This is a genomic window from Lysinibacillus sp. BNK-21 (assembly GCF_048684915.1).
GTDB lineage: Bacteria > Bacillota > Bacilli > Bacillales_A > Planococcaceae > Lysinibacillus > Lysinibacillus capsici.
This window is the reverse complement of sequence record NZ_JBLQTS010000001.1, coordinates 979,330-1,037,000: the sequence shown is the minus strand read 5'-3', so window position 1 is coordinate 1,037,000 and position 57,671 is coordinate 979,330. Positions and strand designations below refer to the sequence as shown.

General features: G+C 37.7%; 52 protein-coding genes and 1 riboswitch (2 of these 53 only partly in view). Of the genes, 15 read left to right on the top strand and 37 right to left on the bottom strand.

All coding sequences use genetic code 11. The features are described from left to right. The 5 genes from ACMGGO_RS05215 to mbcS form a co-directional block, all read right to left on the bottom strand. A protein-coding gene (locus ACMGGO_RS05215; RefSeq protein WP_259419417.1) for a class I SAM-dependent methyltransferase crosses the window boundary here: on the bottom strand, nucleotides 1-118 show its 5' portion. It extends 812 nt beyond the left edge of the window; the window shows 118 of its 930 coding nt (coding positions 1-118); its start codon is at nucleotides 116-118; the stop codon falls past the left edge of the window. A gap of 89 nt (nucleotides 119-207) precedes the next feature. Beyond that, nucleotides 208-711, bottom strand: coding sequence for a thiol peroxidase (tpx, locus tag ACMGGO_RS05210; RefSeq protein WP_004226187.1), 504 nt, complete (start codon nucleotides 709-711; stop codon nucleotides 208-210). Nucleotides 712-835: 124 nt separating this feature from the next. Next, on the bottom strand, nucleotides 836-1,462 hold the full coding sequence (locus ACMGGO_RS05205; protein WP_054549949.1) for an RDD family protein: 627 nt from the start codon (nucleotides 1,460-1,462) through the stop codon (nucleotides 836-838). A 12-nt stretch (nucleotides 1,463-1,474) separates the two neighbouring features. After that, complete coding sequence (gene sppA / locus ACMGGO_RS05200) at nucleotides 1,475-2,488, bottom strand: signal peptide peptidase SppA (RefSeq protein WP_048393549.1); 1,014 nt, start codon at nucleotides 2,486-2,488, stop codon at nucleotides 1,475-1,477. Nucleotides 2,489-2,673: 185 nt separating this feature from the next. Continuing rightward, nucleotides 2,674-4,257 carry an acyl-CoA synthetase MbcS gene (gene mbcS, locus ACMGGO_RS05195; protein ID WP_420281640.1) on the bottom strand — a complete coding sequence of 528 codons (1,584 nt, stop codon included), beginning with the start codon at nucleotides 4,255-4,257 and terminating at the stop codon, nucleotides 2,674-2,676. A 190-nt stretch (nucleotides 4,258-4,447) separates the two neighbouring features. Further along, nucleotides 4,448-4,545, top strand: a riboswitch (TPP riboswitch). Nucleotides 4,546-4,628: 83 nt separating this feature from the next. On the opposite strand from mbcS, the gene thiM reads away from it, so the two are divergent. The 3 genes from thiM to thiE are packed head-to-tail and all read left to right on the top strand — an operon-like array spanning nucleotide 4,629 to nucleotide 6,842. Continuing rightward, nucleotides 4,629-5,396: a hydroxyethylthiazole kinase gene (gene thiM, locus ACMGGO_RS05190; protein WP_281216065.1), complete on the top strand. Its 768-nt coding sequence runs from the start codon at nucleotides 4,629-4,631 to the stop codon at nucleotides 5,394-5,396. Continuing rightward, nucleotides 5,384-6,208 (top strand): bifunctional hydroxymethylpyrimidine kinase/phosphomethylpyrimidine kinase, encoded by an 825-nt coding sequence (gene thiD, locus ACMGGO_RS05185; RefSeq protein WP_420281639.1) that lies wholly within the window; start codon nucleotides 5,384-5,386, stop codon nucleotides 6,206-6,208. Before thiM ends, thiD begins: the two co-directional genes overlap by 13 nt. Continuing rightward, entirely contained in the window at nucleotides 6,198-6,842 is a 645-nt protein-coding gene (thiE, locus tag ACMGGO_RS05180; RefSeq protein WP_048393540.1) for a thiamine phosphate synthase, read from the top strand. Before thiD ends, thiE begins: the two co-directional genes overlap by 11 nt. A gap of 70 nt (nucleotides 6,843-6,912) precedes the next feature. Here thiE and ACMGGO_RS05175 read toward each other — a convergent pair whose 3' ends face one another. From ACMGGO_RS05175 to ezrA, 5 genes are all read right to left on the bottom strand, one after another. Next, on the bottom strand, nucleotides 6,913-7,131 hold the full coding sequence (locus ACMGGO_RS05175) for an alpha/beta-type small acid-soluble spore protein (RefSeq protein WP_004226165.1): 219 nt from the start codon (nucleotides 7,129-7,131) through the stop codon (nucleotides 6,913-6,915). 145 nt (nucleotides 7,132-7,276) lie between these two features. Next, entirely contained in the window at nucleotides 7,277-8,485 is a 1,209-nt protein-coding gene (thiI, locus tag ACMGGO_RS05170) for a tRNA uracil 4-sulfurtransferase ThiI (protein WP_048393538.1), read from the bottom strand. Beyond that, nucleotides 8,486-9,637, bottom strand: coding sequence for a cysteine desulfurase family protein (locus ACMGGO_RS05165; RefSeq protein ID WP_420281638.1), 1,152 nt, complete (start codon nucleotides 9,635-9,637; stop codon nucleotides 8,486-8,488). Nucleotides 9,638-9,743: 106 nt separating this feature from the next. Next, nucleotides 9,744-10,211 (bottom strand): GNAT family N-acetyltransferase, encoded by a 468-nt coding sequence (locus ACMGGO_RS05160; protein ID WP_048393534.1) that lies wholly within the window; start codon nucleotides 10,209-10,211, stop codon nucleotides 9,744-9,746. Between the two features lie 89 nt (nucleotides 10,212-10,300). After that, nucleotides 10,301-12,001, bottom strand: a complete 1,701-nt coding sequence (gene ezrA, locus ACMGGO_RS05155; RefSeq protein ID WP_054549944.1) for a septation ring formation regulator EzrA — start codon at nucleotides 11,999-12,001, stop codon at nucleotides 10,301-10,303. Between the two features lie 163 nt (nucleotides 12,002-12,164). On the opposite strand from ezrA, the gene hisJ reads away from it, so the two are divergent. Together hisJ and ACMGGO_RS05145 are read left to right on the top strand one after the other, a co-directional pair. Then, complete coding sequence (hisJ, locus tag ACMGGO_RS05150) at nucleotides 12,165-12,959, top strand: histidinol-phosphatase HisJ (protein ID WP_048393531.1); 795 nt, start codon at nucleotides 12,165-12,167, stop codon at nucleotides 12,957-12,959. Nucleotides 12,960-12,984: 25 nt separating this feature from the next. After that, entirely contained in the window at nucleotides 12,985-13,464 is a 480-nt protein-coding gene (locus ACMGGO_RS05145) for a GAF domain-containing protein (RefSeq protein WP_112116341.1), read from the top strand. Nucleotides 13,465-13,552: 88 nt separating this feature from the next. On the opposite strand, the gene ACMGGO_RS05140 is transcribed toward ACMGGO_RS05145, so the two are convergent. Further along, complete coding sequence (locus tag ACMGGO_RS05140) at nucleotides 13,553-15,331, bottom strand: sensor domain-containing diguanylate cyclase (RefSeq protein ID WP_231595662.1); 1,779 nt, start codon at nucleotides 15,329-15,331, stop codon at nucleotides 13,553-13,555. 573 nt (nucleotides 15,332-15,904) lie between these two features. Between ACMGGO_RS05140 and rpsD the strand changes: the two genes are divergently transcribed. After that, nucleotides 15,905-16,507, top strand: a complete 603-nt coding sequence (rpsD, locus tag ACMGGO_RS05135) for a 30S ribosomal protein S4 (protein WP_016991579.1) — start codon at nucleotides 15,905-15,907, stop codon at nucleotides 16,505-16,507. Nucleotides 16,508-16,578: 71 nt separating this feature from the next. Here rpsD and ACMGGO_RS05130 read toward each other — a convergent pair whose 3' ends face one another. Together ACMGGO_RS05130 and ACMGGO_RS05125 are read right to left on the bottom strand one after the other, a co-directional pair. After that, on the bottom strand, nucleotides 16,579-17,775 hold the full coding sequence (locus ACMGGO_RS05130) for an MFS transporter (RefSeq protein ID WP_374806090.1): 1,197 nt from the start codon (nucleotides 17,773-17,775) through the stop codon (nucleotides 16,579-16,581). Between the two features lie 90 nt (nucleotides 17,776-17,865). Continuing rightward, nucleotides 17,866-18,414, bottom strand: coding sequence for a MarR family winged helix-turn-helix transcriptional regulator (locus ACMGGO_RS05125; protein WP_328013000.1), 549 nt, complete (start codon nucleotides 18,412-18,414; stop codon nucleotides 17,866-17,868). Nucleotides 18,415-18,944: 530 nt separating this feature from the next. Between ACMGGO_RS05125 and ACMGGO_RS05120 the strand changes: the two genes are divergently transcribed. Both ACMGGO_RS05120 and ACMGGO_RS05115 read left to right on the top strand, forming a co-directional pair. After that, a complete protein-coding gene (locus tag ACMGGO_RS05120; RefSeq protein WP_004226138.1) occupies nucleotides 18,945-20,150 on the top strand; it encodes an iron-containing alcohol dehydrogenase in 1,206 nt (401 codons plus the stop codon). Between the two features lie 139 nt (nucleotides 20,151-20,289). Next, nucleotides 20,290-21,093, top strand: coding sequence for a cobalamin-binding protein (locus ACMGGO_RS05115; RefSeq protein WP_279495764.1), 804 nt, complete (start codon nucleotides 20,290-20,292; stop codon nucleotides 21,091-21,093). A 50-nt stretch (nucleotides 21,094-21,143) separates the two neighbouring features. Here ACMGGO_RS05115 and tyrS read toward each other — a convergent pair whose 3' ends face one another. Beyond that, nucleotides 21,144-22,412 (bottom strand): tyrosine--tRNA ligase, encoded by a 1,269-nt coding sequence (tyrS, locus tag ACMGGO_RS05110; protein ID WP_054549939.1) that lies wholly within the window; start codon nucleotides 22,410-22,412, stop codon nucleotides 21,144-21,146. A 394-nt stretch (nucleotides 22,413-22,806) separates the two neighbouring features. Between tyrS and ACMGGO_RS05105 the strand changes: the two genes are divergently transcribed. After that, nucleotides 22,807-25,839: a transglycosylase domain-containing protein gene (locus ACMGGO_RS05105; protein ID WP_054549938.1), complete on the top strand. Its 3,033-nt coding sequence runs from the start codon at nucleotides 22,807-22,809 to the stop codon at nucleotides 25,837-25,839. Nucleotides 25,840-25,974: 135 nt separating this feature from the next. After that, the gene (locus tag ACMGGO_RS05100; RefSeq protein WP_054549937.1) at nucleotides 25,975-26,856 is read left to right on the top strand and encodes an NAD-dependent epimerase/dehydratase family protein; all 882 of its coding nucleotides are present in this window, start codon (nucleotides 25,975-25,977) and stop codon (nucleotides 26,854-26,856) included. Between the two features lie 109 nt (nucleotides 26,857-26,965). Here the strand turns inward: ACMGGO_RS05100 and ACMGGO_RS05095 are convergent, their stop codons facing one another. The 5 genes from ACMGGO_RS05095 to acsA all read right to left on the bottom strand — a co-directional run bounded on the left by ACMGGO_RS05095 (nucleotide 26,966) and on the right by acsA (nucleotide 33,206). Beyond that, nucleotides 26,966-28,096, bottom strand: coding sequence for an acetylornithine transaminase (locus ACMGGO_RS05095; RefSeq protein WP_048393719.1), 1,131 nt, complete (start codon nucleotides 28,094-28,096; stop codon nucleotides 26,966-26,968). 73 nt (nucleotides 28,097-28,169) lie between these two features. Further along, nucleotides 28,170-28,955, bottom strand: a complete 786-nt coding sequence (gene argB, locus ACMGGO_RS05090; RefSeq protein ID WP_048393515.1) for an acetylglutamate kinase — start codon at nucleotides 28,953-28,955, stop codon at nucleotides 28,170-28,172. Continuing rightward, nucleotides 28,918-30,150 carry a bifunctional glutamate N-acetyltransferase/amino-acid acetyltransferase ArgJ gene (gene argJ, locus ACMGGO_RS05085; RefSeq protein WP_048393513.1) on the bottom strand — a complete coding sequence of 411 codons (1,233 nt, stop codon included), beginning with the start codon at nucleotides 30,148-30,150 and terminating at the stop codon, nucleotides 28,918-28,920. Before argJ ends, argB begins: the two co-directional genes overlap by 38 nt. A 56-nt stretch (nucleotides 30,151-30,206) precedes the next feature. After that, the gene (gene argC / locus ACMGGO_RS05080; RefSeq protein ID WP_193767384.1) at nucleotides 30,207-31,241 is read right to left on the bottom strand and encodes an N-acetyl-gamma-glutamyl-phosphate reductase; all 1,035 of its coding nucleotides are present in this window, start codon (nucleotides 31,239-31,241) and stop codon (nucleotides 30,207-30,209) included. A 237-nt stretch (nucleotides 31,242-31,478) separates the two neighbouring features. Continuing rightward, nucleotides 31,479-33,206 (bottom strand): acetate--CoA ligase, encoded by a 1,728-nt coding sequence (gene acsA / locus ACMGGO_RS05075; protein WP_420281637.1) that lies wholly within the window; start codon nucleotides 33,204-33,206, stop codon nucleotides 31,479-31,481. A 321-nt stretch (nucleotides 33,207-33,527) separates the two neighbouring features. On the opposite strand from acsA, the gene ACMGGO_RS05070 reads away from it, so the two are divergent. Genes ACMGGO_RS05070 through ACMGGO_RS05060 form a run of 3 tightly spaced genes read left to right on the top strand, consistent with a single transcriptional unit; the run spans nucleotide 33,528 to nucleotide 35,992 of the window. Beyond that, a complete protein-coding gene (locus ACMGGO_RS05070) occupies nucleotides 33,528-34,160 on the top strand; it encodes a GNAT family N-acetyltransferase (protein WP_036078398.1) in 633 nt (210 codons plus the stop codon). Between the two features lie 24 nt (nucleotides 34,161-34,184). Beyond that, complete coding sequence (locus tag ACMGGO_RS05065) at nucleotides 34,185-34,832, top strand: acetoin utilization AcuB family protein (RefSeq protein WP_048393508.1); 648 nt, start codon at nucleotides 34,185-34,187, stop codon at nucleotides 34,830-34,832. Continuing rightward, nucleotides 34,832-35,992 carry an acetoin utilization protein AcuC gene (locus ACMGGO_RS05060; RefSeq protein ID WP_048393507.1) on the top strand — a complete coding sequence of 387 codons (1,161 nt, stop codon included), beginning with the start codon at nucleotides 34,832-34,834 and terminating at the stop codon, nucleotides 35,990-35,992. Before ACMGGO_RS05065 ends, ACMGGO_RS05060 begins: the two co-directional genes overlap by 1 nt. 178 nt (nucleotides 35,993-36,170) lie before the next feature. Here the strand turns inward: ACMGGO_RS05060 and ccpA are convergent, their stop codons facing one another. Together ccpA and ACMGGO_RS05050 are read right to left on the bottom strand one after the other, a co-directional pair. Continuing rightward, complete coding sequence (ccpA, locus tag ACMGGO_RS05055; RefSeq protein ID WP_048393506.1) at nucleotides 36,171-37,175, bottom strand: catabolite control protein A; 1,005 nt, start codon at nucleotides 37,173-37,175, stop codon at nucleotides 36,171-36,173. A 174-nt stretch (nucleotides 37,176-37,349) separates the two neighbouring features. Continuing rightward, the gene (locus ACMGGO_RS05050; RefSeq protein WP_004226108.1) at nucleotides 37,350-38,435 is read right to left on the bottom strand and encodes a bifunctional 3-deoxy-7-phosphoheptulonate synthase/chorismate mutase; all 1,086 of its coding nucleotides are present in this window, start codon (nucleotides 38,433-38,435) and stop codon (nucleotides 37,350-37,352) included. Nucleotides 38,436-38,608: 173 nt separating this feature from the next. Here ACMGGO_RS05050 and pilM point away from each other — a divergent pair, with 173 nt between their 5' ends. Beyond that, nucleotides 38,609-40,762, top strand: a complete 2,154-nt coding sequence (gene pilM / locus ACMGGO_RS05045; protein WP_420281636.1) for a pilus assembly protein PilM — start codon at nucleotides 38,609-38,611, stop codon at nucleotides 40,760-40,762. Between the two features lie 53 nt (nucleotides 40,763-40,815). On the opposite strand, the gene ACMGGO_RS05040 is transcribed toward pilM, so the two are convergent. The 9 genes from ACMGGO_RS05040 to ACMGGO_RS05000 form a co-directional block, all read right to left on the bottom strand. Further along, a complete protein-coding gene (locus tag ACMGGO_RS05040) occupies nucleotides 40,816-41,316 on the bottom strand; it encodes a YtxH domain-containing protein (RefSeq protein ID WP_004226105.1) in 501 nt (166 codons plus the stop codon). Nucleotides 41,317-41,451: 135 nt separating this feature from the next. Continuing rightward, a complete protein-coding gene (locus ACMGGO_RS05035; protein WP_048393503.1) occupies nucleotides 41,452-41,955 on the bottom strand; it encodes a DUF948 domain-containing protein in 504 nt (167 codons plus the stop codon). 109 nt (nucleotides 41,956-42,064) lie between these two features. After that, a complete protein-coding gene (gene murC, locus ACMGGO_RS05030) occupies nucleotides 42,065-43,378 on the bottom strand; it encodes a UDP-N-acetylmuramate--L-alanine ligase (RefSeq protein ID WP_004226102.1) in 1,314 nt (437 codons plus the stop codon). Between the two features lie 229 nt (nucleotides 43,379-43,607). Further along, nucleotides 43,608-46,757, bottom strand: a complete 3,150-nt coding sequence (locus tag ACMGGO_RS05025; protein ID WP_281216051.1) for a DNA translocase FtsK — start codon at nucleotides 46,755-46,757, stop codon at nucleotides 43,608-43,610. A gap of 262 nt (nucleotides 46,758-47,019) precedes the next feature. Beyond that, nucleotides 47,020-47,634: a YtpR family tRNA-binding protein gene (ytpR, locus tag ACMGGO_RS05020; protein WP_048393499.1), complete on the bottom strand. Its 615-nt coding sequence runs from the start codon at nucleotides 47,632-47,634 to the stop codon at nucleotides 47,020-47,022. A 2-nt stretch (nucleotides 47,635-47,636) separates the two neighbouring features. After that, nucleotides 47,637-48,455: a DUF1444 domain-containing protein gene (locus ACMGGO_RS05015; RefSeq protein WP_305193057.1), complete on the bottom strand. Its 819-nt coding sequence runs from the start codon at nucleotides 48,453-48,455 to the stop codon at nucleotides 47,637-47,639. A gap of 70 nt (nucleotides 48,456-48,525) precedes the next feature. Next, nucleotides 48,526-49,044: a hypothetical protein gene (locus ACMGGO_RS05010; protein WP_048393497.1), complete on the bottom strand. Its 519-nt coding sequence runs from the start codon at nucleotides 49,042-49,044 to the stop codon at nucleotides 48,526-48,528. Nucleotides 49,045-49,138: 94 nt separating this feature from the next. Further along, entirely contained in the window at nucleotides 49,139-49,660 is a 522-nt protein-coding gene (locus tag ACMGGO_RS05005; RefSeq protein ID WP_054549934.1) for a DUF84 family protein, read from the bottom strand. Nucleotides 49,661-49,719: 59 nt separating this feature from the next. Further along, complete coding sequence (locus ACMGGO_RS05000; protein ID WP_374806093.1) at nucleotides 49,720-50,796, bottom strand: M42 family metallopeptidase; 1,077 nt, start codon at nucleotides 50,794-50,796, stop codon at nucleotides 49,720-49,722. Nucleotides 50,797-50,961: 165 nt separating this feature from the next. Between ACMGGO_RS05000 and ACMGGO_RS04995 the strand changes: the two genes are divergently transcribed. Then, complete coding sequence (locus tag ACMGGO_RS04995; RefSeq protein ID WP_004226089.1) at nucleotides 50,962-51,276, top strand: hypothetical protein; 315 nt, start codon at nucleotides 50,962-50,964, stop codon at nucleotides 51,274-51,276. 217 nt (nucleotides 51,277-51,493) lie between these two features. Here the strand turns inward: ACMGGO_RS04995 and ACMGGO_RS04990 are convergent, their stop codons facing one another. The 7 genes from ACMGGO_RS04990 to pepV form a co-directional block, all read right to left on the bottom strand. Next, a complete protein-coding gene (locus ACMGGO_RS04990; RefSeq protein WP_374806094.1) occupies nucleotides 51,494-52,720 on the bottom strand; it encodes an ATP-grasp domain-containing protein in 1,227 nt (408 codons plus the stop codon). Between the two features lie 126 nt (nucleotides 52,721-52,846). Continuing rightward, on the bottom strand, nucleotides 52,847-53,710 hold the full coding sequence (locus ACMGGO_RS04985; protein WP_048393489.1) for a YtnP family quorum-quenching lactonase: 864 nt from the start codon (nucleotides 53,708-53,710) through the stop codon (nucleotides 52,847-52,849). Between the two features lie 11 nt (nucleotides 53,711-53,721). Then, the gene (trmB, locus tag ACMGGO_RS04980; protein WP_016991781.1) at nucleotides 53,722-54,372 is read right to left on the bottom strand and encodes a tRNA (guanosine(46)-N7)-methyltransferase TrmB; all 651 of its coding nucleotides are present in this window, start codon (nucleotides 54,370-54,372) and stop codon (nucleotides 53,722-53,724) included. Nucleotides 54,373-54,468: 96 nt separating this feature from the next. Further along, nucleotides 54,469-55,398, bottom strand: a complete 930-nt coding sequence (locus ACMGGO_RS04975) for a diacylglycerol/lipid kinase family protein (RefSeq protein ID WP_257960547.1) — start codon at nucleotides 55,396-55,398, stop codon at nucleotides 54,469-54,471. Nucleotides 55,399-55,401: 3 nt separating this feature from the next. Next, nucleotides 55,402-56,406 (bottom strand): nuclease-related domain-containing protein, encoded by a 1,005-nt coding sequence (locus tag ACMGGO_RS04970; RefSeq protein WP_305193058.1) that lies wholly within the window; start codon nucleotides 56,404-56,406, stop codon nucleotides 55,402-55,404. A gap of 223 nt (nucleotides 56,407-56,629) precedes the next feature. Next, a complete protein-coding gene (gene dat / locus ACMGGO_RS04965; protein ID WP_048393484.1) occupies nucleotides 56,630-57,484 on the bottom strand; it encodes a D-amino-acid transaminase in 855 nt (284 codons plus the stop codon). A 27-nt stretch (nucleotides 57,485-57,511) separates the two neighbouring features. Beyond that, nucleotides 57,512-57,671: the end of a dipeptidase PepV gene (pepV, locus tag ACMGGO_RS04960; protein ID WP_115674511.1), read on the bottom strand. It continues 1,247 nt past the right edge of the window; only the last 160 of its 1,407 coding nucleotides appear in the window; the start codon falls outside the window, past its right edge; it ends in the stop codon at nucleotides 57,512-57,514.

Sequence of the window (57,671 nt, the reverse complement as noted above, 5' to 3'; positions counted from 1 at the left end):
CATCAAGCCATGCCTCTAACCCATCTAATAATCCTTCTAGTAACGTTATATTGTGTTCTTTTTCAATTTTTTCGGCATGCTCATTTAGCAAACCAAATAACTTTTCGATATTTTCCATATCTAACTTCCTTTCACACAGAAAAGAGCCGTGACAAACACTTGTCACAGCCCCTTTGTCTAGTATTATCTTAGCCTAAAAGCAGCTTATTATGCTAGTGCTTTGACAGCTGCAATGGCCGCTTCATAGTTTGGATGATCTGTAGCTTCAGGTACATATTCAACATATGTTACTTTATTGTTTGCATCCACAACGAATACTGCACGTGTCAGAAGACGTAATTCTTGAATGTATACGCCATATGCCTCACCAAATGAAAGGTCGCGGTGATCTGATACAGTTTGGACAGCATCTATACCTGCTGCACCACACCAACGCTTTTGAGCGAATGGAAGATCCACAGATACTGTATAAATGACTACATTATCACCTAAGTTCGCTGCTTCCTCATTGAATCGACGTGTTTGCGCATCACATACACCAGTATCTAATGATGGTACAACACTAAATAAACGAATTTTTCCTTCTGAATCATTTAATGTTACAGGTGATAGGTCATTCGCTAATACCGTAAAATCTGGAGCTTGATCGCCCACCTTTACTTCATTTCCTACTAGTGTCACTGGACCATTTTTAAATGTTACTTGTGCCATCTAAACGCCTCCTAATCATCATATGTACATAATATTACTAAATGAAGGGAATTAATTGCAACTATGATAGCTTACATACATAGAAATAGATAAGACTGTCTCCTAAATTGAAACAGTCTTATGTTTATTGTTCATTTTTTTCCTCTAGCTTGGCTAAGTCTATTTTTTCTTCTTGCACAGTAATTTCTATATGTTCTTCTTGTTTTGGTAAAGTAGTCGGTGTTGAAGCCTTTTCAATAAAGATCTTTTCGTGCACCACTGTTGTATCGGCAAAATAATCATGTAAGCCTTGATTTTCTGGCAAAATCACTACCAAAATATACAGTGGCATAAAAATATTATTGATGATACGACCAATCCAATCACGGAATAACACATCTGACCAAGTTAGCTGATCGTGCTTTAATGAAATTACACGTAATCCGAACACCATTTTCCCTAGTGTTTGCCCAAAGAACTTGGTCATCAGCACAAAATAGCTATAGTAGAAAATTGCTGTAATAATAGAAATTGGCGCATACCAAACCGAATCAGATAAAGACCAATCCATTAAATAGAAGATAGGATTGACGAGTATTCCACCTACAGCAGAAATGATGAATCCATCTAATAAAAATGCCCAAAATCGTACCCAAAAACCAGCAGTTTTTAATGCATAGTTTTTTTCATGTGCCGATTCTCCTGAAGTGTTTATATAGAAGCCATTTTCCAATGAGGGTGAACCTTGCATAACAATTTCATTGTTTGTCATTGTGCTCCCCCCTTAGTATTCCCCATATAGATACATCATTTTCGGAGCGCTATAGTCCGTCATGATTTTCATTAGCATTTTTTCTTCGGCAGAGGGACCGAACATGGAGCCAATTTTCATACCTACGTATGATTGCCAGCCACCCATATCGTATGAATACTCAAATAAAGCTGCATCTTCAAGTCCATAATCCTCACGAAGAGCTGCAATGGCCGCTTCTTCATCACCAATTTCATCAATTAACCCTGCTTCAAGTGCTTTTGTACCGCCAAGAATACGACCATCTGCAACCTTCTTTACTTCTGCTTCAGACATATTACGTCCCTGCTCTACAATATCTACAAATTCTTCGTACGTTTCATTAATCATATCTTGCATCATTGCACGTTCCTCTGCTGTCACTTCACGCATTGGACTTAGCATATCTTTATGCTCTCCCGATTTAAACGTTTCAAATTTGACTCCTACTTTTTCAGCCAGCTCTTGATAGTTAATTGATTGCATGATGACACCAATAGAGCCTGTTATTGTATCACGATGGGCAAATATTTTATCTGCTGGTGCAGAAATATAATAACCACCTGAAGCTGCCATAGAATCCATTGATACATAAATTGGAATTTGTCGTTCTTCTTTTATTTTTAGTAGCTTTTTATAGATATCTGCAGATTCCTTTACACCACCACCTGGTGAATTAACGCTTAAAACAACACCCTGTATGGACTCATCATATAAAATATTATCCAATTGTTCTAAGAAAAATTGATGATCATAGGCAACTGGTTGCCACAATGTACTTGAGCCGATATCTTGAATTGTTCCATCTACCTTTAAATAAGCAATTCGCTTATCAAAATTCTCCCCTTCAATGACATTTTCATATACATCTAAGCTATTACCTGCCATTAAGCTATCAAAATTACCTAGGAAATCTGCTTTAAATAGCGCAAAAATGGTATTAATTCCTAACGAAAATAGTAAAAGAACACCTGCCACTACTAAAGCAACCCACCTTTTTACATTCATGTCTTTCCGCCTCCTCAACACGTAATACGTATGACTTGCCAATTTGTTTCATTTTTTTGCAATAATTAAACACAAAAAGCTTTAAGCTATGTATTTCCTCATATTACCTTACCTAAAAAAAATAAAAAAATCAAAGTCCATACCTTTGATGAACTTTGATTTTCGACATTATTTCCTAGGAAATATTATAATTGGAGGTGTTTGATTTCTTGTTGCCGTAATTCGACACGTCTAATTTTCCCAGAAGATGTTTTTGGTAGTTCCTCTACAAATTCAATAGCACGTGGATATTTATAAGGAGCAGTCAATGATTTAACATGACTTTGGAGTGTTTGAATAAGCGCTCCATCACCTTTTTCACCATTGCGCAGAACAATAAATGCTTTGACAATATTTCCTCTTACTTTATCAGGGCTCGCTATAACAGCAGCCTCTTTTACAGTTGGATGTTTCATTAAAGCATCCTCTACTTCAAAAGGGCCAATTGTATAGCCTGAGGATATAATAACATCGTCTCCTCGTCCGTCAAACCAAAAGTAGCCATCTTCATCTTTATAGGCACGATCTCCTGTAATATACCAATCCCCACGAAATTGTAAATTTGTACGTTCAGGATCATTTAAATATTTTTTAAAGAGTGCTGGCGTTTCGCGATGAACAGCAATATCACCAACTTCTCCGATTGTAACAGGTTTGCCCAAATCATTAATAATTTCAACAGTGTTGCCAGGAGTAGGTTTTCCCATAGAGCCAACTCTCGCTTCCATCCCTACCATTGTGCCTACCAATAATGTATTTTCCGTTTGTCCATAGCCATCTCGCACTTGTAATTTGAATGTTTCCAAGAATACTCTAATAACCTCACTATTTAATGGCTCACCAGCTGATACAGCTTGGCGAATTGCACTTAAATCATATTCATGTAAATTTTCAAGCGCTGCCATAAAACGATATTCAGTTGGTGTACAGCATAGTACATTGATTTTGAATCTCTCAAGCAATGCTAAATAAGAAGTTGCTTCAAATTTACCTTTGTAGACAAATGCAGTAGCACCACTGCCTAAAGTAGCTAGAAATGGACTCCAAATCCATTTTTGCCACCCTGGTGCTGCAGTCGCCCAAACAATATCATTTTCTTGTACACCCAACCAATATGGTGCTGTTGTTCGTAAATGAGCATAGCCCCAACTATGCGTATGCACTGCTGCTTTTGGATTTCCTGTTGTTCCGCTTGTATAGGCTAAAAATGCATTGTCTGTGCTTTTTGTTGGGATAGGATTTATGTAGGTTGTAGGTTGATTATTCATTTTTTCAAGTATGTTCTGCCAAGGTTCATGTGCATTCCCTATAACAAATTGCAGTATGTCTTGTAAATTTCCCACTTTATCGAACTGTTCAATATAGGGTTCAAATGCAATAACTGCTTTAGCATTTGCATGATGAATTCGATACTCAATATCCTTTGTTCTTAACATCTCAGAACTTGGAATAATAGTTAAACCCGCTTTCAATGCAGCAATATACACAATATATGCTTCAACCGAACGTGGTACCATTACTAAAATGACATCACCTTTCTTTAAACCTTGCTTGGTGAATACATGTGCTACTTGATTTGCTTTTTCCAATAAATGTGCATATGTAATACATTGGATGTCTTGGTTTTCTTCATAAATGATTAAAGCATTTTTGGCTGCATCCTGAGCATATTTTTCAATTTCCTCTACTATGTTATACCATTCTGGTGCAACTAAATCTTGTCTTTTCATGGCAATTGCCCCCTTTTGTTATGACACATTATAAAACTCTTTTTTCAGCATTTTCAATGGTTTGTGCTTAATTTCGGTAAAGTCATGACAACTATCATACCCTCCTATATGGCATCGGTCACATTTTATCTATAGGAAAACTTGCTATTGAATACAAATGAAAAGTATGGTACATTTTGGTCAACTAAAAGCAAGATTGCAGGGGGACTCGTAAGAGTTGAGAAGGTAAAACCTGACCCTTTGAACCTGTTAGTTAATACTGACGTAGGGAGCAATAAACATCGTTTTCAGATGAAAGGCTCTTTTCGTGCATTTTTACACAAAAAGAGCCTTTTTTGCATGCTTACGTCCATCCCTAAAGGAGGACTACAATGATTTTTCAAACAATTCGTCAACAGCAACCACTTATCCATTGTATAACCAATTATGTAGTGGCAAATTTTCAAGCAAATGGTTTATTAGCGATAGGTGCTTCACCAGTAATGGCCGATGACTACCAAGAGGTAGAGGAGATGGTGGCCATTGCTCAAGCATTATTAATTAATATTGGAACACTTAATGATCGCACAAAAAGTGCCATGTTTTTAGCAGGTGAAAAAGCCAATAAACTTGGTATTCCTGTTATTTTAGATCCTGTCGGAGTTGGAGCCACAACTTATCGTAAGGAAACCGTAAGATACTTACTTGAAAACATACACTTTGCCGTGATTCGCTGTAATCTCGGCGAGCTAGCAGCAATAGTTGGTGTAAATTGGCAACAAAAGGGTGTCGATAGTGGTCATGGCACTATCGCTATGGAATTAGAAGCCACATCATTGGCTCAACGCTATCAATGCATTGTTATTGTCACAGGAGAACGCGATTTTATAACTGATGGCAAGCATAGCCAATGGATCGCTGGTGGTCATCCACAAATGACGGAAGTAACGGGTACAGGTTGTTTACTTAGCGCAATTTGTGGCGCAGCCTATAGTGTAAGCCATAATCCTTACCAACAATTAACAGAAACACTTACTTACTATAAAAAAGCAGGTGTACTGGCATCCGCATTTACTGCAGACATTGGTGATTTTCAAATAGCCTTACTCAATGCTATACATCGCTTATCAAAGGATGGTGCAGCTTCATGCATATTGTAACAACAATCGCTGGCTCAGATAGTGGTGGAGGCGCGGGTATACAGGCTGATTTAAAAACATTTCAGGAATTAGAAGTGTTCGGTACTTCTGTTATTACTGCTCTAACTGCTCAAAATACTTTGGGTGTAACAGGTGTTTGCCCTATTGACGTTTCCTTTATAAAAAAACAATTAGAGGCCTTAGTAGAAGATTTTCCAATCGCTGCGATTAAAACAGGAATGCTTTATTCCTCAGAAATTATCAAAGCAATTGCACACAAGATCAGGGAGCTAAACATTCCACTGATTGTTGATCCGGTGATGATTGCAAAAGGTGGGGAAAGCCTATTACAGCAAGAAGCTATCGATGCCTTACGCTCAACTTTATTACCACTTGCTACGGTTGTTACGCCCAATATACCCGAGGCAGAGACACTTACTGGGAGATCTATTCATCATTTTGAAGATATGAAAGAAGTAGCTCAAAGCTTGTTACAGCTAGGTGTACAATGTGTCATCATTAAAGGTGGTCATTTAGCAGATCCACTTTATGCCATTGATTATGTATTTTGCAAAAATGGACGTTCTTTTTCTTTGCAGTCTCCACGAATCCAAACAAAAAATACGCATGGTACTGGATGTACATTTTCCGCAGCACTTACTGCTTTTCTTGGACAAGGATTTGCTCTGGAAAATGCCATTATGGAAGCTAAAAAATATATCCAATTAGCTATTATGTTTAATTTATCGATTGGAAATGGTCATGGACCCACTAATCATTTTGCTTATCAACAGTATAAGGAAGGCTGTGAGGTGATTATTCATGAAACGTGAGGATTTGGAGCTTTATTTTATTATGGGTACGAGCAATGTTCCTCCTCAAGAACAACCTATCTATATCCTAGAAAAAGCCTTGCAAGCAGGCATTACAATGTTTCAATTTCGTGAAAAAGGTCCTCACGCGTTAACTGGACTTGCCTATGAACAATTTGCACGCCAATGCCAAAAACTATGTCATCACTATCATGTGCCCTTTATCATTAATGACGATGTTGATCTAGCGATACGACTAGGAGCTGATGGTGTTCATATCGGACAAGATGATTTACCTGTAAGTGTAGCACGTAAAAGAATCGGGAACATGATTCTTGGTGTATCTGTCCATTGCGAGGAAGAATTGCAAATAGCTATTAACCATCAAGCTGATTATGTTGGTATCGGTCCAATCTTTCCAACATCCTCTAAAAGTGATGCACAACCACCATGTGGTACATCTTTTTTACAGGAGGCTCATTCATTACATCCTGAATTACCAATTGTAGCAATCGGTGGAATTAATTTCACAAATGCACATTCTGTATTTCAAACGGGGGTTGATGGTGTTGCTGTTATTTCAGCTATTTGTCAAAGCAAAGATGTTGATCATACAGTAGCTACATTTAGATCCCTATCTCGTATAAATAAATGATCAATAAACAAACTAAAACCAGTGCCTTTTACGGTCACTGGTTTTAAGTTTATAAATGCTTAATCAGCATTTATTGGTTGTTGTTTGGCATACCTTTTAATTGAGATTCTGCCATTTGTACAAGACGTTTAGTGATTTCACCACCAACGGAACCGTTGGCACGAGCTGAAGCTTCAGCTCCTAATTGAACACCAAATTCTTGTGCAATTTCGTATTTCATTTGATCTAGTGCTTGTTGTACACCAGGTACTGCAAGCTGGTTTGAACTACGGTTGTTGTTTGAAGCCATGTTTCTCACCTCCTTGTGAATATAGAATGTGCGATATTAGATTTTTAATACAAAAAATTTAGAGGTAAATTGTACCTCTATTGGAATAACAATATCCATACAAAAAAGCCGTCTCAAAATGGGCTTTGAGACGGCTTTTGAATCCTTATAGTAGATCTGCAAATTTATCTTGTTGTTCTTCTTTCTTAGGGAAAATATAGACCTCGCGATTCTTCACTGCTCGCTCGATCAATTCATCAAAGTCAGAGAAGCTTTCATAATGCTCAACCTTTTCAAGCTTCGGTTTTGTTTTTGGACTTGCTGGTGTAAAAATCGTGCAGCAATCTTCAAATGGCTGAATAGATGTTTCGTATGTGCCGATTTTTTCTGCAATATCAATAATCTCTAATTTATCAGTTGAAATCAGCGGACGAAGGATAGGTGTATTTGTTACTGCGTTTATTGCTGTTAAACTTTCAAGCGTTTGACTCGCCACTTGTCCAAGACTTTCGCCCGTTACAATAGCAAGTGCACCAATTTCCTCACGCACCTGATCAGCAACCTTCAACATCATTCGGCGTGTTGTCGTCATCGATACATTAGAAGGTACTTTTTCTTTAATAAGAACTTGTATTTCAGTAAAAGGAATGACATGCAAACGAATACTAGCACCAAATTTTGTTAATTCATTGGCAAGCACTTTAACTTTTTCCAATGAATTTTGGCTTGTATAAGGTGGACTAAAGAAGTGAATTGCCTCTAATCGCACACCACGCTTCATCATTAAATAACCCGCGACAGGGCTATCAATACCGCCAGATAGCATTAATAAAGACTTGCCATTTGATCCTACAGGCATTCCACCTGCACCAGGAATGACTTGTGCCATCATATAAGTTGCATCATGGCGAACTTCTACACGTAGCTCAATATCAGGCTGCTTCACTTTAACAGATAAATTTTGAAATTGTGGTAAAACATAGCCACCGATCTCACGTTGGATAGCATGAGATTCTAAAGGAAATGTTTTATCAGTACGTTTTACCTCTACTTTAAATGTATGTGGCTCATCTTTAAATGTCTCCATAATAGTGATAGCGAGCTTTTTCATACTGTCCATATCTTTTTCGCATGCAGCGACAGGGCTAAATGATTGAATACCAAAAATTTTAGGTAAACCTGTAATTAGCATTTGCATTTGCGCTTCGTCTTCTATGGCAATAAACATACGGTCACGTTCTGTGCGAATATGCAGTTGTCCTAAATCTGCAAAGGCATGACGAATATTTTCACGTAAACGGCGGATAAAATCCATTTTGTTGCGACCTTTTGTAGAAAGCTCACCATATCTAATTAAAATTTCTTTCCAAATCATTTACTTATTTTCTCCTTTGAGTTCCAACATTACTTCTGCTAGTACTTGTTTAAAGTTTTCTATATCTTCTATTGTGTTATGTGCGCCAAAGCTAAGGCGAATCACGCCTTTTTTATAATGCTCATCAAGGTGAAGCGCCTCGACGACATGACTTGTTTTCGTTTGCTTGGAAGAACATGCACTTGATGTCGACACAATGACACCACGTTTTTGCATAGCATTAATAATGACTTCCCCTTTTAAATCACGAACACTAAATGACACAATATGCGCAGCTCCCTGTGGGGTTGATAAAACATGGACTGCTTCGCCATAACTTTCTAGCTGAGTTCGGATTTCATCGTGCCATTGACGGTATTTATTTGAGCGTTCGTTCATTGTTTCAACAGCAAGTCGAGCCGCTTTCGCTAAAGCAACAGCTTGCGGAACTGCTACAGTACCACTACGCATACCAAATTCCTGACCTCCACCAAGAGCAAAGGGCTGCCATCTTATAGGTTTACGGAATGCTAACACTCCTGAGCCTTTAAAGCCATGAATTTTATGACCAGAGATAGAAATACAGTCAGGTCCTTCTTCTTTAAAGGATATTGCTAATTTCCCAAAGCTTTGCACAGCATCAACATGGAAGGCAGCACGACTCATTTCATGAATCATTTTTGCTGCTTCCTTAATAGGCTGAATTGCACCCATTTCATTATTCACATGCATGATGCTAACTAAAATTGTTTCTTTTCGTATTTTAGTACGAAGCTCATCTAGAGAAATCACACCTCTTCGATCGACACGAAGATATTCAACATCAAAGCCCTCTTTTTCAAGTTGTTTCATTGTTTCTAGCACTGATGGATGTTCAATTTCAGTCGTTAAAATATGCTTTCCTATATGCGTATTACTACGTGCTATGCCAAAAATAGCTGCATTATTTGATTCTGTACCACCTGAAGTAAATAGCACATTTTTTGCCTCTGTCTGCAAAATATCTGCTACTTGCTCACGCGCACGTATTAATAAATCATTTGCTTCAACACCCATAGCATGGATGGAAGCAGGGTTGGCATAATACTGCTCATTTACAACCATAAAAGCCTGCATAACCTCTTTTAAAGGCTTCGTTGTTGCACTATTATCCAAATAAATTGTATTAACCATAACTTTTCACACACTTTCAAAACGTTGATTTAACGGTATTTATCATAACGCAATCTTTGGCGATTGACCACTAACTTTAACAATTATTTAAATTTTAATTGATATCCTACATTTTTTTCACCATCGTGACAAACTCTGTTGGTGTACTAAATTCAATTGCTTTAAGAAAACCAAATTTTTCATAAAGATGGATTGCTCTCTTATTAAATAGTGCAACTGTTAAACGTAATGGCAGCTGATATTCTTCTTGAACTGTTTGAACAATAAACGAAAAAAATGCCGTTCCTAATCCTTGACCCGTTAGATTTGGCTTCAACCCAATTCCAATATCTATACAGTACTCTTCATACGCCCCAAAACCTTGCCCTTTTGGCACTTGGGCTGCTTTACCTGTACAATAATAGCCAATTAATTCACTATGATTATTAAAGATCGCAAAGTAAGGATTATCAAGCATTTCTTGTACATTTTCACCCGATAATTCATTATTGTAAAAATCGTAAGGTGCTACATATTGCCATTGTAAAATTTCACTTGCGAAATGTTCATTCATTTCTTTGATTGACAATTTCATACTGAATCACATCCTAATCTAAGCATAAATAGAAAGCTGTCTAAAAAGTAATCGCTATACTTTTTAGACAGCTCAAAATGTTATTTGAATTATTTTGCTATGAATTCTTCGGCAACCATTTCTTGAATACGCTTTAAGGCACCTGGCTCCATTTCTTCCACTGCTGTACCTGCTTCTTCTAAAGCCTTTGCATAACGGAATTGATGGAAAGCCTCTTCTGCTTCTCTTAAACGTCCGTTCAATTTTGGGTTCGATGCGCGATGGCGATTACCGTACTGAATAATACGCTCAATGAGCATCACATTTTCTATTAACTCATGTGCCTTTACTTTAACATCCTCTACACAGAGTGTTGCTGCATTTAGATTATTATGAACAGTACCCATATTAAGTGGTACTTCTTGCAAGCTTTGCATGACAACATAGATGTGCTCTGCTGCCTCATCAAGCCGTGCATCCATCTCCTCAGGAATTCCTGGAATATTTGCCTTGTTCAATAAACGATCAGTATCCTGTAATATTTTCTTTAAGTTTTCGACTTGAGCGCGTGCCTTATTTTCATCTATTCGAAGTTTCTTCATTGTATTCGATAGATGACCTTGTTCTTCGTGAATTCGTTCAAGCTCTTCACTAATTTCGATTAACTCTTCCTGTAAGCTAGAATAAGCTGATTTTTCTTCCCTAACTCGCATAGCTAATAGATCATAGCGACGTTGCAGTGCTTCCAATTGTTTTAAAGCGGCTTTTGGAATTTCAGCATCTTTTTCATTTAAATGATAACTTTGCTGTACATACGTTGCCTCGTCATTCACTAATTTTGTTGAAGAAATGACATTGGTAATAGAACTTAATAAACGATCACAATTTTGATCTACATAATTTTTAGCAATAACCTCTTTTTCAAGTAAATCATAAAAATGGTCGATTTCTTCATTTATTTCTGTCACACGTGGTTTAACAACTTTTAAATTCAGCTCTGCAAGTTCGAGTTTTAATGCCTCGAATTCTTTTTCATATTTATTAAGTGCATCTGTCAATTCTAAATGCTGTAAATAGTAAGATTGGTCTTCCATTTCACGCTGACCATTACGCAATTCCTGAACCGCACCTGGTAGCTTCACTTGAATTTCCGTTAAGATGGTTGGAACATCATTAATATATTCGAATGTCTGCTGCGATTCTTGATTTAAGCTAATGACAATTTCTCGCGCTTGCAAATAATTACCTTCATTCGTTAGGACATCGAACTCTTCAAATTTTTGAACAAATGTCTCTAGCTTCTTCTCTAATGCAGGTAATGCTACACCGAATGAATGCTGATGAGCCAGCAATGTCTTTCTTGCAGAGCGATAGTATTCTTTTAATTGTTCGATTTCAATTCGATTTTTTTCTTCGCTGCCAATTAATTCATTCAGTTCTTCTAAAATTTTATTTTTATCTTGGTCGCATTTCTCAATGTAATCTTCAATTTCACGTTCTATTAAAGTTGCCCTTTTAAAACGAAGTCGATTAATTTGATCCTCAGCATCAAATAGAAGAGAATCGATTTTAGTCATATGTACGTCGATGACTTCATCCCAAGTATTGCGCCATCGTTCAAACATTTCTTCCGTTTCACCGTTCATGTTTAAAGATTTTACTTTTGAAATTTCTTCATTTATAGGATTATGTTGTATTTGTAATTTTTCATTTTCTAGTTTTGCAATAATTGCAACATGTTTTCTTCGCATCATAAATCCTACTATGGCTAAAATTAATAGTAGGATAATCGGAATGATGATATACTCCATCGTAAGCCTCCTATTCTACAATAAACGAATTGGCTAGTTGTATTTATTATATACTATGTTTTCGCCTTTTGTACTAAAATTTAAGTGTTTTTCAGAAAACTGTATTTTCGCTATTGTGAAATATTTAAATAGCGTATCTATAGAGCTAAAGGAGTGGTAAATTATGAAACGTGATGGGCATATACATAGTCCTTTTTGTCCACATGGCACTACGGACTCATTCAAGCAATATATTGAAAAAGCAATTTCTCAACATTTCACAGATATAACATTTACAGAACACGCCCCATTGCCCAAAAGTTTTGTCGATCCAACCCCGCAACAAGATAGTGGCATGAATCCTGATGATCTCATGTCTTACATTGAAGAATTGCAACATCTACAACAACAGTATGCACAAGATATTCGTATCCGCATCGGACTAGAAGTTGACTACATCCAAGGCTACGAACAAGAAACTCGTCAATTCCTTGATACCTATGGACATCTTTTAGATGACGCTATTTTATCAGTCCATTTTTTAAAATGGCAAGATACCTTTGTATGTATCGACTTTTCTTCTGAATGCTTTATTGATTTTTCAAAAAAAGTTGGCTCTGTTGAACTGCTATATGATTTATATTATGATACTGTCCTACAATCGATTAGAGCAGATCTTGGACCATACAAACCGAAACGGATTGGGCATCCATCACTTATTCATAAATTCCAACTAGCGCACAACGAAAAAATCAATGACACCCCACGTATCAAAGAAGTATTAGACAGCATGAAATTCGCGGGCTATGAATTAGATTTAAATAGTGCTGGTTTAAGTAAACAATATTGTCAGGAGCCTTATCCACCATTTGCCCTTATCAATTATAGTCAAACTATTAAACTACCATATGTATTTGGTTCAGATGCACATTGCGCAGAAGATTTACATCAACACTATAATGTTATATTACCAATATAAATAACTTTTAAACGAGGTGCTTAGTATGTTTACACAAATTAATTACGAAGGATCAATTGCTGACCAGTATCTGACATTATCAAAACAATTAGATGCACTATTAACTGGCGAAACAAATCAAATCGCCAATTTAAGTAATGCCTCTGCTCTGTTAAATCAATTTTTAACGAACATTAACTGGGTTGGTTTTTATCTCTTCCAGGATAATGAGCTTGTGTTAGGACCATTCCAGGGTCTTCCTGCCTGTGTTAGAATTCCTATTGGGCGTGGTGTTTGTGGTACAGCTGTGGCAACAAGAGAAACAGTTGTTGTAAAAGATGTACATGATTTTCCAGGGCATATTGCCTGTGATGCTGCATCGCAGTCTGAAATTGTTATACCGCTAATGAAGCAAGGTGAAATTATTGGTGTGTTAGATATCGATAGTCCTATCGTGAATCGCTTTTCAGAGGAAGATCGTAATGGCCTAGAGGAATTTGTTAAAACACTCCTTAACCATTTATAATACAATATTAAAAATTGCCCTGAAATGTTTTATATTGTCATTTCAGGGCGATTTATTTAAACAACCATTTACGTTTTGCTTTATAATCCTATGAATTCGTTTGGAACGATCCATTGTGAGTACAAAAGCGATTTTTCCCGCTGTTTTTCGCCTCATACAAGGCTGTATCTGCATGTAAAAACACAGATTGGAATGCTGGTCGATCTCGCTCATCCCATGTTATAAGACCCGCAGAAATGGTTACTTGTGGATCTGTGGTACTTGGGATGACTTCCACAATGGTTGATGCTAATTCTAAAGCTTCTTTTTCATCGATGTTAGGGACATAGACAGACATTTCTTCTCCACCCCATCTTGCACAAATCCCACGACTTCCAATAGTCTCTTTTAATTGAACCGCAATCTGAACAAGAATTTTATCTCCAACTTGGTGACCATACGTATCATTAATGCGTTTAAAATTATCAATATCAATTAACAAAAACATACCAGATTGATCATATTCAAGTGATTTTTCTACAAACTGATCGAGGTAACTACGAGCATACAGTTTCGTTAAATGATCCAAATCGACCATTTCCTGAAGCTGTGTTCGTAAAATTGAGTTTGCAATGGCTAATGATGAATGGTGAATTAAAGATTGCATTAATTTGAAACTATCGAATGAAAAGAAATATGGCTCTTTATGTAAGACAATACTAAAACCATTAATCTTTTCCTCCATAAGTATAGGAATCGCCATAATAGAGCGATACTCAATTTGATTAGGAGTTAGACGGCTGAAATCGGCAACAAATAGTGGATCATTCGTTTGAGCAAAGTGCTGTTCAACATGTTTTATATAACTTTGACCGTTTTCTGAATGGAACAGGGAGGTACTTGCACCTGTTATTTCAAATGTATCGTGTTTTTTAAATGCGAAACATACTTCCATTGGCTGAAAGGATTTCAGTAACTGCTTTTGTAGGAAAAGTAACATTTCATGAATGTCAATTCGCATATTTAAACGATGCGAAGTTTCATTGATGAGTTGTAAATCACTTACGAGGCGATGCGATTGATGATATAACTTTGCATTTTCAAGAGCATTTCCTGAAGCTTGTGCCAGCATCCGTACAAAATCTTTTTCGGTTGTTGAAAAAAGATAAGTGGTGGGTGCACTTACTTGCAAGATGCCATAAATAGCTTGCCTACCCTTAATCGGTGCATTTAACAACCGACAATTTAAATCGCTCGCTAGCTCTGTCGTCAACTCTCCTGATACAAAGGCTTCAATTGTAGCAGGTCTTTCTGATAAATAATCAAAAAGCTTAATATCGATGGTCGTGTGTCGATCTTGATCATTCGATAAAATAAGCTCCACATTAAACTCAGGAAAATTATCCCGTATATTTTTTAATACATTTTCTAAAATTAAATCAATATCCATTGTTGAATGAAATAAGTCAGTCATGTTATATAGTTTTCTATATTGGTCTTCATTTATTTTGACATCTAAATTGTCTCTAATCATTTGAAGAACCTTTGAAAGTGTTTCTATACACTCTTCACCATACTCCGAGGTCATAAAGTCTGTCCAAGACTCTGTTGCCTCCACAAGTAATATACCAATGGGATTTTTGCCCTCTGCTTGGAAAAGCACCATATCTGTCATCATTGAATAGGCCTGTCTTGCTTTCAATATATAAGGAATTTTCACTACTTTTTGTTGATAAAAACTAGCTTCGATCATCAGCCATGACACAGCATTTAGCTTTGTTTCAATTGTTAATGAAGCCATCTCTTCGATTGGGATTAAGGAATTACCTTCAAAACTAAGAAAAGCAGCATTATCAATTTTCAAGCGCTTCTTTAGAAACTGTTTCAATGAACAAAAATACCCATTAAAACTAGTTTGTTCTTCATAAGAACTCACCCAAAAGCTCAAAACATCAGATTTTATATATTTTAGCGTTTGTAAATGGTCTGTCATGAAATCACCTTTTCTATATAACGTCCAAATCAATTACTATTAACTTATAATATATTATACATAATTTGTGTCATTTTGACTATGTAATTATCCCTTACTTTTACAATTTACATAACACAGCGTATCATTAACTATTCCCATATTATTTTAAATAGGTAGTGAGGAATTTCCTACTATGTTCTTTTATATTTTTTTACTAGCTAATAATTGACGTCCTTGTCCAAAGCAGTTACAATGAAGGTTGTGTAAAATAAACGCAGCAGTGGTATAAGCTTATGATTGTATTTTATTCCTCTATTTTCTGATGTACAACTACTTAGATGATCAGCAATGAAAATTAGATGGTGTATTGTGTAACCTAACGGCTGCATAGGCGAAAGTACATGAAAATAAAATGCGTGTAAGAATGGGTACTACTGGTTTTTGTTTTACAACAAAAAAACCAAATTTAAAGGAGGAGACAACAATATGTCTCGTTATACAGGTCCATCTTGGAAATTATCACGTCGTCTTGGTATCTCACTAAGCGGTACAGGTAAAGAAATCGAAAAACGTCCTTACGCACCAGGACAACACGGTCCAAACCAACGTAAAAAATTATCAGAATACGGTTTACAACTTCAAGAAAAACAAAAACTTCGTCATATGTATGGTATGAACGAACGTCAATTCCGTACTCTATTTAACCGCGCTGGTAAAATGAAAGGTGTTCACGGTGAAAACTTCATGATCCTTCTTGAAACTCGCCTTGACAACTTAGTTTACCGTTTAGGTTTAGCTCGTACTCGTCGTGGAGCTCGTCAATTAGTTAACCACGGTCACATCTTAGTAGATGGCAAACGCGTTGATATCCCATCATACAGCGTAAAACCAGGTCAAACGATTTCTCTTCGTGAAAAATCTCAAAACCTTGCTGTAGTAGTAGAAGCAATCGAAGTAAACAACTTCGTACCTGACTACTTAACATTCGATGCTGACAAAAAAGAAGGTACATTCACTCGCCTTCCAGAGCGTTCTGAATTATCAGCTGAAATCAACGAAGCATTCATCGTAGAGTTCTACTCTCGTTAATCAATTGATGCTAATAAAAGCCCTGAAATCCCTTGTATACCAAGGCTTCAGGGCTTTTTTTCTATGAACAATCAATTAGAACCTACGTTTTTTCCGCTTTTAATCATTAGCGCAAAAACTAATCCAGTACCGAGTATTGTAGCAAGTAGGAGGAAGGCTACAGTAAAGCTACCAAATTGTATGAAATAAGCAGATATGAACGGTGCAACACTTGTTCCAGCAAATAAAATTACTGTGTACATAGAAACTGCAATCCCTCCCATATTCCAACCTAACTGACTAACAAGCGTTACTAATGAAGGAACAGCAAGGGCAATCCCACCAACAAATAAAATACTACTGATGGTTAAACCAGCTATAGTTGAAATAAAGCTCATCGCGGTCAGTGCAATAATCGCGAGAGTTAAGGCCATTTTCAGTACAAACAGCACATTAAAACGCTTTGCTATTTTCCCCGCAAATGGTGACATAACCATCCCCACTACCCCAAAGATACGAATGTAAATAAGGTTCTGACTTTTCATACCAAAGAAATCACTCGTTAAATAAGCCCCTAAAATAATGTACATACTGACAAATGACATTAATAATGCAAACGCAATGATATAACTAAAGATCAAATTTCTATTGGTGAAAATAATACCAATTCTCTTCAGAGGAGCACATATATTTTTAGTTTCATTCTGAATTATTCCCTTCGGTAAGATCCACACGACTAACAAAGCAGTCATAACATACACTACAGCAAGTACATAAAATATGACGTGCCAATGATTATGGTCGCTTACATATCCACTAAACACCTGACCAACTATACCCGCTACAAGAAATCCCGTACTGATAAAACCTACTGCCCCAACTTTTCGATCATTTGGAAAAACCTCAAGAGTATAGGCAAGTGCTACTGGTGAAAATGTTGCTGCCGCAAGCCCCTGTAATCCTCTCAATAGAAGGATAAAAGAAAAGTCATTAACTAAACCTAGAAGTAACGTTATTACGCTTAATGAAAAAAGCCCAAATACAATGATATTTTTACGACCATATTTTTCTGATATCACACCATAAAAAAAACACCCTAGTGCAAATCCAAGTGAAAAAACACTAGATGTAAAACCCGCTTTAGTCAATGAAATATGAAAATAATCACTGAATACACTAATCAGAGGTATTGTTAAATAGAGACTCGACATCACTACCATACCTGTCCAGGATAAAATAGTTGTCATTAAAGCATAATTTGCTCGATTTCCTGAAATTACAATGTTCATTAAATACATCACCCTTTTAGTTCGATTAACTTATAGTTAGATAATCTAATTAAATGTTTAAAAATTAAACTGTACCAAAATAGCTACAGTTTAACGTTCCACCTTTAATTTTCTTTGTATTGATGTTAATAATTTACTCACTAGCTTCTCAAATACTTTTCGTTCATCAGGCTCCAAATCAATTAAATTAGAAGCACATGACGACCAATAAGTCGGTAACACTTTCGTTATAAAAGCACGACCTTCATCCGTTAAACTTACATAGACCTTCCTCCGATCTTCTTTACTATGATTCCGTACAACAAGATTTCTCTTTTCTAGCCAATCAAGCATTGACGTTGCTGATGCTCTCGTAATTCCTAATCGTTGAGCTAAAGCGGATGGAGTCGCTCGTCTATCTTCATGTAGAGTCAGCAATAGTAATAAGTCTAATTTACTTTCCGTAATGCCAAAAGGAGCTAACTCATTGTCTGCTACATCCAGCACATAATCACTTAACCATAACAACATTAATCCCAGCTTGGCATCTTCTCGATTTGTATCACTTGAAGAAGACATTTGAATCAGTTCAATATACGGCTCTACCCCTAATACAGGTAAATCATCTTCATGTGTGTACGTTTTCTTACTTTTTGTCATTACAATCACCTTTTAATTAGATTATCTAACTATAAATTTAATCCAAAGCAAGAATTTTTATTTTCACTGATTTCTTCAAAATGATGCACTACTTTTTTAGCGCAGACGCATTGCCCAGATTATTATAACCAACAATAATTTTTTCTCTTATATTGTGGCAATTTTATGTACTTTAAAATAACAATTACATAGTTTCAAAATAACATAATCACTACCTTTATAATAAAAACAAAATATCAGTTATTTACTATTCATTAGATCATCAAAATAGAACTGTTTTCCAAAAAATATATTTTACTTTCATAGTAAAATATTTTTAAAACCTTTTTAAATTCAATATTCTACAACAAAACAACATTCCAATGCTCCTATCATCACCTTAACTTTTTTGTAAAATAATAACATGAAGAAATTTAACAATTTTAATAAAAATACGAGTTGAACTTTTACAAAAAATAGAATACGATGAATTGCGAAAGGTGGTTCACCATCATTCAAGCAATAATAATTTTTTAAAAGGGGTTGGAAATATGTCAGACGTTCTAAAGCAATTTGTTATGCCGAAAACAAACTTATTTGGACCTGGAGCAATTCAAGAAGTTGGTAAACGCTTAAATGATTTAGAAGTGAAAAAGACATTAATCGTAACAGATGAGGGTCTACACAAATTAGGTCTCTCAGAACAAATTGCAAACATCATTACAGCTGCTGGAATTGATGTAGCAATTTTCCCTAAAGCAGAACCAAATCCAACAGATCAAAATATAGAAGATGGCATTTCCGTGTATCATGCGGAAAACTGTGATTCTATTGTTTCTCTTGGAGGAGGCAGCGCACACGATGCAGCAAAAGGTATCGGACTTATTGCTTCGAATGGTGGACGCATTCATGATTATGAAGGCGTTGATAAATCACAAAATCCACTTGTGCCATTAATTGCAATTAATACAACTGCTGGTACTGCCAGTGAAATGACTCGTTTCACTATTATCACAGATACAGCACGCAAAGTAAAAATGGCCATTGTTGATAAGCATGTGACACCGTTACTTTCTATAAACGATCCTGAATTAATGATTGGTTTACCTCCTGCTCTTACGGCAGCTACTGGGGTTGATGCACTAACACATGCTATTGAATCATTCGTTTCTACGAATGCTACACCAATCACGGACGCATGTGCTGAAAAGGTTCTTCAGCTAATTCCTGAATATCTACCACGTGCCTATGCAAATGGAGCTGATATAGAAGCGCGTGAACAAATGGTATATGCACAATTTTTAGCGGGAATGGCCTTTAATAATGCATCACTTGGCTATGTTCATGCAATTGCTCATCAATTGGGCGGTTTCTATAACCTACCACATGGCGTGTGCAACGCTATTTTATTGCCACATGTTTGTCGATTTAATGTCACAGCACGTACAGAGCGCTTTGCTCGTATCGCTGAATTATTAGGAGAAAATGTAGAAGGTTTAAGTAAGCGAGATGCGGCTGAAAAGGCTATTACAGCTATTGAGAAGTTATCACAAGATTTAAATATTCCTAGCGGCTTCCGTGAATTAGGTGCAAAAGATGAGGATATTGAGATCTTAGCAAAAAATGCATTATTAGATGTGTGTGCTGAGACGAACCCTCGTAAAGCAACACTAGAGGATATCAAACAAATCATCACAAATGCAATGGGTCCTATTGTGAAAAAAGAAGAGTCACTCGAGGCAGTTGCCCTTTCTTAATCGACGGTTTCCTATAAGCCTATACAAAGGATGGAGAAAACAAATGTTTTCTCCACTTTTTTATGGACTCGATACACACACATTGTCTATCACGGGAACTCTCGTTATACTTTTCTTAAAAAGAATAGGAGAAAATAATATGCGTTTAATTTCAATTTGTCCTAGCAATACAGAATTAGTCGCCTATTTAGGGCTGTCAGACCAGCTCGTTGGAGTTGATGATTATTCTGATTGGCCATCATCGGTTAAAGATCTACCACAGCTTGGGCCTGATTTATCAATTAACATGGAGGCATTAGAGGCATTACAGCCTGATCTTGTTCTGGCTTCCTTGAGTGTACCTGGTATGGAAAAAAACATTGAGGCACTAAAAGAAAGAAATATTCCTCATATTATTTTTAATGCAAACTCATTAGAAGAAATTGCGCAAGATCTTCTGACACTCGGGAAAGCTTGTCAAGTGGAGGAACAAGCAAAGACAATTGCTGAAGAGTACATGCATTCCATCGAAAAAATGTATTCCATTGCACAAACAATTCCGAAGAAACCTACCCTGTATTGGGAATGGTGGCCGAACCCTATCTTCACTCCTGGGAAAATAAATTGGCTAACAGAAATAAGCGCTCTTGCTGGTGGCATAAATCTATTTCAAGATGTTGAGCTTGCTAGTGTTCAAACAGATTGGACAGATGTTGTTAAACGCCAGCCTGACTATATCATGATGGCTTGGGTTGGTGTCGCATTTGAGCGTATCCAACCTGCTAATTTATTAAAACGTCCATATGCCAAAGAGTTACATGCCATTCAATCGGAACAGCTCCATGTAATGGAAGAATGGCTGTATTGTCGCCCTTCTCCACGACTTATTGAAGGTGCTATAAAGCTTGGAAAAATACTGCATCCTAAAGAATATGAACAAATAAAACCTCCAAGTTTCTTATGATGAAAAAACCACATCCAGCGTTTTTTGGGATGTGGTTTTGCAAATAGAAATTAGATAAATTTCACCATATGATATTTTTTCTTACCTCGACGGACAATGCTAAATGCATCCTCTAAACGATCCTTCGCATCGACTACATATTCTAAATCTGTTACCTTTTCACCGTTTACACTAATAGCACCATTTGATACATCTTCACGTGCTTGACGTTTTGAAGAGGAAATGCCGGCCTCCACAAGTAGGTCCACAATGTTTTTATCCTCTTTAGCCATTTCAATAGAAGGAACATCTTTAAAAGCGTCCTTCATTTCTTCAGCTGAAAGTGCTTTTAGATCTCCTGAGAACAAAGCAGCTGTAATACGGATGGCTTGCTCTAATGCCTCTTGACCATGTATTAAACGAGTCATTTCTTCAGCTAGCGCCTTTTGTGCCTTACGTAAATGTGGCTCCTCCTCTACAGAAACGGCTAAAGCTTCAATTTCTTCACGAGATAGGAACGTAAAGATTTTTAAGTATTTTATGACATCTGCATCAGCTGCATTGATCCAGAATTGGTAGAACTCATATGGAGAGGTTTTCTTACCATCTAGCCAAACAGCACCACCTGCTGTTTTACCAAACTTTGTGCCATCTGCCTTTGTTACTAATGGAATCGTAATACCAAAGGCTTTCGTTTCTTCCTCGTGTGTTTTACGAATAACCTCTAACCCTGTTGTAATGTTACCCCATTGGTCAGAGCCACCTACTTGAATACGGCAATTGTAGTGATTGTATAAATGATTGTAATCAATACCTTGAATTAACGTATAGGCAAACTCTGTAAACGAGATTCCTGTGTCAAGACGAGAAGCAATCGTATCTTTTGCTAACATATAGTTTACGTTAATTAGTTTCCCGTAATCACGTAAAAATTCAATTGTGTTGATATTACCAATCCAGTCACGATTGTTCACAAGCTGAGCACCATTGCCATCTTCCGCAAATTCGAAAATACGTTCTAATTGACTACGGATTCCTTGAACGTTTTTATCGATTTGCTCTACTGTTTGTAATTGGCGCTCTTCTGAACGGCCAGATGGGTCACCGATCATCCCTGTCGCACCACCAACAAGTAAAATTGGACGGTGACCCGCTTTTTGGAATCGACGAAGCGTTAACAATGGAACAATATGTCCAATATGCATGGAGTCAGCTGTTGGATCTACCCCACAGTATAAAGATACAGATTGTTCATCTAATAATTTTGCCATGCCTTCCGCATCTGTTTGTTGGTATAGCAAACCACGCCATTCTAAATCTTGTAATAATTCGTTTGTCATGTTCATTCCTCCTAAAATGGTTAAATTCATTACGTGCATGGACATGTTTAAATAAAAAAAGTCCCTACACGCAAACAATTGCATGCAGGGACGTTAAGTTGCAAACTAACGCGGTACCACCCAGCTTGAAGATGTCATCCACCTTCCACTTCATTCAGCCGCCTTTATCGCAGGCGCGCACGTCTAAGCTCCAAGCACGTAATTCGTCTCTACAATATGACCAGTTTTCACCAACCACTGGCTCTCTAAACAGGGAATATAGACACTACTGCAAGCTCTTCATCACCAGAAAACTATAAACATAATTTTATACGATTCTTTTTCAAAGTCAATAACTATGTTCGTGCTAAAACAATATGTGCTATAATAGACAAGATTTTAGGAGGTCGATACATTGAAAGATTGGATTGAAAAAATCAATGCAAAGATCGATGAATTACTTGAACAAAAATGGATGAAGAAATTACGTATTTCAGGTAGTGTTACCTGGAACTTATTTTTACTATTTTTAGTCTTTGCATTGGTTGGCACTGTATTTGTCGGTTCAGTTGGAGCTGGTTATTTTGCTTCTCTTGTAAAAGAAGAACCGTTACGCTCAAAACAAGAGTTAAGGGATCAAATTTTTAGCTATGAAGAAACCAGTGAGATTTATTTTGCCAACGATATTTATATTGGGAAATTAAGGACAGATTTAGATCGACGTGAAACTTCGCTTAGCAATGTTGCACCAGAGGTCGTGAATGCTGTTCTGGCAACAGAAGATGAATATTTCCGAGAGCATAACGGAATTGTTCCTAAAGCAGTTATTCGTGGGTTATTACAAGATGTCACAAACTCTGCAACGCAGACAGGTGGTTCTACACTTACCCAGCAGCTTATTAAAAACCAAGTACTAACTAATGAAGTATCATACGAGCGTAAAGCTAAGGAAATTTTACTAGCGATGCGTTTAGAACATTTTATGACGAAGGAAGAAATATTAGAGGCTTATTTAAATATCATTCCCTATGGTCGTAACTCTTCAGGACGAAATATTGCAGGTGTTGAAACAGCTGCGGAAGGAATTTTTGGCGTAAAAGCAAAAGAATTGACTCTTCCTCAAGCTGCGTACATAGCTGGTATTCCACAGGCACCATTTGCTTATACACCATTTACAAATACAGGTGAACTGAAAAGTGAAGAAGCTTTGAAACCAGGTATTGATCGTATGAAAACAGTACTTTATCGTATGAAAGAAGCTGGTTATATTGATGATGCACAGTATAATGAAGCGTTAAACTATGATATTGCTGCCGATTTCCGTGGACCAGAAATGCGCGCGGAGGATCGTTATCCTTGGTTGACTTATGAGCTTGAAGCTCGTGCAAAAGATATTATTGCTGAAAAATTAGCAAAAGATGATGGGATTGACCCAGAGCGCTTAAAGTCAGAAAAAAAATTAAAGGATAAATATACGATTTTAGCAGATCGTGATGTTCGTTCAAAAGGCTATCGTATTTATTCAACCATTAATAAAGATATGTATGATGCGATGCAAAAAGCAGCAAAAGACTTCCAGTATTATGGTCATACGTATACTGGTAAAGGGAAAGATCCTGTTACTGGTGAAGAAATTGATATTGAGATGCCGGTACAAGTAGGTAGTATTTTAATAGAGAATACGACAGGTCGTATTTTAAGCTTTGTCGGTGGTCGAGACTTTAAAACCACTCAAGTAAACCATGCAACACAAGCTTATCGTTCTAACGGTTCTACAATGAAACCATTACTTGTTTATGGACCTGCCATTGAGTATGGCGTAATCGGTGCGGGTAGTCCATTAGTTGACGTGAAATTCTCAATCGGTTCTTGGAGTCCAAGTAACTATATTACGAGTGATGAGCGAGGTCTTATTCCAGCACGTGAAGCTTTAGCAGATTCTCAAAATATTTCAGCACTACGTTTATATAATGATATTATTAGTAGACGCCCTGCAGATTTGTTAGTAAAAATGGGATTCTCAAAATTACATCCAGATGATTTTACTAACCTAGCAACTGGGATCGGTGCTTTAAGCGAAGGAACTACTGTTGAAGAAAATACAAATGCATTTGCTACCTTTGCAAATGGTGGCCAATTCATTGACGCTTATATGATTGATCGAATTGAAGACCAAGAAGGAAATATTGTTTACCAACATGAAGTAGAACCTGTTCAAGTATTTAGCCCAGAAACATCTTATATCGTGACAGATATGCTACGTGATGTTCTCACTAAAGGAACAGGGACAATGGCACGAAATACATTAAAATTCTCTTCTGATTTCGCTGCAAAAACAGGGACTTCTCAAGAATATAAAGATGTTTGGTTAGTTGGTTATAACCCTAATGTATCTCTTGGTGTTTGGATGGGTTACGATCAACCTCGTACACTTTATGCATTTAACAACACCTATTTACAGCCAAGCGTTCGGGTGAATAAGCTATGGGGTACTTTAATGAATGCTGTTTACGATGCGGACCCTCAGCTAATTGACCCTCCAACAAGTTTTAAGGCGCCTAAAAATGTTGTGACAGCATCATTCTGTGGCATTTCCGGCATGGCCCCTTCTGCAGCTTGTGCTAGCGCAGGTCTTGTACGCTCAGATTTATTTAATGCGAAAGTATTTTTACCATCACAACCTGATGATAGCTTAGCCTCTTCAAGTGTTGTGACGATTAAAGGAAAAACTTATAATGCGTTGCCAAATACACCAGCAGAGTTTGTAAAAGCAGGTGGCGCAGGCATTAATCAAGACTTTATTAAACGAATGTTAGGTAGACTTGGCGGGAACCCTGCTAGTCTGTTACCAAAGAATTCTACATTGTCGAATTCATCTGTATCAGCAGTTGATTTCCCAGCGGATGGTAGCCCTCCAGGAGCTGTCTCAGCTTCAGTAAATGGCTCTACATTATCATGGTCAGAGTCATCGAATGATGTTGTTGGTTATCGTATCTACAACGTTACGAATGGCGGTAATACACTTGTAACGTCCGTACTAGAGTCAACACAAAGCATTACGGTTGCTAGTGGACAAGCTTATGTAGTGGTCGCTGTAGATATTACAGGTTTAACATCACCACACTCCAATGTTGTGTCTACTGGCGGTAGTGAAAATGAACCTGACCCAGAGGAAAACGACCAAGAGCCAATACCACCTACAACACCACCTACTAATGGCAATGGTAATGGTTCGGGTAGTAACGGCAATGGCTCCAATAATGGGAACGGGTCTGGTAATAACGGCAATGGCTCCAATAACGGGGATGGTTCTGGTAACAATGGCAATGGCTCCAATAACGGGGATGGCTCCGGAAGCAATGGCGATGGATCTGATAACCCCGGAGATGGCACAAATGGAGGAGACAATGGTAATACCACTACTCCAACTGAAACATCAAGGCGCTAATCCATTATGCCTTAGCAAAAGCATTTGTATTAGATAATCAATTAAACAGACTTACTGCATATTACTTATGAATTGTAGTAAGTCTGTTTTTTTGTCATTATTAAGAGGACTACTATTTTGAAGGGGTGAAAATATATGAACATATTGATTTTAGGAGGCACACGTTTTTTTGGAAAAAAGCTAGTTGATCTTTGTATTCAAAATGGACATAATGTAACGATTTTAACACGTGGTCAAAGTGGCAACCCCTTTGGTACACATGTTAAGCAATTAGTAGTAAATCGTAATGATCGTGATGCTTTAGAACAGGCACTAGCCAATACAACATGGGACATTGTCTATGATAATATTTGCTATTCGCCCAACGAGGCACAAGCGATTTGCGAGATATTAAAGGGAAAAACGAAAAAGCTCGTCTTTACTTCTACTCTTTCAACATATGAGGTAGATGGTAAGATGAAAAAGGAAGAAGACTTTGATCCATACCAGTATCAAATTCGTATGGGACATCAAGAGGAATTTTCTTATGGAGAAGGAAAACGACAAGCGGAGGCAGTCTTATTCAAAGAAGCTTCATTCCCAGTCGTAGCTGTACGTTTCCCAATTGTGATGGGTGAAGATGATTATACTCGACGTTTACATTTCCACGTTGAACATATTTTACAGAATCAGCCGATTACTTTACCGAACATTGATGCAAAGATGAGTTATATTACAGATGGGGAAGCTGCTGAATTTTTATACTTTGCGGGCGTTACTCCTATTGAGGGACCATACAATGCTACCGCATCAGGGGCCATATCTCTCAAAGATCTAATTGCGCTAATTGAAGAAGCAAGTGGTCAGCGCGCAAAAATTTCCCTCATTGGTGGTGATGAGGAATCACAGTCTCCTTATGGGGTGCCTGCTGATTGGTATATGTCTAATGCTAAGGCTGAGAAGGCAGGATTTACGTTTAGTCAGCTTGAAGATTGGTTACCAAAATTAGTGGCAACATTAGTAAAACAGCTACAATAGCATTTATAGCGCAAAGAATCTGCTCATATCTAGCAGATTCTTTGTTCATCCTAATGTCTAGTCATTTTTGCCGCTAATGCCTCACTTTCTGCTGAACGAAAGTGTATTTTCACGGTAATATGTTCTTTAAAATAGCTACTGCTTTGTCAATCTCTTCCTTTGTGACCGTTAATGGAGGCAAAAGACGAATAACTGTTGGCCCTGCCCCTACTAATAAAAGACCACTTTCTTCCGCTGCCGCGATATAAGGCGCAACTTCCGTGTCCCCACAGCCAATCCCTAACAAGAGACCCTGGCCTTGAACAGTATAGCTAGAAGATAAATGAGCCCTTAGTTGTGCCACAAAATAGGCAGATATTTCTCGTACCTGCTGTAAAAAATCCGGCTCAAACACATGATTTAAAACAGCTTGTGCCACATTCATCGCAAGAGGGTTTCCACCGAATGTTGTACCATGTGTTCCTGGACTAAATGTAGCATGAAGCTCAGCAGTTCCGAGCATTGCACCAACAGGGAAACCACCACCTAAGCCTTTTGCCAAAGTTACGATATGTGGCTTTAATACCGTTTGTTCAAATGCATAGCGTGTTCCTGTTCTTCCAATGCCCGTTTGCACTTCATCAACAATTAGTAGTACACCTTGCTCCTCACAGACTTTTGCAATAGCTGCGGCAAATTCTGCTGATACACTATTGACACCACCCTCTCCCTGAATCATTTCTAGCATTATAGCTGCAACTGAATCATCAACGGTTGCTTCAAGTGTAGCAGCATCATTAAATGGCAAAATCGAAAATTTTTCTACGAGTGGTCCAAAGCCATTATGTACTTTGCCTTGACCTGTTGCAGACATTGCTCCAAAAGTACGACCGTGGAATGATTTTTCAAATGTAATAATATGATGTTTGCCTGTATGCTTACGAGCTAATTTAATGGCCGCTTCATTAGCCTCAGCCCCGCTATTACAAAAAAAGGCATGTGAAAAGTGTGTATTAGCAATTAATTTTTCTGCCACCTTTTCCTGACCTGGTATTTCAAAAAGATTTGAAATATGCCATAGCTTTTGGCTTTGCTCTTGAAGTGCCTGTACAACGGCTGGATGGGCATGACCAAGACTCACCACAGCAATGCCACTAGTAAAATCCAAGTATTGCTTCCCTGTTGAATCCTCAACAATTGTCCCCTGACCTTTAACAATTTGTGCACGACGCTTGCCGTAATTCTCAAATAAAACACTCATGTTATCATCTCCACTATCATTTAAAATAGTTTCTTTCAACAACTATACTTCTCAAGCTATCTTATTTAGAACACTAGGAAGAAAGAAGTTCACTTGTGGCTACAATTGTTGTACCAATTAAAGTTGCGCCTACAATTTGTACAGAAGGAATCCCTGCCCGTAAACAGTCAATCGCTCCTTGCACTTTCGGAATCATTCCACCGTAAATATGGCCCTGCTCTGTCCATTGATCTATAAGACTAGGTGTAGCTATTGCTTGATATTCATCTTCAATACGGATACCACTCACATCTGTCACGAGTAGTAAGCTATCTGCTCCGACGGCTAAAGCAATTTCACTTGCTACCGTATCGCCATTAATATTAAGAGCCTGACCTGCTTCGGTCGTACCTACGCAGGCAATAACAGGTACAATCCCTACACCCATTAAAGCTTCCAATAAGGATGTATTGATATTTTTAATAGCTCCTACATACCCGTAAGTCTCTTGATCTAAAAAGTCTACGACTATCAACTGATTATCAAAGCCATTTAATCCGATGGCTGCTATACCAGCTGTTGTTAACTCATGAACTAATGCAGTGTTTACTTGACCTATTAGGGTCGATTGGACAACTTTAATTGCAGCCTCGTTCGTGACACGTATTCCATTTAATGTATGTGATTGTAGGCCTTGAGCAGCTAGTTCTCGATTTATGGCTGGCCCACCCCCGTGGGTAATAATAAGCTCTACCCCACTCTCTTGTAATCTTTTAAAATTATCAAAGAAAGCCTCATTTAAACCTTCCAGTGTACTGCCCCCAAGCTTAATGACCACACGTTTATGAGCGGTATGATGCATTGATTTGGACATAGTCATATGTTAAGTCACATCCCCAAGCATGCCCCTTACCATCACCCACACCAAGGGACACATAGATTTTTACTTCATGCATTTTTAATATTTGAATTAACTCGTCCTCAGAAAAGGGAATTGGTTCACCGTTTTCTACCATAGTAGCACCACCGATTTGGATAGTAATTTTATCTGGATCAACTGTTGCGCCACTATACCCTACTGCTGCAATAATACGCCCCCAGTTGGCATCACAGCCGAAAACTGCAGTCTTTACAAGTGGTGAACCAACGACTGTTTTTGCAATTTTACGTGCCTCCTCGTCTGAAATTGCACCAACAACTTCCACTTCGATAAGCTTCGTTGCTCCTTCACCATCTTTGGCAATCATTTTTGCTAAATCTTCCGCTACTGTTTGCAAAGTGTTAAAGAAATTTTGCCAATCTGGATGCTCTGGAGTTAAAGAATTATTCCCTGCCAAGCCATTAGCCAATATTACCACTGTGTCATTAGTGGATGTATCCCCGTCAACTGTAATAGCGTTAAATGTTAAATTAGTAATAGTCGATAAAGCTGCTTGTAACACATCAGATTCAATGTTGGCATCTGTTGTAATAAAGCCTAGCATTGTTGCCATATTAGGTTCGATCATACCTGAACCTTTTGCTACACCAGCAATGATAACTTCCTTGCCATCCACAGTTGTACTATAGCTTGTGTTTTTCATGACGGTATCTGTTGTCAAAATAGCCTGCGCAAAGTCAATCGCACTTTCTAAATTATCCTTTGGCTCTAACTGAAGAATACCATTTGCTACTGGCTCTAATTTCATCATTTCTCCAATAACACCTGTCGAGCAAACTCCCACCAAATTTGGTGCAATCCCTAATTTTTCAGCAGCTAGCGCTTGCATTGTTTGGGCATCTTTTACACCTTGTTTACCTGTACAAGCATTCGCATTGCCTGAATTCACGATCATCGCTTGCATTTTCTTAGTTGCATAAACAACTTCCTTCGTGACTTTTAATGGTGCTGCTTGCACAGCATTTGTAGTAAAAACACCCGCAACACTTGCTGGGACTTCACTTACTAAAAGGGCTAAATCCTTTTTCTTATGTTTTAAACCACAGTGTAATCCGGCTGCCTTAAAGCCTTTTGGTGAAACAATATTTTTACTTGATAATTTTTTCATTACATTCGTTGAAGTGGTAACTGTCATCCGAAATTCCTCCTTAGATTAATAAATAAGAGAAGCATACAGTTGCCTGCATGCTGTTAAATAAAGAACGGTACAACATCTAGCCCTGTCGTTTGTGGTAAGTCAAATTGCACATTCATATTTTGGATAGCTTGCCCTGCTGCTCCTTTGACAAGGTTATCAATTACACTAACAATTGTGGCACGATTTGTACGGGAATCTACTTTCACTAGAATGTCACAATAATTTGATCCCTTGACACGATTTGTCCCTAAACTCGATGCATCCGTAACGATTCGAACAAATGGATGATTCTCATAGGTTGCCTGTAAGCAAGTGATCAATTGCGACTCTGTAATTCCCTGCATTACTGGTGCATAGGATGTCGCCAAAATTCCCCTGGTCATTGGAACCAGATGCGTATTAAAAGTAACCTTTGTATCTGCTTGAGCAAACATGGAAAGTGCCTGTTCAATTTCGGGAATATGTTGATGTGTATTTACTTTATAGATTGAAAAATTCTCATTTGTCTCACTAAAATGGGTAGTTTGTGAGGGCTTATTGCCTGCTCCTGAAATACCACTCTTTGCATCAATAACTAGAAAACTAGGATCAATTAAACGTTCTTTTACAAGTGGTAGTAAGGATAATAAAACTGCTGTTGGGTAGCAACCCGGATTAGCAACAAGTGTTGCTTGACGTATAAGCTCTTCATTCCATTCTGTTAAACCATATACACTTTGTTGAACACTATGGAACGGTGCAGCTTTTTTGCCATACCAGGTTTCATAGCTTGCTAGATCTTTTAACCGAAAATCACCAGATAAATCGATTAGCTTTGGTCCTTTCCCAACCAAAGGCGGTAATAGCTCACTTGTCACCCCAGATGGTGTACTCGTAAAAATAACATCGAATTTTTCTAAAGTGTCATACGCAATCTTTTGTAACGGTGTATCAGCTATCCTAACAAGATGGCCAAATTTAGAAGAAAATTGGACACCCTCTTCCGAAGAAGTAAATAAATCAATTCGTTCCACAGCTGGATGATTATGTAAAAATCGAATAAGTTCTAGACCGCCATATCCAGTTGCTCCAACAATACCTACTTTCACTGCACTCACCTCTGAAATAAGTTAAAAATAGTATACGTCTGCATATTTATTAAGTCAACTGAATTTTTATTTAATTCATTGTTTTTTTGAAATAGATAATATTTCACCTACTCTCACCTCTATACTATTGTAAATCCAGAAAAAAGAAGGCAAGAATCCTTTCGCCCATCGAATGAATCCTTGCCTTCTTTTTATGCACATGTTGTATAAATATCAATTGATGTTTTAGATAATTAATTAATCTTCCATGGTTGATAAATCACCAGTCGGTAAATTTAATTCCCAAGCTTTCAAAACGCGACGCATAATTTTACCACTACGTGTTTTTGGCAATTTATCTTTAAATTCTATTTCACGTGGTGCTGCATGTGCAGATAAACCTTTTTTAACAAAATCACGTATATCTTCAATTAATGCATCAGAAGGTTCTACCCCTTCTCGTAAGGATACAAAGGCTTTAATGATTTCACCTCGCACCGGATCTGGTTTCCCGATAACACCCGCTTCAATTACATCTGGATGCTCAAGTAGCTTACTTTCTACTTCAAAAGGTCCTACACGTTCACCAGCCGTCATAATGACATCATCCACACGCCCTTGGAACCAGAAGTAACCTTCATCATCCATATAGGCTGAATCTCCAGACACGTACCATTCTCCCTTTAGGAAATAAGATTCATAGCGCTCTGGATTGCCCCAAATTTGGCGCATCATGGCAGGCCAACCACGACGAATAGCTAGATTCCCCATTGTAAATGGTGGAACCTCATTGCCTGCATCATCTACAATCGTCGCATGAATACCAGGAAGAGGTTTCCCCATTGAACCTGGCTTAATATCCATCGATGGATAATTACAAATCATATGCGCTCCCGTCTCTGTCATCCACCATGTATCATGTATACGATGACCTAGTTCCTCTACTCCCCAGCGAATAACTTCTGGATTCAAAGGCTCACCAACAGACAGCACATGGCGTAAAGATGTGAGATCATAGCTTTCAAGCAAGCCACTACCTGCACCCATCAGCATTCGGAACGCTGTTGGTGCACTATACCACACTGTCACACTATAATCTTCAATAGCCTGATACCATGCTTGTGGTGAAAATCTTCCTCCGACGATTAGCATTGTTACACCGTTTAACCACGGACCAAAAATGCCATAGGCTGTTCCTGTAACCCATCCAGGATCAGCTGTACACCAATAAATATCATCTTCACGTAAATCAAGTACCCATTGTGTCGATTGATATTGCTGAATCATAGCATTATGGACATGCAATACACCCTTTGGAGCACCTGTTGATCCAGAGGTATAGTGAAGAATCATCCCATCTTCTCTGTCTACCCACTCTAAATCAAAATGAGCTGAAGCTTCTTTTAAATGTTTAGTAAAGTCTAGTATTTGAGCTGTTTCCTCAACGCCCTCCCCTACTAAAAAGATATGCTCCAATTTAGGTAATTTAGCTAAAGGTACACGTTCAAGTAAAGCAGGTGTCGTGACTAACACTTTCGCCTCACTATCAGCAAGTCGATCATACACAGCACCTTCCATAAAAGCTTCAAACAATGGTCCAACAATAACCCCCATTTTCAACGCACCTAATAATGAAAAATAAAGCTCAGGTGAACGAGGCATAAAAATAAATAAACGATCACCTTTCTGCAGATTAGTAGTCGCTTTAAAAACATTTGCTGCTTTGTTTGTTAACCTTTTCATTTCATTAAATGAATATGCCTCTTTCCGTTTACCATCATTAAAATACAATGCCACCTTATTTTTGCGATGTGTTTCTGTATGGCGATCAATAGCCTCATATGCCATATTCACTAAACCTGTTTCGCTCCAACTAAATGCCTTTTCCGTATCTGCCCAATTATGAGATTCTGCCACTTCTTCATAATTCGTTAAATGGTGTTGACCAGGTAAAGCCATTAACTTCTCCTTCATTTTCATCCCCATGAAAATACCCCTTTCTTTGCTTTTGTTTTTGACTAAATTTCAACAATCCCCCCTGTTGAAATTCAGAGAATTTTCTAAAAGCAAAATTGATATGTAGCAATTGTTATATAACAGTTATCCATAGTATTAATGTTCGAAACCCTAATAGCACTACTTTTATCTGTTAAATAACAGAAGCAATATAATCTTATTTTACACGAATTCAGATAGATTGTCTCAATATTTTTATTTTTCCAAAAATACAGGTATATTTTGCAAAAATAAGCGTTTTTACGCAAGAAATCAGCTATAATGGAATTATTAAACTCAGGTGGTGTAATTATGGAACATAAAAAAACTTTTTTTTCTGTCACAAAGGAAACAAAGCATGGTACTGTGTATGTGGAAGGACCTGTGCCTCCAGAAAAATTAGCTACATATTCATTCCATGAAGGCTTGGTTGCCTTCAGACCTCCAAAACAGCAACAGCAGGCCATTATAGAAATTGCTGGACTACCCGAAGGCCGTATTATTATTATTCGAAACGAAGATATTATTGTAGGCTATGTTACCTATCTTTACCCTGATCCACTTGAACGATGGGCAGAAGATCGTATCGATGACATGATTGAATTAGGTGCCATTGAAGTCATTCCAGACTACCGTGGTACTGGTGCTGGGAAGGCACTACTAGCCGTTTCATTTATGGGGGATGAAATGGAAGATTATCTTGTGATTACTACCGAGTACTATTGGCATTGGGATTTAAAAGGAACTGGTTTAAATGTTTGGGATTACCGCAAAATGATGGAGAAAATGATGAGCTCTGCTGGTTTCGAATATTTTGCAACAGATGATCCTGAAATTACATCACATCCAGCCAATTGCCTGATGGCGCGCGAAGGAAAACGGGTGCCTCCTGAGACAATGGAAAGATTTGATAGACTTCGTTTTAGAAATCGTTTCATGTATTAAAACTAATACAAAGGGGATGCATATATGATTGTAGAAGAAATTATGAATGATAAGCCTTATACATTAGCTCCTACCAATACAGTGCAGGAGGCACTAAAGTTAATGCGTGAAAAGAAAGTTCGTCATTTACCAGTTGTAGATGATGAACACCACGTTTTAGGTGTAATTACTGAACGAGATATTAAAGAGGTCTTGCCCTCATCTTTGCAGGATGAACCAAACTCTCCTATTTTTAATGCAAAAGTAGAGGATATTATGGTGAAAGACCCCCTTATAGGTCATCCACTAGATTTTGTTGAAGAGGTGGCACTTACGTTTTACGAATCAAAAATAGGCTGTTTACCTATCGTCTCTGGTGGAAAATTGGTAGGCATTGTTACGACAACAGATTTACTCTATACATATATAGAGCTGACTGGTGCTACAGAGCCTGGGTCAAAAATCGAGATTCGGGTATCTGATACCCCGGGAGTTTTATTTGAAATTACAAAAATATTTCATCAACATCATGCCAATGTCCAAAGCGTCTTAGTTTATCCTGACTCTGAAAATACACAAAACAAAATTTTAAGCGTCCGAGTAAAAACACTAAATCCTTTAGCAATGATTGAAGATCTACGCAAAGAGGGCTTTGATGTCCTATGGCCAAATTTACCGGGTGTTTCGCTATAATGAAAAAGGCCGTATTCGTATACTCGCCAGAACAACTCGGATATAAATTTTCAGATACACATCCTTTCAATCATAAACGCTTGACGCTAACTATGGATCTACTAAAAAATATTAATGCACTCGATGATGTAGATATTGTACCAGCACGTGTTGCAACGGAAGAAGAGCTATTGCTTGCACATGATTCAAAATATATAGATATTGTAAAAAAAGCAGGACATGGTGAATTATCAGAAGCACAATGTGAAAGCTATGGGATTGGCACTGAAGATACCCCTATTTTTGAAAATATGCATGAAGCAAGTGCACAGCTAGTTGGTGGAACTTTAACCGCTGTTGATTATGTAATGGAAGGAAAAGCCGAACACGCCCTTAACCTTGGAGGAGGACTCCATCATGGTTTCCGTGGTCGTGCATCAGGTTTTTGTATTTACAATGATAGCACAGTGGCTATTCGTTACTTGCAGGAAAAGTACAACGCTCGTGTACTTTATGTAGATACAGATGCTCATCATGGGGATGGTGTCCAATGGAGCTTTTATGAGGATCCTAATGTTTGTACACTGTCCATACATGAAACTGGTCGTTATCTATTCCCTGGAACCGGAAATATTACTGAGCGCGGCAATGGGCAAGGCTATGGAACCTCCTTTAATTTTCCAATGGATGCGTTTACTGAGGATGAAAGTTTCCTAGAGATCTATGAACAGTCAATGCGAGAGATTTTTGAATTTTTCAAGCCAGATGTTGTATTAACACAAAATGGTGCAGATGCACATTATTTTGATCCATTAACACATTTACATGGAACAATGAATATTTATCGCGAAATTCCTAAACTAGCTCATCAATTAGCACATGAGTATTGTGATGGTCGATGGATTGCAGTGGGGGGCGGCGGCTACGATATTTGGCGAGTGGTGCCCCGTGCCTGGTCCATGTTATGGTTGGAAATGACTGACCAAGCGTTACCAATGGGGCCACTCCCTCAAGCATGGCTGGATCGCTGGCAACCAGAAGCACCTGTTCCTTTTATTCCAACATGGGAGGATCCGATTCCTTTATATGAGCCAATTCCTCGTAAAGCAGAAATAGAGGAAAAGAATGCTCAAATGTTAGCCAAATCGCTACATATTATTCGGAATGAAAGACGGGATTAATTTCTTGGCCTCACGATATTCGTGGGGCTTTTTAAATTAGATGAATGCTTTTGGTGGTATATCCATCAATTCTTTTGTTCAATCCCTCACTTTTGAAACGCTATCCTCTATTTTTGATGTTCCATCCAGCAAATAAAAACACGCAAATCCTTCATAAGCGATTTACGTGTTAGTATCATTATTTACTTTTGACAGATTGTCGATGCTCAATACGGTGTGGTAAAATAACCGCTTCGTCCTCGACAGTTTCCTTGCTCATTAATTTTGTCAGCAGGCGCATTGCAACAGCTCCAATATCGTAAAGCGGTAGCGCGACACTTGTTAACTGTGGGCGAACCATTCGTGCTAACTTTGAGTTCTCAAAGCTGATAACTTCAATATCTTCTGGAACATTTTTGCCCGCATCTTGTGCGCCATGAATTAAACCGATGGCCAATTCATCACTTCCTGCAAAATAAGCTGTTGGTGGCTGTTCAAGAGCAGATAAAATCTCCCAAGCCTCTAAGCCCATATCATAGCTGGACTCTTCTGCAGCAATTAATGCTTCATCTATTGGTAAACCAGCATCCTGCAATGCTTTCTTATAGGCTGCTAGCTTGAATTTTCCGTTAATTGTATACGAAAGTGGGCCAGTTACAAAACCAATCCGTGTATGGCCATTTTGAATAAGTAATGAAATAGCTTCATAAGCCGCCTGGAAATAATCGATATTCACAGTTGCAATTGTTTGGGATTCATCCACAGAGCCTGCAAGCACAATTGGTACTGGCGAATGATCCATCGTTTGCTGCATCTTTTCTGTAACCTCATCACTCATCATGACAATACCATCAACCTGTTTTCCAAGCATTGTATCCAGTAGCTGTAACTCTTTATCTTCATGTTGATCTGAGTTGGCTAAAATAATATTGTAACGATACATTGTGGCAATATCCTCTACACCACGAGCCAGCTCCGCATAAACATTGTTTGCAATATCTGGGATAATCACGCCAACTGTTGTTGTTTTCTTACTTGCTAAACCTCGCGCTACTGCGTTTGGACGGTATTCTAATCGTTCAATTACTTCTAGTACTTTTTTTCGTGTTGCTGGTTTTACGTTTTGATTACCATTGACTACACGAGAGACCGTTGCCATGGAAACATTTGCTTCTCTTGCAACATCATAAATTGTAACAGTCATCGTACGTGCCTCCCTTTTTTCCTATTATAGCCTTATCATACGATAATTTTCATATTATTTTCAAGAAGAACTACGTAAAAACCAAGTACTAATAGTCCTATTCTAGACATTATTTTGTCACGATATAATAAACACCGCCTGCCGAAGTAAGCAAGCGGTGTTCGCTGTTAACAATTAAGCATGAATTTCATGATTTTTCATGAATTTTTGTAGCGTTTCATAGAATGCGTCAAATGTTGGGATGTCCATTTGTTGTTGTGAGTCAGACAATGCCACAGATGGATCTGGATGCACCTCTGCCATGACGCCATCAGCACCAATTGCAATAGCTGCTTTTGCACAAGGTAATAATAAATCACGACGCCCTGTTGAATGTGTAACATCTACGAATACTGGCAAATGCGTTTCTTGTTTTAAAACTGGTACGGCTGAAATATCTAATGTATTACGAGTTGCTTTTTCATAAGTACGAATACCACGTTCACAAAGGATAATGTTTTCATTTCCTTTAGACATAATGTATTCTGCAGCATGAATGAATTCATCAATTGTTGCAGCTAAACCTCGTTTTAATAAGACAGGTTTATTTGTTGCACCTGCTGCTTTTAATAATTCAAAGTTCTGCATATTACGTGCACCAATTTGGATGACATCAATATAATCCAATGCTTCCTCTAAATGACCTGGTGTCACGATTTCTGTAATAACACCTAAACCATATTCCTCGGACACACGTTTTAAGATTTTCAGACCTTCTAATCCAAGACCTTGGAAGTCATAAGGAGAAGTACGTGGCTTATAAGCACCACCACGAATTAACTTTTCGCCTTTTGCTTTAATAGAAGCAGCAACAGCTGCTACTTGCTCATAAGACTCAACCGCACAAGGACCGAATACGAAAGATGGTTTTCCTTGCCCAATTAATTCACCATTGATATTAATAATTGTATCTTCTGACTTCTTCTTACGAGATACAAGCAACTCTTTCTTTTTATCAGCTTCAAGTTGTTTTAAAGCTGTTTTAAAGATTTGCTTAAATATATAATCAACCGTCATTTGGTTTAATGGACCTTGATTGTGTTCTTTAATAAGATCAAGCATGTGTCTTTCACGCAGCGGATCATAGCGATTCACACCTTGTTTTTCTTTAATTTTACCGATTTCATCAACTACAGCTGCACGTTCATTAATTAGACGAAGAATTTCTAAGTTTAAACCGTCTATTTGACTACGTAAGCTTTCTAAATCTTTTTGGCTCATGCTTTCTTGCTCCTCTCCTCATGACAGACACTTTCAGAACTCTGAAATGTATGTTACATTTTTAGATAATAGCATTATTATAATCAATGTTGTTCAGAATGTCACGCATTTTTAATTTAGCGCTTCAACTCGCTAAATTATTTTCAAGTATGACGCGAAAGGAAGCGATTACATTGAGTTCTAAACTATTCGCACTTGATATTGGCACTCGCTCAGTGGTCGGGATTATTCTCCAAGAAGAAAATGATCATTTTCATGTGGAAGATATTTTAGTAAAAGAGCATAAAGAACGTGCCATGGTAGATGGACAAATACATAATGTCATGTATGTGGCAGAATTAATTAATGAAATAAAACGTGAACTTGAAGAGAAACATGGGCCGCTCACAAAGGTAAGTGTCGCTGCAGCAGGTCGATCTTTGAAAACTGAACAAGCTAGTGTGACCATCAATATTCGTAATCGACCAATTTTTACTGAAGAAGATATTAGTCGCTTGGAACTTCAGGCTGTTCAACAAGCACAGCAGCAACTCTTGCAACAAAAAGAGGATGCAAAAATTAGCCACTATTATTGTGTAGGTTACTCAGTCCTGTATTATCGCTTGGATGGCGAGGAGATCGGAAGCTTGTTGGATCAACAAGGGGATGAAGCCCAAATCGAAGTGATAGCAACGTTTCTACCTCGTGTAGTTGTGGAATCATTGATTGCCGCTCTTAAACGAGCTGATTTAGAGATGGAAGCATTGACGTTAGAACCGATTGCTGCCATTAATGTGCTGATTCCTCCAACGATGCGTCGCCTAAATGTGGCACTTGTTGATATAGGGGCAGGTACATCAGATATTGCCATTACGGATAAAAGTACAGTTGTAGCTTATGGCATGGTCCCTACAGCTGGCGATGAAATAACAGAAGCTTTAAGCGACCACTATTTGCTAGACTTCCCTGTAGCTGAAGAGGCTAAACGTCAGCTACAAACCTCTGAAGAGATATTGATTCAAGATATTCTAGGCTTTGATCAGTTCTATCCAAAGGAAGAGGTTTTTTTAGCAATTGAGCCTGCAGTGAAACAGTTGGCGAAGTCTATCGGAGAAGAAATTCTACGACTCAATAATCGAGTAGCACCCAAAGCCGTTATGCTGGTTGGTGGCGGTAGTTTAACACCCAACCTTACTACAGAACTAGGTCAAGTTCTAGATTTACCAGCTAATCGTATTGCTGTTCGAGGCATTGATGCTATTCAAAACTTAACAAAAGAAGATCATATAAAAGCCTCACCTGAATTAGTCACACCTATTGGTATTGCCATTGCTGCTAAAAAAATGCCGATTCAATATATGAGTTTAACAGTCAATAACCAAGTGGTACGCCTTTTTGAACTAAAAGAAATGACTGTTGCAGATGCCTTTCTAGCTGCAAATATTCGCGCAAAGCAATTATATGGAAAGCCAGGACATGGACTATCTATCAGTGTCAACGGACAGGACATATTTATACCAGGTGGACATGGTCAGCCTGCTGAAATATTGGTAAACGGGCAACAGGCATCAACAAAAAGCCTGATTAAAACTGGAGATGCCATTCAGTTAATAGAAGGACAAGATGGGCAACAGGCGACGGCTACAGTAAGAGATCTTATAGATGATGCAGCAATAAAGACTGTGACAATCCAAAACACCAAATATGTGATTGAGCCCAAAATTTCTATCAATAACTCTTCTGCATCACTCGATACCGTTTTAAATGATCGTGATATCGTCGTTTTTGATATTGCCGAAACAATTGAGGATGTATTCAAAATCACTAATAATTGGCATTTGTTAAAGCAATTTGAGTCCTATACGATTCAAGTAGATGGACAACCTTTATATTTACCAGAGTTCTCTTCTCAGCTAATGATTAATGGAAAAGTAGCCAAATTGAGCTATGCTGTACAAAATGGAGATGTGATAAGCTTCCAACAACCATCTCTACCAACAGTACAGCATATCGCAGACCAAATGAATCTTTTGCTAGAGGATAAAATCATTATTCATTTCCAACAGGAAGTTTTGGAACTAAAGAAGACTGCAAATGAAGCGATTGTTAATAAAATGGTTGTGTCACCACAATCCACTGTACCCAATGGAGCGACTTTAGTATTTAAAGAAAAGGATCGTAGTCGTTGGATTTATCAAGATGTTTTCCGATTCTCTAATTGGCAGCTGCCAAGTGCCTTTAAGGGGAATTTTACGATTTTAAGAAATGGTCAGCCAGCGAGCTTTGATACAGAGATATTTGGTGGTGATCAATTAGAAATAATATTAGAAGCTACACCTATCATTTAAAAAAAGGGATACGTTACAACTTTATCTTGTAACGTATCCCTTTATATTATGCATTATGCACGAACTTCTTCATTTGTTTCTTCTTTTTGATCTGCTTTTTCTGTCGTTTCTTCGGCTTTTGGTTCCTCACTTGGAATATAATCCTCTAATGGTTCTTCCCCTTCAAAGGAAACCGTACCATCATCAAAAACAGTTGGTGCTTTTGCTGTTTTTAGTGTTTTTACTTTCTCTACTAATTGTGTAGATTGCTCTTGAATTTGTTTAGAAAGTTGAACTGTTTTATCTTTTGCAGTTGTCGAGAAGTCTGCACTCTTATCTTTTAGCTGAACAGCTTGTACAGCCACATCACTGCGTAAATCTTTTCCTGATTTTGGAGCTAACAGTAGACCTGCAGCAGCCCCTACGATTCCACCAACTAATGCGCCAATCACAAAATCTTTCATGTTTACACGCTCCTCTTCATAAATCGAGTCTTGCGGATGATAAAGCTGAGGCAAAGAACTTTCAAGCTGCTGTTCCTTTACTTCGTTAAAATTTGGCTTTTGAGTTGTCATGCAACAATTCCTCCCCATCTAATTATCAAATTTGTCTAGACTGGTTGTCCATCTATTTTCACAGATGCATCTTCAACTTATATGTCTAAGACTTTATTTTTATTCAGCCAGCATAGAATACTCACTGAATAATTATCATTTTTTACGACCCCATTTTCTTTTTGGTGTTTCTTCTACTTGCACAGTTTCAAATGCATAGGCATCAGGTGATACCGTTTCCTGCTCGATGATTTTTCGCTTTTTCCATTTATCAGCAATACCCATCGCAACATTACTCCATTGTACAACTTGTGCAATTTTTTCTTCATTTTGTTCTACGCTTTTAGAGACAGAAGTAGTAATCTGCTGAACAGAATTATTTAAACCATTAACGGAGTCACCAATACCTTTAACAGCTTGAACAACTGAATTTAATTGTTCAGATTTATGTTGAATATCCTCTGCTAAGCTATTTGTTTTTGATAATAAAGAAGTTGTTTCGCGTGTAATGCCTTCCATTTGGCCTTCAATCCCAGATAATGTCCCTGCTAAGCTGTTTAAGATGGATTTAAGCGAGAATAATGTCATGCCCACGCTCACACATAAAATTAAAAAACCGATTGCAGCAATAATGGCTGCAATATACAAAATCACTTCCATAAGTTGACCTCCTGCTAGTAAATTGTCTTTACTATTACTTTCCCTATCTTCGACAAAAAAAACGGAATTCCTGCTTAAATTTGAGAAAAAACAGCTTAACCCCTACGGACTAAGCTGTTTCATTGTTTTTAAGCACGTCTTCAAAAGCATCTTGGAACTTGTGAACATCACCAGCGCCCATAAATAAAAATACTGCGCCATTATGTTTTGTTAATATATCAATTCCTTCAGTGGTAATCACTGCACTGCCTTCAATAAGTGACGCTAAATCATGAATAGAAAGCGCGCCTTGCGTTTCTCTCGCAGAGCCAAATATATCACATAAATAGGCTGTATCTGCAAGGCTCAAACTATCCGCAAAATCTTGTAAAAAAGCTTGTGTACGTGTAAATGTATGTGGTTGGAAAATCGCAACTAGCTCACGTTCAGGAAATTTTTGTCGTGCTGATTGAATTGTCGCGCGAATTTCCGTTGGATGGTGTGCATAGTCATCTATTAAAACATTATCCCCTATATCCGTCTCAGTAAAACGTCTTTTTACACCTTTATACGTGTGTAAACGCTCCTGAATAATATCTGGAGAAATGCCTTCATATTCACATAGCGTTATAACCGCCAATGTATTTAAAACAGCATGATCCCCAAATAATGGGATAAAGAAAGTGCTATAAAATTCATTACGTACAAAAACATCAAATTTTGTACCCTCAGTTGTTTTTTCAACATTACGAGCTTCAAAGTCATTTTCAGCACCAAATCCATAATACACAACTGGTACTTTTGCTTGAATACGTTGAAGCTGTTCATCATCACCACATGCTATAATTGCTTTTTTCACTTGTAATGCTAATGATTGAAATGCAGAATATACGTCCTCTATATTAGCGAAGTAATCTGGATGATCAAAATCGATGTTCGTCATCACAGCATAATCAGGATTATATGCTAAAAAGTGACGGCGGTATTCACACGCCTCCATTACAAAGAAATCAGCATTTTCATGACCTGCCCCAGTACCATCACCAATTAAATAAGATGTCGGTTTATAGCCACCTACCACATGTGCCATTAAACCAGTCGTAGATGTTTTACCATGTGCACCTGTGATGGCAATAGATGTATAGTTGCCAATATATTCACCTAAAAATTTATGGTAACGAATGACTTCTACACCTATTTCTCGAGCACGTACTAATTCAGGGTGATCATCGGAAAATGCATTACCTGCGATCACTGTCATACCTTCTTTAATATTATCTGCATTAAATGTAAAAATTGGAATATTACGTTCACGTAACGGTTGCTCCGTGAAGAAATATTTATCGACATCTGAGCCCTGTACTTGTTCACCAGCATCAAATAAGATTTGTGCAAGCGAACTCATGCCAGAACCTTTAATGCCTGTGAAATGAAAAACTGTCATTAATTAAACCCCCCGGGAATTTCAATATCCCATCTATCATCTATTAGGTGTATCGTATTATTTCACGAATGGTTAGGTATTAATACCTTCACAAGTGTTAAAAAATACGTACTATTCAACACATCTTGTCTATTATAGCACTTTTTATGCATAAGGATAGATGTGTAACTTTTCTAAAAAAACTAAATTCGACGTAAATTAGATAATCTAGACGAAAACAATGCAATTCTTATTCAAACATAGTAATTAAATCTTCTTCTGTAATGTAACTTTCACGTGGCTTACTTCCTCTTGCTTCCGAAACAAAACCATGTGATTCTAACATGTCAATTAAACGAGCAGCACGATTATAGCCAATATGATACTTTCGTTGAATCAATGAGGTAGAAGCGCCACCTTGCTCATAGACAAATCGACAAACATCTTCAAATAAATCGTCCTGTTCTGCGGACACCTCTGTTTTCTTTAATAATTCCTCTTGATCGAAAATATAATCAGGCTCACCCTGTTCACGAACATGCTCAATAATCGATTCAATTTCATCATCTGTAACAAAAGTTCCCTGTAAACGCACGGGCGCTGACATACCATTACCTAAATATAGCATATCCCCTCGACCAAGTAACCTTTCAGCTCCTTGCCCATCTAAAATGGTACGAGAATCAATTTGAGAGGAAACTGCAAAGGCAATACGTGTAGGGATATTTGATTTGATTAACCCTGTAATAACATCCACTGAAGGTCTTTGCGTTGCAACAATTAAATGAATACCACATGCACGTGCCTTTTGAGCAATACGGCAAATGGCCTCCTCTACATCTGCTGGAGACATCATCATTAAATCTGCTAACTCATCAATGACAATTAAAATGTAAGGCAACTTCAGGCTATGTTCATTATTTTTATCAGCTATGGCATTAAAACGTGTAATATCACGTGCACCTGCATGAGCGAATAGTTGATAGCGACGCTCCATTTCCTCAACTGCCCATTTTAGTGCAGCCGTTGCCGCCTTTACATCTGTAATGACAGGACTAACTAAATGCGGAATATGGTTAAACGGCGCCAGCTCTACCATTTTAGGGTCGATCAGCATGAGTTTTAGCTCGTGTGGTGCAGCTTTATATAATAAACTAACCAAAATAGAATTAATACAAACGGATTTACCCGAACCCGTTGCACCAGCGATTAAGCCATGTGGCATTTTACGCAGATCTAACGTAACAGGTTTTCCAGTCAAATCAAGTCCTAATGCTGCCTCTAATGGTGAATCTGACTCAACGAAGGAGGCACTATTTGTTACCTCAGATAAGCGAACAGCACGTGATACTCTATTTGGGATCTCAATACCGATCGAACTCTTCCCAGGAATTGGTGCTTGAATACGAATATCTTTTGCTGCTAGGGCAAGTTTTAAATCATCTGCTAAGTTTCGAATTTTACTCACCTTTGTACCATGGCTCACCGTTATTTCAAATTGAGTAACAGCAGGACCTTGCATAATCGATTCAATTTGAGCAGAAACTTGGAAATAAGATAGTGCTTCGACTAATGTGTCGCCCTGTTGCTCCATCCAATCCGTATCCTGTGTTTTTTCCTCTGGTGGCTCTAGATATTCATCCGTTGGCTTTTGATAGACGTGTACAGGCTTTGCTGGTATCTCAGCTTCTACTTCTACTTCTTGTGGTGCTACTTGATTCTCAACAGATTCTACCGGAGCATACTCTACAATTTCTGAAACTACTTCAGGTTCGATAGCTAGTTCTGGTTCTGACACTTGGTCCCGTTCTGAAGATAGTTCAAGTTCTGGTTCTAACTCAAGCTCTGGCTCAATAGTTGCAGAAATTTCATCAGCAGCTGCTTTTTCAATTTCTATTCTTTCATTTGTTGAGATACTTGACATTGATGTAACAGGAGCCATTGTAATTACAGCAATAGGCTCTTCAGCACTACTTTTTGTAGGGACACTTTCTACTTCATCTTTTACCTCAAGTTGCACTGGACCATCTACTTGCAATTGAACAGTCTCTGACATATGGAAATCGTTGTCATCTTCTGGTGGTGAAACGGACATTTCATTTGTTGTCATGCTGTCTAAGGACGATGATTTTTCTGGCATCACATCCACAAGTTTGTTTTTCTCTGTTTCTGGCATGCTCTCTACACGTATAGGCTGCTGAGCCATCTTCAATTGCTGTTGGATTCTCCATTTTTCTTTATCTGTTTTTAACATTAGTACATTAAATGGAATTCGACTTTTTTCTTCCCTCGATGCAGTATCAGGAGATTGGTCATCCATTGACGGTTGAACGACAGTAACTTCTCCAATATGGATCGTAGAATTTTCTATTTGTACTTGTTCCACAATCATTTCTTTGACATGGATTTCCGATTGATCTGCTGAAAGTTGTTGAACTGTTTGATCTTGAACAACAGCTTCCTTCTCTTGCCCTTCAAAATCCATAGCAAAAGAAGTCGTTTGAGGCACAGCTACATTTGATGACAAATTTTCCTTATCATCGTTCTCTTCAACCAACAGTTCTTCCTCAAAAATAATTGGTTCACTTACTGTCGAAAGTTCTTTCGATTGAATAATCTCATGGTGTTCCGTTAAAACCGTTTGGTTTGTGCTAGCCGGCTCTTTTTCTTCTAGTATATTTTCATTGACCTCATTTGTTGTCGCTTCTTTTAAAGGCTTTGCAACAGTAACCCTTTCAACTGCCTGTACATCGGTTTCTTGCTTCTCATATTCCTCTTTTCTTTTATCTAATAAATCTTTGATGGGACTTGGTTTTGCAAAACCATAGACAGGTGAAGGCACATCTGTTGGAACAAATCGTTTGCGATTCTCAGGCATAATATTTTCAACTTTTTGTTCTTTTCGCTGACTCTTTTCTTTTGGTGCAGGTGCAGTCATAGGACTTATAGTAGCTGTTTCATTTTGTGCATCTCGAAACACTAAGCTTGCTCTTGAACGAAATTCTTGTTCTGACGGCTGACTTTTCATCATTGTTTTTCTACCTGTACGTTTAGAGCGATTTGCTAGTAAATCTCGAATTCCTGAAACCTCAACATCATAAACACTAGAATCGACAATATGATGATTTAAATGTTTTGGTAACGATAAATCCCCAATTTGTCCATAATCATCATCTTCCATTTGATCAAACATTTCTTTTGAGTGCGTATAGGATGCTTCACCTTCATCATCGTCAATCAAAGGGAAACGGAAAGTCTTTTGCTTAGCGATTGGTGGTTCTTTTTGTGTATGTAATTGCTCCGACTGAACTTCTCCATAATCCTCATAATATTCTTCATACTCATAGTCTTCATCTTCTTTATTAATAAATTTACTAATTTGTTTTTTAAACCAGTTCACTTCGTTTCACTCATTTCTCTTACACTTCATTTATAGCATTGTCTAGTTTTAAATTTATCAATAGCTCAATGTCTACATCAAAAAGCATACCATAAAAACGGTCTTGAAACTTGCATTTAGAGGCTCATTCTAAACAAAAAAATCGTTATGCTACTAGCATATTAGTAACATAACGATTTAGGGCATTTCACCTTGACACAAGGAATAATATCATGATAAAACATTTAAATTTTAATAATTTCTTTTTTAAATAGGGGAATTTTTATTTAGTTGGTGATTCAAAAGCACTACCAACTATAGCATCCTCTGGTAATACTAAAATTCCTTTTTCAGATGGTGCATTAGGAATCGCTAATTCACGCGCTGAACAAAGCATGCCGTAAGACTCAACACCACGTAAATTTCCTTCTTTAATAAGCATTCCCGAAGGCATTACGGCACCAATTTTCGCAACAACTACCTTCTGACCTGCTTCTACATTAGGAGCTCCACATACAATTTGTAGTATCTCATCTCCTACATTGACTGAACAGATACTCAATTTGTCAGCATTTGGATGCTTGTCCTTTGTTTCTACATAACCAACCACAAATTTTGGTGAAAAATCAACATCAAGATTAATATTAGCTCCATTTTTTTCGATTGCCACCGCTAGCTGTGCTACTAATTCTGGTGTCACTTCTACTAAGCCTTTAGCATCTGTTTGGATGTAACTGCTCGCATTAAATAAATTGAAGGCTTTAATTTCTCCCGTTTGAGCTTCCCTTAAAATAGCAATATCACCAGCACGTTCTACTTCTGTTTTCACAATAGCCTCCGTTGCTAGTTGAACTAGTAAGACATCTCCTACATGCTCTTTGTTGTAAAATACGTTCATTGTTATTCTTGCTCCTTTTTCACTCTGTTTTTTGCTAAGATAAAGATTGGTTCTAGTTCTCCATCTTCATAAATAAAAGATAATGACGTAATCGGTACAGTACCGACTGCAAAGAAATGCATCGTCATCTGTGCTAATACATCATACCCTGTTTCATTACGAATATCACCTATAATTAATACATCTTGATGAGGCACGGATAATGTCATATCGCCCTCCACTTGTGCCTGCATTTCTTTTAAAAAGCTCTCATTTAAAATACGGCTAGCATCATAGCCATCATTCACATTGACAAAATAAAAAATATTACCTGCTACCTCATCTTTTTTATAGGCGGTTGGTAGTTGTTTCACCGAAAAGCGTGCCATTTCTCGAATTTGTTCTACCGTTAATTGTAAGGCTTCTAGCATGGATTCATCAATAAAGCGATAGGTTTTACCTAAATCGAGTGCATAAAAAACGCGCGTTTCAGCTGTATGCTCAGTTGTAATAAAGGTATGCCCTTCTTTCGATGCCTGTGGATAAGAAGTGGCACGAATCACGGGATAAATCTGTGTAGTCGTTTGGAAACCCTGTTCTTTTTCTTGTACCATTGCATTAAAGGTTTGCTCAATTGTATATATAACTTCTTCAATCGCTGACTCTTGCTTGTCATTATATTTTGCTAAGATCCCAGGTAAGGAGAGCTCCATCCCTTTTTCAATTGTCTTATGATTCAAGCGTAATTTATCGTACTTTTTATCAAAATGAAATTCATATTTCTCTTCAGTTAATTGCTTTTTTAATAGCTCGACTAGTTGTTCAGACTTCATTCGCTTCATCTTTTTCACATCCTAACTTCAAAATGAAACGGCTCACATGTTTGTGAACCGTTCTGTTCATTCCTTCTATTTACTTCATCTTAACCGAATGAACGATTTTCGTCATCTCACGCAAATTATTTTCAATTTGTTTTGCCTTTGAAATGGTTGTCATCTTCACACCACCGCTACTAACAATGAGCTCCATTTCATTTTCTTCGTCCGTTTTTAGAACCGCTGTGAAGCCAAATCGACCATCCTTATCAAAAGTCGATTCCTCGATAATTTTGTCCGCTTCATTTTCTTTTAAAAGATTATAATAAAGTTTACTGTCTTGTGCTTCACGATCATTGATAAAAAGAATGTAGCTTTCTTTGCCTTTTGAAATCACAATATTATAAGCATCTGAACTGTCTTCAATTTTAAAGTTTGAAGGTAAGTATAATTTGATATCCCCAATTTCTACTGTATGTTCTTCTGGCTCTTCAGCAAAAACCTTCTCCGTTAATTGGAGCCCATTAGCAATTTGATCATCAATAGATTGATTGCAGCCAGAAAGGACAAGAAGTATAAGCATTAGGCCAATTGCTCTTAGCCATGAAAATAACATGTCTCTCTTCCTTTCACTACTAACTTTTTTCTATTTTAAAAAAATTAATCATAAGATGCAACCTAACTATCCTCTCACCACTAATTCTTTTTAACTATTTTTGTGAAAATGTGAACAAATATTGACCAACTAAAAGCGAGACAATATGCTCAAACATCATCTGTCTACTAACTAAACCTTGCGTAAAAATACCTACAGCACCTGCGCCTTGACGAATATCTCGACGCTTTGTATATTGCTCCATAATCGGTCCAAGTTCTCCACCAGTTCTTATTTCCTGGGCAATTTCTTTTGGCAGAATAATTTGTGCGCCAGCAGCTGTAAACATTGTTCCGTCTGACACAGTTAATGCACCCCAGTTACAAACATACATGTCATCATCGATTTCAGTTACGCCACCTTCTAAGCCAAATGATAATTCTGCATCCGTTAAAATCAAGGCGTTTTTAGCACGATTCATTGCCCCTAATCTAGTTTCTTCATTACTTATCGGTTGATCTGATACTTCAGAAGCAGCTTTGACATGAGTAAAGAGAGAATCCTCAAAGTATTTGCGAACAATTACTTCAACTGCTTCTGTTTTGGCCTTATTGGTTGTGCCAATGGCTATTTTCATTTAATCCCCACTTTCTTTCCATAGAAAAAGATGCCTCTAAAAGGCATCTTCCTAGCTTCTTATACATTAGCGTGAATTGTCTCTAATGTCGAACGATCTGCTTTTTTCACTAATTCAATAATTAATGCTTTGGCAGCTGCATAATCATCAATGTGAATAATTGACGCTGATGTATGAATATAACGTGAGCATACACCAATTACTGCACTTGGAACGCCATCGTTTGCTGTATGCACTCGACCAGCATCTGTTCCACCTTGGGAGACAAAGTATTGATAAGGGATATGATTGGATTCGGCCGTATCTAAAATGAATTCACGCATACCACGATGTGTTACCATTGTACGATCTAAAATACGAAGTAAAGTACCTTTGCCGAGCTGTCCAAATTGACTTTTTTCACCTGATATATCATTGGCAGGAGAAGCATCTAGTGCAAAGAATAAATCTGGTTTAATCATGTTTGCTGATACTTGTGCACCGCGCAAGCCAACTTCCTCCATTACATTTGCACCTGAGTATAAATGTGAACCTAATTTTTCGTGCTGTACTTCTTTCATTAGTTCAATCGCTAGACCACAGCCATAGCGGTTATCCCAAGCTTTAGCCATAATTTTCTTCGGATTAGCCATTGGTGTGAATGGACAAATTGGTATGATGGATTGTCCAGGACGAACACCCATAGACATAGCATCTTCTTTATTATCAGCACCAACATCGATAAGCATATTTTTTATATCCATTGGCTTCGCTCGTTCTGCATCTGTTAATAAATGGGGTGGGATGGATGAAACTACACCAGGAATTGCCCCATTTTTCGTATATACTTCTACACGCTGTGCAAGCATAACCTGGTTCCACCAGCCGCCCAATGTTTGAAAACGGATCATTCCGTTATCTGTGATAGAAGTAACCATAAATGCTACCTCATCCATATGACCAGCAACTAATATTTTCGGTGCATCCGTAACATCACTGTGCTTAACACCAAAAATACCCCCCAAATTATCTTGAACGATTTCATCCGAGTACTTTTCTAACTCAGAACGCATGAACGCGCGTACTGCGTGTTCATTACCCGGAGCGCCTGGTAATTCTGTTAATGTTTTAAATAATTGTAATGTTTCCTCATTCATGATGACTCTCTCCCCACGAAGTAGAATATTCTTCCTTGCCTATTGTAACACAATTATTTCCGAATTCGAAATATTGATACATTTCCTCAATCCGCTTAATTGTGAACGTGCATTCACTCTATAGGCTATGCTAAAATAAAGGTATAGAAAAAGGAGGAAAAAAGTATGAAATTACGTGATTTTTTAATTGGTGTCGCAACTGGCTTAGCTGCCGCAGTCATTATTAAAGAAGCTAGTGAAAAAGTTTCTCCGTTCGTACCTGCAGGACAAGTACTTGAAAACATAAAAAGAGAATTTAAAAAGGATTCACCGATTGATGGTTCTTGGATTTTTATGAAAACTGAAGATTTTACAAACGGTATTATTACCATCCCAGTATATCGTGGGGGGATCTCGCGTATGCATGAAGGTGAGATGCAGACATTCGAATTTGCTGCCGATGCACGCTCTGGTGTTGTCGTGGAACTAACAGAAGTTTAATTATGTATATACAATAGAAGCCATCTCATAAATTGAAGATGGCTTCTTATAATGTTAAAAAACAAAACATTTTTGTGAAAGGTGAAAAGAGATTTCCAATGCGCTGGCGGAACGGAAATCAACCCCTCACCTTGCTAAAGGGCCTTTTCTGCTACTCATAATATCTAATTCAACAACATAAGAAGCCATCTCATAAAATGAAGATGGCTTCTCTATGTTATTCTGATAAACCTTTATTATTAAAGTACTTTTTATACTTACGGTAATAATTTAAATTATTGAGTGTTAGTTTCACCCAACGCTTCGCATTCATATCCTCGTTAAAGTAAAGAGAATTTGTGTATTTACCCTCACTAATTAATTTTTTTGCTTCTAGTTTGAGCTTTTCATTCGATGCATATTTGAATAATACACCTTTAGGAATAATCATCCATAAATGCTTGTCCTGCACATATGTGACTTCTTGCTCGATATTTAACATATGGTCATCCGCAACATACTTCATTAAATTATGCCCACTTGCTGTTACATAATAGCTAGAACGCCCATTACGTAAATTGATTTCAAAAAGTTTATATTGCTTGTCTCGAATATCATATTTCATATCAAAATTCGCAAAACCTGTATAGCCAATGTCCTCTAGGAAGAAACGTACTTGATCCATTAATTCTTTATCATAGGTTGTCAAGATGGCTGCATAACTTCCGATTCCTTCAGGAGAATGTTCTTCTAGAATAGGGTTACCTAGACACATCAGCTTCACTTTCCCATCCTTTCCTACATAGGCATTTAACACACGCATATAGGAATCGTCCCCAGGAATAAATTCTTGAATAATCATTGTATCCTGATAACTAGAGCTATAAATAGCTTTTAATATAGCCGTTTTTTCCGCTTCATCATGTGCAACAAATACTTTTTTCTTCCCAGGGAATTTACAAGCCCAATATTCTACAGAGTTGGAAGCCTTTAAAATGATAGGGTAAGCAAATGGTGGTGTAAAGTTTTCATAGTTGTCAGCTGTCACCGTTGTTGTACCTGGATATTTAAAATTATATTGATCACACATTTTATAGAAATTTTCTTTCAATAAAATTTCATCCATCAACGATTCGTCGATATAAGGTACGGTAAAATGCTCTTGTAATGCTGGCTTATTTTTGATGATCAGCTTGGCATAATCGTCCCCACATGCTAAAAGTAATAGTTTTTTATCAGCATATTTTTTTGCAACTTCTGCAAGGGCAGGTGCAAAAACATCTTGTTCATTTAAACGGTCTATTTCTTGAAATTGTAGGATATGGCTATCTTGTGTTGCTGTTAAATGAGAACGTCCTAAAACAAGTGGTTTAATACCATATGCTTCATAAAACGCACGTGCCATACCATATGCATTCATATCTGATCCAAGTAAAACGGGTAAAAATGGTTGTTCAGTTGCCATGTTTATTTCAACTCTCTTTTGTATTTTAGTATCGTGTTAAGTGTATCATATTTTCTATCCTGTTCACGAACAAAAACGCGAGGTATTGACATTTTATATGCCAAATACCTCGCCTTTCTTGCTCGATTAAAATGTAATAACAGCTTGTCTACTACGCTCTAGTTTATCCACAATCTCTTTGCCTGACTCATCCCATCGAATCATACGGTAATAAGCATCGTGATAGAAAATAAAGCCATAGTTATTTGCAAGGGCTTCTTTCATCAGTCGCTCTTTTGCAAATACACTTGTCATTGGATAATCGTCATAGGCTAATACCCATAATGGATTTTGATGAGCATGAGTCGGCATAATATCTGCCATATGCAATAACACTTCATCATTTTGCGTTAGCTTGATGACAGCATGTCCCTCACTATGACCACCAGTATGAAGCATTTCGATTCCAGGTACTACTTCCAATGACTCTTCGTAGGTTTCAACTAAATGCTGAACTGGCTCCCAATTTTCTTTCCAATAAGTATTTTTAGAACGGATATTGGGGTTACGCATTTCATCCCATTCAATTTTCGTTACAAAAATCTTGGCATTTGGGAAAGTTGGTACAAGTACATCCCCTTCCCACTGCGTTAACCCCCCAGCGTGATCAAAATGTAAATGCGTCATTAACACTGCATCAATATCTGCTGTCGTTAATCCTAACTCTTGTAAGCTATCAGCTAACGAAGATTCTTCTGTTACACCAAAGTTTCGTAGCTGCTTTTCATTTAATTTGTTAAAGCCAACCCCCGTATCAATAAGGTAGTTTTTGCCCCCAAATTGAATAAGGATAGGTTCTGTTGGTAATTCAATTTGGTTTTTTTCATTGACTGGATATTTGCGGGACCAAAGAGGCTTTGGTACAACACCAAACATCGCACCACCATCTAGGCACGTAACACCCCCGTTTAGCCATGATAATGACATATTGTGAAACTGTAACTGATCCATCCATATTCCCCCTACAATTTAGTGATAAATTGCGATTCTAAGCGATAAATCGGCTGCCCCTTCGCAGAAAACTTCTCTTCATATTCTGTCATCACATTATCCTCTGGCATATTTGCATGCAGGTCGAGAGATACATACTTTAATAACATCCCATATTCAGACATACTGATTAAAGAATACTCGAAAAGACCTCGGTTATCCGTTTTAAAATGGACTTCCCCATTATCCACTAAAATCGACTCATATAATTTCAAAAAATCCCCGTGCGTTAAACGTCTTTTTGCATGTCGTGTTTTTGGCCAAGGATCTGAGAAATTCAGGTATACACGTGATACATCGTTTTTGTCAAAGAATTTATATAAATCTGCGCCATTTACTTTTAGTAAACGTAAATTCGCTGGAGATTTTGCCTCTAGCACTTTTTCTAGTGCACAAACAATCACACTATCGTAAAGTTCAATGCCAATATAATTGATTGTTGGATTTTGCAAAGCCATACCGGTCACAAATTGTCCTTTTCCAGACCCTACTTCAATATGAATAGGGTTGTCATTGCCGAAAACAGCCTGCCAATTTCCTTTAAAGTCTTCAGGATTTGGAATAATCACCTCTGGGTGATCTGTAATCATTTCCTCTGCCCAAGGCTTATTTCTTAATCTCAATGTTGTTCCTCATTTCTTTCTTGTGAAATTATTGATTTTTTTATAGTATAACGTATTCCCTTATAATTCGCATGAAATTATTGCACAATGATATTTTTATGAATCCTTAACAATAACCTGCCAAGCATTTTGTTGTATTGTACAGTGGATATTGGTCTCTTGATTGACAATGCCAATATAATTACCATCTGTATGGCAGTCAACCTTATCTGCTACGATAAGATCAAAGACCTGCCCCTGTAAAAAAGTAACTTCCTTAAATTTTGTATGTTTTTCAAAAAACACAGTGACAAATACCAGTAATAATTTGATACGAGAAATACCATGTACAATTGTGATATCCACTTGCCCATCATCTGCTTTTGCGGCAGGTGATATTTTCATGCCGCCTCCAAAATAAGGTTGATTACTCATCGCCACAAACCACGTCTGCTGAAATTGCCATTCCTGTCCCTCTGAACGTATCGTTATGTCAAAGCGTTCAAAGCGAAATAACCCTCTAATTACAGCGACAGCATACGAAAGTTTCCCTAGTCCAATCTTATTGAGATAAAACTTAAGACGAGAAGTGTTAATTGATTTTGTCACAAAGGCATCGAAGCCTATGCCAGCATTATTAACAAATATTTCTTTTCGTTGATTATCAATCTGAACGATCCCTGCATCCATTCTTACATTAGCCAAGGTAGTCTTTACATAATCCTCGATTTGCTGGGCATTGGAAAAGGTATGAAAATAACGTGCAAAGTCATTACCAGAGCCAGCACGAACTACACCAATTATGATGTATTTATTATGTATAACACCACTAACTACTTCATGAATGGTGCCATCACCGCCAACAACGACAAGCAATTTCTTCTCTTGTTGCTGGTGTGCCCATTGTTGAGCGATTTCCTGTCCATGTCCTGCATATTCAGTAAAAGCCACTTGATAGGAAATCGTTAGTTGCTCTTGAAGTTGGAGCCAGACTTTTTTTCCTTTTCCATTCCCAGCGGCCTCATTGACAATAAATAGAACGTTCATACATCATTCCTCTTTTGGCTGAGATGCTTGCTGCCATATATCTCGGTTAAAGGAGGTAGTTTGGACCGTATTTAAAATTGTCTGTGCAGCTCGGATTTGCATATGCTTCATAGGAGAGGAAACTTTTCTTAAATGCTCTATCCATTCATGGTAATTTCGACGATCAACAAAGCGTACCCCAAATGGTGAACCAGGATAATCAAAATACCCATTACGAGATAGCACAACCTTACGGATGGGCATATCAATATCCTCTTGTTTAAATAATTGCGACAGGACCGATTCCATCCGCCCTAAGTTAATCGTTGGATTCAAAACTTTAGAATCCTTCGTCCCTACTTTTTTAATCCAGAAGCGATCACTGCCACCTACATATACAGCTTGATTTTCAGCCTCTAAGACCGTAATACAAATACACTCTGTCGGCGACATTAACACTACATCTAGCTCTATAGGTGCTTTTCTAATTTGTAGTATTGGATAATAAAACAATAGATAATTATCTGGCAATGTTTGCAATAGCATACGGAGCAATGAGTCACGCATGAAGCGAGGATCTACATATGATTTTTCCCGTAATGTTGAACTGGCCCATTTCATTTGAAAATGAAAGAACTGATCAATAAACATTCGTTTCAACTCATGGATGGATTGTGGTGCATACACAATTTTAGGTTCAAATGTGAGCGTCGTTTCTTCTTCAGGAATTATATCCTCATCGCTGACAAGCTCATTTGATATTTCTACTTCTTCAACATCCTCTGTTGTTTCCTTTTGCCGTCCAGCAAACCATTTTTTTATGAAGGTAAAACGTTCTTTTTCCTCGTAAGCCTCCGCTTCCACCTCATTGTCGACATGTTGCCACTCGCTAATATCTTCTCCCAATTCCCACTGTCGCTTAATGCGCTCCCATTGGTTTTTCTTCAAGCGCACAAATTGTGTTGGGTATCTCGCTAAATCAATTTGATAGCGTGAAATGTAATCTTGTAATTTCACCAATTGTGCCATGTAAAGGTCACTCCATTCTTACTCACCATATCTATAGTTCTCTTTTTATCTAGATTGCTTTGGTAGAAAAGAGGCATTGTATTCAATACATCGACAATTATTCTACAAATTTCAATCTGTAAAATTATTCATTACTATCCTTTTTATTTTACATGACGATACCAAACATTACATCCATAAAAAAGAGAACTACCCTTATCGATAGTTCTCTTAAACGGTTCTTTTATTTTGTATTCAAAGAAAGTGGTAATTTCGCCTCAAAAGCTTGTTGCAATTTACGCGTCCATTCACCTGGCACACCAGTACCGATTTGGTTTCCATCCACATCAATAACAGGAGTAACTTCTGAAGATACAGAGGATACAATAATTTCATCCATTGTTAATAAATCAGCTTTTGTCATTGGTTCTTCAACTACAGGTAAACTAATCTCTTCTGCACATTTTAAAATGACTTGACGAGTAATACCGTTTAAAATGAAGTTATTTGCTGGGTGTGTATAAAGCTTACCGTCTTTAATCCCATAAACATTTGCTGATGAACATTCTGTTACGATATCCCCGCGATGTAAAATTGCTTCGTAGCAGCCCTTTTCAGCTGCCTCTTGTTTTGCTAATACTGCACCAAGTAAGTTTAAAGATTTGATATCACAGCGCAACCAACGAATATCCTCTACAAACGTAGCCTTAACCCCTTTTTCAAAGTTTTCATATGCACGTTCACCAGCTTTCACATTACCCGTTAATACAGCTGGAACACTTGCATCTGGGAAAACGTGATTACGTGAATTGGCACCACGTGTAATTTGGAAATAAACATGCCCTGTATCAAGATTATTTTTTTCAATCAGCTCATGTAATAATTTGTGTAAAACGTCTTTTGTATAAGGAATAACAAGACGAATTTTTTCGGCGCTTGCATAGAAACGATCAATATGCTCTTGTGCTGTAAACATATTTCCGTTATAAACTTTGATTACTTCATAAATACCGTCACCAAATTGATAGCCTCTATCTTCTGGTGATACTGCAATGGATCCTTCTTCAACAATTTGATCATTCCATAATGAATATGCCATGTTTTGTTCATCCTTTTCGTCTTTGAGTTATTTTTTTCCTGCAAGTTCAACAATTGCTTCAGCATAAATTGCCGCTGCTTTTACAAGGTTTTCAACGACAACAAACTCATCCGCTCGATGCGCTACATCTGGCTCCCCTGGGAAGAGCATGCCAAATGCCACGCCTTTTTTCATCACACGTGCATAC

Bases quoted from the DNA above. Each gene is read 5' to 3' on its own strand.
- tpx (WP_004226187.1), bottom strand. From the start codon at position 711: ATGGCACAAGTAACATTTAAAAATGGTCCAGTGACACTAGTAGGAAAT.
- ACMGGO_RS05205 (WP_054549949.1), bottom strand. From the start codon at position 1,462: ATGACAAACAATGAAATTGTTATGCAAGGTTCACCCTCATTGGAAAAT.
- sppA (WP_048393549.1), bottom strand. From the start codon at position 2,488: ATGAATGTAAAAAGGTGGGTTGCTTTAGTAGTGGCAGGTGTTCTTTTA.
- mbcS (WP_420281640.1), bottom strand. From the start codon at position 4,257: ATGAAAAGACAAGATTTAGTTGCACCAGAATGGTATAACATAGTAGAG.
- thiM (WP_281216065.1), top strand. From the start codon at position 4,629: ATGATTTTTCAAACAATTCGTCAACAGCAACCACTTATCCATTGTATA.
- thiD (WP_420281639.1), top strand. From the start codon at position 5,384: ATGCATATTGTAACAACAATCGCTGGCTCAGATAGTGGTGGAGGCGCG.
- thiE (WP_048393540.1), top strand. From the start codon at position 6,198: ATGAAACGTGAGGATTTGGAGCTTTATTTTATTATGGGTACGAGCAAT.
- ACMGGO_RS05175 (WP_004226165.1), bottom strand. From the start codon at position 7,131: ATGGCTTCAAACAACAACCGTAGTTCAAACCAGCTTGCAGTACCTGGT.
- thiI (WP_048393538.1), bottom strand. From the start codon at position 8,485: ATGATTTGGAAAGAAATTTTAATTAGATATGGTGAGCTTTCTACAAAA.
- ACMGGO_RS05165 (WP_420281638.1), bottom strand. From the start codon at position 9,637: ATGGTTAATACAATTTATTTGGATAATAGTGCAACAACGAAGCCTTTA.
- ACMGGO_RS05160 (WP_048393534.1), bottom strand. From the start codon at position 10,211: ATGAAATTGTCAATCAAAGAAATGAATGAACATTTCGCAAGTGAAATT.
- ezrA (WP_054549944.1), bottom strand. From the start codon at position 12,001: ATGGAGTATATCATCATTCCGATTATCCTACTATTAATTTTAGCCATA.
- hisJ (WP_048393531.1), top strand. From the start codon at position 12,165: ATGAAACGTGATGGGCATATACATAGTCCTTTTTGTCCACATGGCACT.
- ACMGGO_RS05145 (WP_112116341.1), top strand. From the start codon at position 12,985: ATGTTTACACAAATTAATTACGAAGGATCAATTGCTGACCAGTATCTG.
- rpsD (WP_016991579.1), top strand. From the start codon at position 15,905: ATGTCTCGTTATACAGGTCCATCTTGGAAATTATCACGTCGTCTTGGT.
- ACMGGO_RS05130 (WP_374806090.1), bottom strand. From the start codon at position 17,775: ATGAACATTGTAATTTCAGGAAATCGAGCAAATTATGCTTTAATGACA.
- ACMGGO_RS05125 (WP_328013000.1), bottom strand. From the start codon at position 18,414: ATGACAAAAAGTAAGAAAACGTACACACATGAAGATGATTTACCTGTA.
- ACMGGO_RS05120 (WP_004226138.1), top strand. From the start codon at position 18,945: ATGTCAGACGTTCTAAAGCAATTTGTTATGCCGAAAACAAACTTATTT.
- ACMGGO_RS05115 (WP_279495764.1), top strand. From the start codon at position 20,290: ATGCGTTTAATTTCAATTTGTCCTAGCAATACAGAATTAGTCGCCTAT.
- tyrS (WP_054549939.1), bottom strand. From the start codon at position 22,412: ATGACAAACGAATTATTACAAGATTTAGAATGGCGTGGTTTGCTATAC.
- ACMGGO_RS05100 (WP_054549937.1), top strand. From the start codon at position 25,975: ATGAACATATTGATTTTAGGAGGCACACGTTTTTTTGGAAAAAAGCTA.
- ACMGGO_RS05095 (WP_048393719.1), bottom strand. From the start codon at position 28,096: ATGAGTGTTTTATTTGAGAATTACGGCAAGCGTCGTGCACAAATTGTT.
- argB (WP_048393515.1), bottom strand. From the start codon at position 28,955: ATGACTATGTCCAAATCAATGCATCATACCGCTCATAAACGTGTGGTC.
- argJ (WP_048393513.1), bottom strand. From the start codon at position 30,150: ATGACAGTTACCACTTCAACGAATGTAATGAAAAAATTATCAAGTAAA.
- acsA (WP_420281637.1), bottom strand. From the start codon at position 33,206: ATGGGGATGAAAATGAAGGAGAAGTTAATGGCTTTACCTGGTCAACAC.
- ACMGGO_RS05070 (WP_036078398.1), top strand. From the start codon at position 33,528: ATGGAACATAAAAAAACTTTTTTTTCTGTCACAAAGGAAACAAAGCAT.
- ACMGGO_RS05065 (WP_048393508.1), top strand. From the start codon at position 34,185: ATGATTGTAGAAGAAATTATGAATGATAAGCCTTATACATTAGCTCCT.
- ACMGGO_RS05060 (WP_048393507.1), top strand. From the start codon at position 34,832: ATGAAAAAGGCCGTATTCGTATACTCGCCAGAACAACTCGGATATAAA.
- ccpA (WP_048393506.1), bottom strand. From the start codon at position 37,175: ATGACTGTTACAATTTATGATGTTGCAAGAGAAGCAAATGTTTCCATG.
- ACMGGO_RS05050 (WP_004226108.1), bottom strand. From the start codon at position 38,435: ATGAGCCAAAAAGATTTAGAAAGCTTACGTAGTCAAATAGACGGTTTA.
- ACMGGO_RS05040 (WP_004226105.1), bottom strand. From the start codon at position 41,316: ATGACAACTCAAAAGCCAAATTTTAACGAAGTAAAGGAACAGCAGCTT.
- ACMGGO_RS05035 (WP_048393503.1), bottom strand. From the start codon at position 41,955: ATGGAAGTGATTTTGTATATTGCAGCCATTATTGCTGCAATCGGTTTT.
- murC (WP_004226102.1), bottom strand. From the start codon at position 43,378: ATGACAGTTTTTCATTTCACAGGCATTAAAGGTTCTGGCATGAGTTCG.
- ytpR (WP_048393499.1), bottom strand. From the start codon at position 47,634: ATGAACGTATTTTACAACAAAGAGCATGTAGGAGATGTCTTACTAGTT.
- ACMGGO_RS05015 (WP_305193057.1), bottom strand. From the start codon at position 48,455: ATGAAGCGAATGAAGTCTGAACAACTAGTCGAGCTATTAAAAAAGCAA.
- ACMGGO_RS05010 (WP_048393497.1), bottom strand. From the start codon at position 49,044: ATGTTATTTTCATGGCTAAGAGCAATTGGCCTAATGCTTATACTTCTT.
- ACMGGO_RS05005 (WP_054549934.1), bottom strand. From the start codon at position 49,660: ATGAAAATAGCCATTGGCACAACCAATAAGGCCAAAACAGAAGCAGTT.
- ACMGGO_RS05000 (WP_374806093.1), bottom strand. From the start codon at position 50,796: ATGAATGAGGAAACATTACAATTATTTAAAACATTAACAGAATTACCA.
- ACMGGO_RS04995 (WP_004226089.1), top strand. From the start codon at position 50,962: ATGAAATTACGTGATTTTTTAATTGGTGTCGCAACTGGCTTAGCTGCC.
- ACMGGO_RS04990 (WP_374806094.1), bottom strand. From the start codon at position 52,720: ATGGCAACTGAACAACCATTTTTACCCGTTTTACTTGGATCAGATATG.
- ACMGGO_RS04985 (WP_048393489.1), bottom strand. From the start codon at position 53,710: ATGGATCAGTTACAGTTTCACAATATGTCATTATCATGGCTAAACGGG.
- ACMGGO_RS04975 (WP_257960547.1), bottom strand. From the start codon at position 55,398: ATGAACGTTCTATTTATTGTCAATGAGGCCGCTGGGAATGGAAAAGGA.
- ACMGGO_RS04970 (WP_305193058.1), bottom strand. From the start codon at position 56,406: ATGGCACAATTGGTGAAATTACAAGATTACATTTCACGCTATCAAATT.
- dat (WP_048393484.1), bottom strand. From the start codon at position 57,484: ATGGCATATTCATTATGGAATGATCAAATTGTTGAAGAAGGATCCATT.